Annotated in this window: 51 protein-coding genes, 1 pseudogene and 1 other annotated feature; of the genes and pseudogenes, 20 read left to right on the top strand and 32 right to left on the bottom strand. The window is 58.8% G+C overall.

Annotated features, from left to right (window positions below; translation table 11 throughout):
* Nucleotides 1–865: 865 nt before the first annotated feature.
* The 6 genes and pseudogenes from NWV12_RS22095 to NWV12_RS00235 all read right to left on the bottom strand — a co-directional run.
* A pseudogene (locus NWV12_RS22095) lies at nt 866–1,609 on the bottom strand (filamentous hemagglutinin N-terminal domain-containing protein); the annotation flags it as partial.
* 80 nt (nt 1,610–1,689) lie between these two features.
* Complete coding sequence (locus NWV12_RS00255) at nt 1,690–3,387, bottom strand: ShlB/FhaC/HecB family hemolysin secretion/activation protein (protein ID WP_069303455.1); 1,698 nt, start codon at nt 3,385–3,387, stop codon at nt 1,690–1,692.
* Between the two features lie 183 nt (nt 3,388–3,570).
* Nucleotides 3,571–4,524 carry a GlxA family transcriptional regulator gene (locus tag NWV12_RS00250; protein WP_048981419.1) on the bottom strand — a complete coding sequence of 318 codons (954 nt, stop codon included), beginning with the start codon at nt 4,522–4,524 and terminating at the stop codon, nt 3,571–3,573.
* Between the two features lie 26 nt (nt 4,525–4,550).
* A complete protein-coding gene (locus tag NWV12_RS00245) occupies nt 4,551–5,330 on the bottom strand; it encodes an MBL fold metallo-hydrolase (protein WP_048981418.1) in 780 nt (259 codons plus the stop codon).
* 122 nt (nt 5,331–5,452) lie between these two features.
* Nucleotides 5,453–6,253 carry a lipoprotein NlpA gene (gene nlpA, locus NWV12_RS00240; protein WP_048981417.1) on the bottom strand — a complete coding sequence of 267 codons (801 nt, stop codon included), beginning with the start codon at nt 6,251–6,253 and terminating at the stop codon, nt 5,453–5,455.
* A gap of 147 nt (nt 6,254–6,400) precedes the next feature.
* Nucleotides 6,401–6,820 (bottom strand): GNAT family N-acetyltransferase, encoded by a 420-nt coding sequence (locus tag NWV12_RS00235; RefSeq protein WP_048981416.1) that lies wholly within the window; start codon nt 6,818–6,820, stop codon nt 6,401–6,403.
* A 186-nt stretch (nt 6,821–7,006) separates the two neighbouring features.
* On the opposite strand from NWV12_RS00235, the gene NWV12_RS00230 reads away from it, so the two are divergent.
* The 5 genes from NWV12_RS00230 to NWV12_RS00210 all read left to right on the top strand — a co-directional run bounded on the left by NWV12_RS00230 (nt 7,007) and on the right by NWV12_RS00210 (nt 13,738).
* A complete protein-coding gene (locus tag NWV12_RS00230; protein ID WP_033144322.1) occupies nt 7,007–7,576 on the top strand; it encodes a TetR/AcrR family transcriptional regulator in 570 nt (189 codons plus the stop codon).
* Between the two features lie 148 nt (nt 7,577–7,724).
* A complete protein-coding gene (locus tag NWV12_RS00225; protein ID WP_048981415.1) occupies nt 7,725–8,846 on the top strand; it encodes an efflux RND transporter periplasmic adaptor subunit in 1,122 nt (373 codons plus the stop codon).
* Nucleotides 8,846–11,956, top strand: a complete 3,111-nt coding sequence (locus NWV12_RS00220) for an efflux RND transporter permease subunit (RefSeq protein WP_048981414.1) — start codon at nt 8,846–8,848, stop codon at nt 11,954–11,956. The genes NWV12_RS00225 and NWV12_RS00220 overlap by 1 nt, the downstream gene beginning before the upstream one ends.
* A complete protein-coding gene (locus NWV12_RS00215; RefSeq protein WP_048981413.1) occupies nt 11,956–13,320 on the top strand; it encodes an efflux transporter outer membrane subunit in 1,365 nt (454 codons plus the stop codon). Before NWV12_RS00220 ends, NWV12_RS00215 begins: the two co-directional genes overlap by 1 nt.
* Before the next feature lie 121 nt (nt 13,321–13,441).
* Nucleotides 13,442–13,738, top strand: coding sequence for a YicS family protein (locus NWV12_RS00210; protein ID WP_023309843.1), 297 nt, complete (start codon nt 13,442–13,444; stop codon nt 13,736–13,738).
* Nucleotides 13,739–13,799: 61 nt separating this feature from the next.
* Here the strand turns inward: NWV12_RS00210 and NWV12_RS00205 are convergent, their stop codons facing one another.
* Nucleotides 13,800–14,750 carry a LacI family DNA-binding transcriptional regulator gene (locus NWV12_RS00205; RefSeq protein ID WP_048981412.1) on the bottom strand — a complete coding sequence of 317 codons (951 nt, stop codon included), beginning with the start codon at nt 14,748–14,750 and terminating at the stop codon, nt 13,800–13,802.
* Nucleotides 14,751–15,043: 293 nt separating this feature from the next.
* Between NWV12_RS00205 and NWV12_RS00200 the strand changes: the two genes are divergently transcribed.
* From NWV12_RS00200 to NWV12_RS00175, 6 genes are all read left to right on the top strand, one after another.
* The gene (locus tag NWV12_RS00200) at nt 15,044–15,358 is read left to right on the top strand and encodes a PTS sugar transporter subunit IIB (RefSeq protein ID WP_039260376.1); all 315 of its coding nucleotides are present in this window, start codon (nt 15,044–15,046) and stop codon (nt 15,356–15,358) included.
* 11 nt (nt 15,359–15,369) lie between these two features.
* Nucleotides 15,370–16,695: a PTS sugar transporter subunit IIC gene (locus NWV12_RS00195; RefSeq protein ID WP_023309840.1), complete on the top strand. Its 1,326-nt coding sequence runs from the start codon at nt 15,370–15,372 to the stop codon at nt 16,693–16,695.
* Between the two features lie 17 nt (nt 16,696–16,712).
* Nucleotides 16,713–18,089: a glycoside hydrolase family 1 protein gene (locus tag NWV12_RS00190; RefSeq protein WP_033144327.1), complete on the top strand. Its 1,377-nt coding sequence runs from the start codon at nt 16,713–16,715 to the stop codon at nt 18,087–18,089.
* A gap of 5 nt (nt 18,090–18,094) precedes the next feature.
* A complete protein-coding gene (locus NWV12_RS00185) occupies nt 18,095–18,397 on the top strand; it encodes a PTS lactose/cellobiose transporter subunit IIA (protein ID WP_029741865.1) in 303 nt (100 codons plus the stop codon).
* A gap of 136 nt (nt 18,398–18,533) precedes the next feature.
* The gene (locus NWV12_RS00180; protein WP_101744412.1) at nt 18,534–19,913 is read left to right on the top strand and encodes a carbohydrate porin; all 1,380 of its coding nucleotides are present in this window, start codon (nt 18,534–18,536) and stop codon (nt 19,911–19,913) included.
* A 147-nt stretch (nt 19,914–20,060) separates the two neighbouring features.
* The gene (locus NWV12_RS00175) at nt 20,061–20,966 is read left to right on the top strand and encodes a DMT family transporter (protein WP_048981411.1); all 906 of its coding nucleotides are present in this window, start codon (nt 20,061–20,063) and stop codon (nt 20,964–20,966) included.
* A 48-nt stretch (nt 20,967–21,014) separates the two neighbouring features.
* Here NWV12_RS00175 and nepI read toward each other — a convergent pair whose 3' ends face one another.
* The 9 genes from nepI to ivbL form a co-directional block, all read right to left on the bottom strand.
* Nucleotides 21,015–22,205 (bottom strand): purine ribonucleoside efflux pump NepI, encoded by a 1,191-nt coding sequence (gene nepI / locus NWV12_RS00170; protein ID WP_033144329.1) that lies wholly within the window; start codon nt 22,203–22,205, stop codon nt 21,015–21,017.
* Between the two features lie 103 nt (nt 22,206–22,308).
* Nucleotides 22,309–22,761, bottom strand: a complete 453-nt coding sequence (locus NWV12_RS00165; protein WP_021242696.1) for a DUF1198 domain-containing protein — start codon at nt 22,759–22,761, stop codon at nt 22,309–22,311.
* Nucleotides 22,762–22,871: 110 nt separating this feature from the next.
* A complete protein-coding gene (gene uhpT, locus NWV12_RS00160; RefSeq protein WP_048981410.1) occupies nt 22,872–24,263 on the bottom strand; it encodes a hexose-6-phosphate:phosphate antiporter in 1,392 nt (463 codons plus the stop codon).
* Nucleotides 24,264–24,403: 140 nt separating this feature from the next.
* A complete protein-coding gene (locus NWV12_RS00155; protein ID WP_033144332.1) occupies nt 24,404–25,723 on the bottom strand; it encodes an MFS transporter in 1,320 nt (439 codons plus the stop codon).
* Nucleotides 25,716–27,221, bottom strand: a complete 1,506-nt coding sequence (gene uhpB, locus NWV12_RS00150) for a signal transduction histidine-protein kinase/phosphatase UhpB (RefSeq protein WP_048981409.1) — start codon at nt 27,219–27,221, stop codon at nt 25,716–25,718. Before uhpB ends, NWV12_RS00155 begins: the two co-directional genes overlap by 8 nt.
* A complete protein-coding gene (gene uhpA, locus NWV12_RS00145; RefSeq protein WP_022646555.1) occupies nt 27,218–27,811 on the bottom strand; it encodes a transcriptional regulator UhpA in 594 nt (197 codons plus the stop codon). Before uhpA ends, uhpB begins: the two co-directional genes overlap by 4 nt.
* Before the next feature lie 98 nt (nt 27,812–27,909).
* Nucleotides 27,910–28,197 (bottom strand): acetolactate synthase small subunit, encoded by a 288-nt coding sequence (ilvN, locus tag NWV12_RS00140; protein WP_033144334.1) that lies wholly within the window; start codon nt 28,195–28,197, stop codon nt 27,910–27,912.
* A gap of 3 nt (nt 28,198–28,200) precedes the next feature.
* Entirely contained in the window at nt 28,201–29,889 is a 1,689-nt protein-coding gene (gene ilvB, locus NWV12_RS00135) for an acetolactate synthase large subunit (RefSeq protein WP_048976215.1), read from the bottom strand.
* Between the two features lie 106 nt (nt 29,890–29,995).
* Nucleotides 29,996–30,094, bottom strand: coding sequence for an ilvB operon leader peptide IvbL (gene ivbL, locus NWV12_RS00130; RefSeq protein ID WP_057979964.1), 99 nt, complete (start codon nt 30,092–30,094; stop codon nt 29,996–29,998).
* A gap of 520 nt (nt 30,095–30,614) precedes the next feature.
* Between ivbL and tisB the strand changes: the two genes are divergently transcribed.
* The 4 genes from tisB to emrD all read left to right on the top strand — a co-directional run bounded on the left by tisB (nt 30,615) and on the right by emrD (nt 33,471).
* Complete coding sequence (gene tisB, locus NWV12_RS00125; RefSeq protein ID WP_023309830.1) at nt 30,615–30,704, top strand: type I toxin-antitoxin system toxin TisB; 90 nt, start codon at nt 30,615–30,617, stop codon at nt 30,702–30,704.
* Nucleotides 30,705–30,768: 64 nt separating this feature from the next.
* Entirely contained in the window at nt 30,769–31,215 is a 447-nt protein-coding gene (locus tag NWV12_RS00120) for a GNAT family N-acetyltransferase (protein WP_048981408.1), read from the top strand.
* Nucleotides 31,216–31,277: 62 nt separating this feature from the next.
* Nucleotides 31,278–32,111 carry an EamA family transporter gene (locus NWV12_RS00115; protein ID WP_045888268.1) on the top strand — a complete coding sequence of 278 codons (834 nt, stop codon included), beginning with the start codon at nt 31,278–31,280 and terminating at the stop codon, nt 32,109–32,111.
* Between the two features lie 175 nt (nt 32,112–32,286).
* Nucleotides 32,287–33,471: a multidrug efflux MFS transporter EmrD gene (gene emrD / locus NWV12_RS00110; protein WP_033146466.1), complete on the top strand. Its 1,185-nt coding sequence runs from the start codon at nt 32,287–32,289 to the stop codon at nt 33,469–33,471.
* Here the strand turns inward: emrD and NWV12_RS00105 are convergent.
* Complete coding sequence (locus tag NWV12_RS00105) at nt 33,374–34,462, bottom strand: cellulase family glycosylhydrolase (protein ID WP_048981407.1); 1,089 nt, start codon at nt 34,460–34,462, stop codon at nt 33,374–33,376. The genes emrD and NWV12_RS00105 overlap by 98 nt on opposite strands.
* A gap of 84 nt (nt 34,463–34,546) precedes the next feature.
* A complete protein-coding gene (gene dsdC / locus NWV12_RS00100; protein ID WP_048981406.1) occupies nt 34,547–35,473 on the bottom strand; it encodes a DNA-binding transcriptional regulator DsdC in 927 nt (308 codons plus the stop codon).
* Nucleotides 35,474–35,677: 204 nt separating this feature from the next.
* Here dsdC and dsdX point away from each other — a divergent pair, with 204 nt between their 5' ends.
* The gene (dsdX, locus tag NWV12_RS00095) at nt 35,678–37,015 is read left to right on the top strand and encodes a D-serine transporter DsdX (protein WP_023309824.1); all 1,338 of its coding nucleotides are present in this window, start codon (nt 35,678–35,680) and stop codon (nt 37,013–37,015) included.
* Nucleotides 37,016–37,032: 17 nt separating this feature from the next.
* Nucleotides 37,033–38,319, top strand: coding sequence for a D-serine ammonia-lyase (gene dsdA, locus NWV12_RS00090; protein ID WP_048981405.1), 1,287 nt, complete (start codon nt 37,033–37,035; stop codon nt 38,317–38,319).
* Between the two features lie 34 nt (nt 38,320–38,353).
* Here dsdA and NWV12_RS00085 read toward each other — a convergent pair whose 3' ends face one another.
* From NWV12_RS00085 to NWV12_RS00070, 4 genes are all read right to left on the bottom strand, one after another.
* Entirely contained in the window at nt 38,354–38,701 is a 348-nt protein-coding gene (locus tag NWV12_RS00085) for a DUF202 domain-containing protein (RefSeq protein WP_039260368.1), read from the bottom strand.
* On the bottom strand, nt 38,691–39,038 hold the full coding sequence (locus NWV12_RS00080; protein ID WP_039260367.1) for a YidH family protein: 348 nt from the start codon (nt 39,036–39,038) through the stop codon (nt 38,691–38,693). The genes NWV12_RS00085 and NWV12_RS00080 overlap by 11 nt, the downstream gene beginning before the upstream one ends.
* Nucleotides 39,039–39,130: 92 nt before the next feature.
* Nucleotides 39,131–40,453, bottom strand: coding sequence for a 6-phospho-alpha-glucosidase (locus NWV12_RS00075; protein WP_048981404.1), 1,323 nt, complete (start codon nt 40,451–40,453; stop codon nt 39,131–39,133).
* A complete protein-coding gene (locus tag NWV12_RS00070) occupies nt 40,450–42,072 on the bottom strand; it encodes an alpha-glucoside-specific PTS transporter subunit IIBC (RefSeq protein WP_033144347.1) in 1,623 nt (540 codons plus the stop codon). Before NWV12_RS00070 ends, NWV12_RS00075 begins: the two co-directional genes overlap by 4 nt.
* 221 nt (nt 42,073–42,293) lie before the next feature.
* Between NWV12_RS00070 and NWV12_RS00065 the strand changes: the two genes are divergently transcribed.
* Nucleotides 42,294–43,040 carry a GntR family transcriptional regulator gene (locus tag NWV12_RS00065; RefSeq protein ID WP_024907387.1) on the top strand — a complete coding sequence of 249 codons (747 nt, stop codon included), beginning with the start codon at nt 42,294–42,296 and terminating at the stop codon, nt 43,038–43,040.
* Here NWV12_RS00065 and NWV12_RS00060 read toward each other — a convergent pair.
* The 3 genes from NWV12_RS00060 to ibpA form a co-directional block, all read right to left on the bottom strand.
* Entirely contained in the window at nt 43,008–44,669 is a 1,662-nt protein-coding gene (locus tag NWV12_RS00060; protein WP_039260365.1) for a putative transporter, read from the bottom strand. The two genes, NWV12_RS00065 and NWV12_RS00060, sit on opposite strands and share 33 nt — an antisense overlap.
* A 165-nt stretch (nt 44,670–44,834) precedes the next feature.
* The gene (gene ibpB, locus NWV12_RS00055) at nt 44,835–45,263 is read right to left on the bottom strand and encodes a small heat shock chaperone IbpB (RefSeq protein ID WP_032662053.1); all 429 of its coding nucleotides are present in this window, start codon (nt 45,261–45,263) and stop codon (nt 44,835–44,837) included.
* Between the two features lie 136 nt (nt 45,264–45,399).
* Entirely contained in the window at nt 45,400–45,810 is a 411-nt protein-coding gene (ibpA, locus tag NWV12_RS00050; protein WP_008500162.1) for a small heat shock chaperone IbpA, read from the bottom strand.
* Nucleotides 45,804–45,875, bottom strand: a sequence feature (ROSE (Repression Of Heat Shock gene Expression) occurs in the 5'-region of heat shock genes and acts as an RNA thermometer to modulate expression.). It overlaps the preceding gene by 7 nt.
* 248 nt (nt 45,876–46,123) lie before the next feature.
* Between ibpA and NWV12_RS00045 the strand changes: the two genes are divergently transcribed.
* Nucleotides 46,124–46,456 carry a YceK/YidQ family lipoprotein gene (locus tag NWV12_RS00045; RefSeq protein WP_039260364.1) on the top strand — a complete coding sequence of 111 codons (333 nt, stop codon included), beginning with the start codon at nt 46,124–46,126 and terminating at the stop codon, nt 46,454–46,456.
* Here the strand turns inward: NWV12_RS00045 and NWV12_RS00040 are convergent.
* From NWV12_RS00040 to NWV12_RS00030, 3 genes are all read right to left on the bottom strand, one after another.
* Entirely contained in the window at nt 46,453–47,682 is a 1,230-nt protein-coding gene (locus NWV12_RS00040; RefSeq protein ID WP_048981403.1) for a DUF3748 domain-containing protein, read from the bottom strand. The two genes, NWV12_RS00045 and NWV12_RS00040, sit on opposite strands and share 4 nt — an antisense overlap.
* A 50-nt stretch (nt 47,683–47,732) precedes the next feature.
* Nucleotides 47,733–48,545, bottom strand: a complete 813-nt coding sequence (gene yidA, locus NWV12_RS00035) for a sugar-phosphatase (protein ID WP_048981402.1) — start codon at nt 48,543–48,545, stop codon at nt 47,733–47,735.
* A 115-nt stretch (nt 48,546–48,660) separates the two neighbouring features.
* On the bottom strand, nt 48,661–49,686 hold the full coding sequence (locus NWV12_RS00030) for an NAD(P)-dependent alcohol dehydrogenase (protein WP_048981401.1): 1,026 nt from the start codon (nt 49,684–49,686) through the stop codon (nt 48,661–48,663).
* A 110-nt stretch (nt 49,687–49,796) separates the two neighbouring features.
* On the opposite strand from NWV12_RS00030, the gene NWV12_RS00025 reads away from it, so the two are divergent.
* Complete coding sequence (locus NWV12_RS00025) at nt 49,797–50,732, top strand: LysR family transcriptional regulator (protein ID WP_048981400.1); 936 nt, start codon at nt 49,797–49,799, stop codon at nt 50,730–50,732.
* Nucleotides 50,733–50,766: 34 nt separating this feature from the next.
* Here NWV12_RS00025 and gyrB read toward each other — a convergent pair whose 3' ends face one another.
* The 4 genes from gyrB to dnaA are packed head-to-tail and all read right to left on the bottom strand — an operon-like array spanning nt 50,767 to nt 56,779.
* Nucleotides 50,767–53,178: a DNA topoisomerase (ATP-hydrolyzing) subunit B gene (gene gyrB, locus NWV12_RS00020; RefSeq protein ID WP_023333933.1), complete on the bottom strand. Its 2,412-nt coding sequence runs from the start codon at nt 53,176–53,178 to the stop codon at nt 50,767–50,769.
* A gap of 28 nt (nt 53,179–53,206) precedes the next feature.
* Nucleotides 53,207–54,280 carry a DNA replication/repair protein RecF gene (gene recF, locus NWV12_RS00015; protein ID WP_045888262.1) on the bottom strand — a complete coding sequence of 358 codons (1,074 nt, stop codon included), beginning with the start codon at nt 54,278–54,280 and terminating at the stop codon, nt 53,207–53,209.
* On the bottom strand, nt 54,280–55,380 hold the full coding sequence (gene dnaN / locus NWV12_RS00010; protein WP_023309804.1) for a DNA polymerase III subunit beta: 1,101 nt from the start codon (nt 55,378–55,380) through the stop codon (nt 54,280–54,282). Before dnaN ends, recF begins: the two co-directional genes overlap by 1 nt.
* Nucleotides 55,381–55,384: 4 nt before the next feature.
* Nucleotides 55,385–56,779: a chromosomal replication initiator protein DnaA gene (gene dnaA, locus NWV12_RS00005; RefSeq protein WP_010426558.1), complete on the bottom strand. Its 1,395-nt coding sequence runs from the start codon at nt 56,777–56,779 to the stop codon at nt 55,385–55,387.

Here is a 56,779-nt window from a genome sequence, read left to right as displayed (position 1 = left end):
TGCCGCCGTTCGTCAGCTCTCCGGCGTTCACGTCCAGACGGCCTTTCGCCGCCAGCAGGCCGCTGCTGGACACCCTGTCGCCGGAGAGCGCAATGTCGCGCCCCGCATTCACCTGCCCCTGGTTACTGACGGTGCTGCCCGTCAGGCGGATATCGGCCGCGGCATCGGCCCGGCTCTGGCCGTCCAGCACCAGCTGCCCGCCGCTCAGCGCCAGGCTCTCCCCTGCCGAGACCGCACTGCCCGTGGATGACAGCGTGCCGCCGCTGCTGAGCGTCGCGCGGGTATCGCTTCCGCTGCGGGTATTCGTCAGGGTGATATCCTTCCCGGCCGCCACGCTGAGCTCGCCCCTGCCGGTGACGCTGCCGCCGCGCTGCGTCAGGCTGCCGCCGGTGGACAGCGTGGTGTCGCCCTGGCCCGTCAGCGTGGCATCCGAAAGTGCCACTCCCTGCCCGCCCGCGACGGTCAGCGCCCCGCCCTGTGCCGACACGCCGCCACCGTTGACGGTAAGGGTGTCCTGACTGTTCAGCGTCGCCGCGCCGCGGGAGATAAGGGAGGTATTGCTGAGCGTCATCGCCTGCCCGCTGCTGACCGCCAGCGCGCCCGCGCTGTTTGTCCCGCCGCCCGTCATCTGCACTTTCCCCGCCGCGGAAAGGCGCATGTCGCCCTGGCTGGCGAGCGTGCTGTTACTGAGCTCCACATCCTGCGAGCTGGCCACGTTCAGCGCGCCCCCGGCCTGATGGCTGCCGCTGAGGGCCACCCCCGCGCCCTTCGCGCTAATCGAGCCGCTGGCGAGGCTGTTCCTGACCGTCAGTTTCCCGCCCGCATCCAGCTGAATGTCGCCCTGGCGCGCGGTGAGGTTGCCGAGGTTCACCCCGACGCCCGCCTCGCTGGAGACCAGGCGGATACGGTTCGCATACATCCCGCCGAGCGCGCCGGTATCCACCGCCACCACGGGCGCGGCGCCCTCGCCGGCAACCGGCCTGACGCTGCCGTCGGCGCCCACGCGGTTCGCCCCTGCGGTCACCGTCAGGTCGTTCGCATGTATCGCGGCGTTCACTTCCGTCGCGCGCGCAATAATCGACAGCGCGTCGCTCTTGCTGGCGTCCAGCCCCTGGCCTTCAACCGTGATGGCCCCTTTCGTTACCTCCAGCGCCAGCAGGTTACCGCTGGCGTCAAACTGCGGCTTGCCGGTGGTCAGGGTGACGTTCGGGGTGTTGATAAATCCGCACCCGTTACAGGTAATGCCGTACGGGTTGGCCACCATGACGTTTGCCGCCTTACCGGCGACTTCCGTGTAGCCCTGCAGCTGCGAGCGGCTGGCGCCCGTGACTTCGTTGATGATGCCTTTCGCTTCCCGCCCGGCCTGCAGGTTGGGGTTGTTCTGGATAAGCCCGCCCAGCTGGGTTTGGGTTAAACGGTCCGTGCCGTTATTGAGGATAAGCCCCTCGTTGCCGACGTTATATTCACCGAACTGGTTATGCGAGATGCCCGCCCCGTTCGGGGTGGCAATGTTGACGACCGGCACCCCGTTCCCGGCCCGGTCGACCGTGGTCTGCCCGGCCGGCGTGAGCGCCGCCGCGACGGCGGGTGCCACCGGCTGCCAGACCATCAGGCCGCAGACAATCCAGCTGATCAGACGCTGCGAGAAACGAACGGGTGGGTGACGGGTATCCATAGTCGTAGAGTCTCTTAAAGCATGAAGGCAATGCGCCAGTTAACGCTCACATGATCCGGGCCGAGCCAGTCGGGGTAGCGCAGGGGCGTGCCGACCGAAATCTGGCTGCTGTACCCGCGTCCTGCGCTGCTCAGCCCCACCGAACCGCCCCACAGCGTGCCGGAGGCAAAGCGGTCCTGACGGTCTTTTTCCAGCCAGCCGCCGTCAACGGCGACCGTTGCGCTTACCGCGCCAATCACCGGGAGGGTGAAGAGGGAATACCCCAGCTCGTTACGCCAGTAGCCGCCGTTGTCCCCGGACAGGTACTGCTCTTTAAAACCGCGCACGGAGCTTTCCCCGCCGAGCGTCAGGCGCTCGGCGCCGTACAGCCGGTCGGGCGACCACTGGCCGTAGGCGCTGGTCAGCCACCACGCGTTACGGGCAACAGGACGCTGGAAGCTGGCGTTCAGGCTCCATTTACGGAATTCCGCCCGCGGCATATCCCCGGATTTATTTTCATCGGTTTCGGCATTGAACCACGGCATGCCGTGGCTCCAGGTCGGGTTGAAGGTCGCCACGCCGCCCAGCATTTTTTGCGTGTGGGTAATTCCCAGGACCAGGCTGGAAAGGTTGCGCGTGCTGCTCTTAAGCGGCGCGTCGTTGAGCCAGTTGCGGCTGGAGCGCTGGACCACGCCCGCCGCAATGCCGGTTTTGACATCCCCGTTGCGGAAAACCACCCAGGACGCGTTAAGGCGGTGGGTTTTCGTATCGCCCGTGGAGAGCCAGTTGAAGCCCTGGTTACTGATGGTGGTCCGGTAGTTACTCCAGGCGTAGCTGTAGTCCAGCAGTCCGTAGCCAGACGGCACGCTGACGCCCGCCTGGAAATTCTGCGCATCGTACGCGCTGGCAAAATCGCTGCTGCGCCCGCCGCTGACAAACCATTTATCCGCCAGCCCCAGCATATTATTGGCGGTGAGCACGCCGTTAAGCTGGTTTTCACCGGTGCTCTTCTGGCCGCTATTATCCAGGCTCACGGATGCACTTAACGGAAATTCCGGCTTGCCCGTGAGATTAACGATGGAATATCCGGCCTGCGTTCCCGGCAGAATTTCAATCTGAACCGGTTCGGCGCGCAAACGGTTAATTTGCTCCATCCCCTGTTCGATATCGCGTAAATTAAGGATGCCGCCTGTCCGTCCCGGAAACGCCATTTTCAGCATGCGCGGCGTTTCACCTTCCAGACGGATCGCTTCCAGCCGTCCTTCCAGCACCACAATATTCAGCTGGCCGCCGGAGAGATCCTGCTCGGTAAGAAAGGCGCGGCTGGTGATATATCCCCGGCTGATATACCAGTCAGAAATACGGGCGAGAAGCTCCGTTATTTTCGCCATATCCAGACACCGGCCCTGCCACGGCGCAACCAGGGCCTGCTGCGTTTTCGGGGAAATGAGGGTCGTGCCGGAAAGGGTAATGGTATCAATGGTGAAGCAGGGCCCGGTGCCGGCTGCAGGCAGAGGCCTGTCAGGCGCCGGGCGAGGAATACTCCGCTCCAGCTCTTCACGCTGTTGCTGGTTCTGTAATAAAAGCTGCTGCTGTTGCTGCTGAATAGTATCGCGATCGGCTGGCGACAAGGGCGCAGCGTTAATGCTTGCTGAAAAAAGCGCACCCGATAAGATAAAAATAATATAATTTGCTAATGAAATTATTCTTCTTTCTATTTTATTGCTATTCATCCATGCCACAAAATTTATTCGCAATTAATATTTTCGAAATATAAGAGCATTCTTAATGCGAGTATATCTAATTTGCGTTAAGGCGAAGCAAATAAAATATTTTTTCAGAAAAATGAGAGGTGGATTAAGAAAAAATAAGAAGTGATTTAACTACCCCTTAAATCTTGAGTTAGCCGTAATACACTAGCTGTGAAGACGGAATGTTTTTCTCCATTCCGCAGGGCTCACCCCAAAACGCGCCTTAAACTGCTGTCGCCAGGTGACGGCGGAATTAAATCCCACCAGTTCGGCCACGCGCTCAATCGGCATATTTCCGGCTTCAAGCAGGAGCTGGCTGCGCCGCAGGCGTTCGGCGGTAAGCCAGTCGGCGACGCTCATCCCCGTGGCTTGAATAAAATGACGGGTCAGGGTGCGGCGGCTCATCGAAACCACCTCCGCCAGTGAGTCCAGGCTATGCGGTTCGGTGATGTGCCGCTGCAGGTAGTCGATCAGGCAGTTAATGCGTCCGTCGCGGGTATCTTTGGGTACCGGCTGGGCGATGAACTGCGCCTGACCGCCCTCGCGGTGGGGCGGAACAATCATCCGACGGGCAATCTGGTTGGCGACCACGCTGCCAAAGCGCTGACGAATGATATACAGGCAGCAGTCCAGCGCCGCCGCGGTTCCGGCGGAGGTGATGATATTGCCGTCATCCACGTAGAGCGCATTGATATCCAGCTGAACGTGCGGGAAGAGCGACTGGAACTGATGTTCGAACTCCCAGTGGGTGGCCGCACGTTTGCCGTCGAGGAGCCCCGCCCAGGCCAGCACAAACGACCCCAGACACAGCCCGACGATTTCCGCGCCGTTGTCTCTCGCCTGCACCAGGCTGTCGAGCAGCGTCTGGGGCGGGCGTTCAAGAACGTGCTGCCAGTAGGGAACGACGACAATATCGGCCTGACCAAGGGCGGTAAAATCCTGCGTGGCGTTGAGGGCAAATCCGTCTTTTGAGGTGAGAAAACCCGGCGTTTCGGCGCAGATCGTCACGTTAAAGCGCTTTTCGCCGGAGACCGAATCGCCAAACAGAATGCAGGGAACGGAGTAGTGGAACGGGCTGAACCCGTCTACCGCGACAATCGCGACGTTGATTAGCGACATCAGATCCTCCTTTCCCCTTAACGCGCTCAGAATATAACGGTTTCGCCATCCTGGGGAATGCTCACTGCGTCACTCACCTGATTGGCTTCAACGTACTCACGCAGCGCGCTGCGGGTCAACAGGCAGTGGTTAATCGCCTCCATATGGATCGCCACAATGCTGGCCTGCGGCAGCAGGAAATGAACGTTGAGCACGTCCTCCTGCCCCATAATAATGGGCCCAAAACCAATAACGTGGGCATAGCCCGCGTTCAGCACCACCACGTCCGGCTGGTGCTTTTGCAGATCGGCCGCCACCTCGTCACGCCAGACGGTATCCCCGGCAAGATAGAGCGTCTTCTCATCGGGATGACGCAGCACCACGCCGCAGGCCTCACCCAGACGCTCCGCCAGCTCGGGCACGGCGTAAGCGCGATCGGTGCCGTGCTGCCCGCCGTGGGTTTTCGTAATCTGAATATCGCCGAAGAAGGTCGCGTCGGTCATGACCGTCAGGTTGCTGAATCCCTGGCTGCGCAGCAGCGCGGCGTCACGATCGTTTTGCACGTAGATCGGTTTGTCTTTGGCGATCAGCTCCGCCGCAGTGAGATCCCAGTGATCGTCATGAGTATGGGTGACGATCACCGCGTCGGCGTCCAGCAGCGTGTTGACGTCAACGGGGAGTTCGACCGTCGGGTTACGGCGTTCGGCATACGCCGTGCCGGGAAAGCCCGGATAAGCCCCCTTCGGGGCCAGCATAGGGTCGATTAAAAGACGTTTTCCGGCGTAGGAAATCAGCTGGGTGGCGTTGCGAATGTGGGTAATGTTCATGGGCTATCCTCCGGTGGGTGTGATAAGGAGGATAGCCAGCCGTCGCACTTGCCGCAGTGGGTTAAAGGGCGATTACCGATGGAATCGGGCCAATTTAAGCAACCCGTTTTCCGTCAGATCGTTTACCAGCCCGGCACCGCCCCGCCGTTAAAGATCGTCTCCGCCGCTTTCGCTACCTCAGGCGACTGATACGACTGGATAAATTCCTTCACGTTCTCCGCGTCTTTGTTGTCTTCGCGCGTCACCACGATGTTCACGTACGGCGAGTTTTTGTCTTCAATAAAGACGCTGTCATGCACCGGCGACAGCCCGGTTTGCTGAATATAGGTAGTGCTGATGATGGCGACATCCACTTTCGGGTCGTCCAGCACGCGCGGCAGCTGCGCCCCTTCTAGCTCCATAATTTTCAGCTGTTTAGGGTTGGCGGTAATATCCAGCGCCGTCGGCAGCAGCCCGGTGCCCGGCTTCAGGGTAATGAGCTTCTCCTTTTGCAGCAGCAACAGCGCGCGGCCAAGGTTGGTCGGGTCGTTTGGAATGGCAATCGTCGCCCCATCCTTCAGGTCAGAGACGGATTTGATTTTGCGGGAATAGCCGGCCATCGGAAAAACAAAGGTGTTCGCCACGGCCACCAGCTTGTAGTTATGCGCCTTGTTATCCTCAGCGAGGAACGGGCGATGCTGGAAGACGTTGGCATCCAGTTCTCCCTGGTTGGTGGCATCGTTGGGCAACAGCGAGCCGCTGAAGCCGACCAGCTCCACGTCCAGGCCATATTTCTCTTTTGCCACCTTTTTGGCGACTTCCGCCACGTCCTGTTCAGCGCCGTTGATGACGCCCACTTTAATGTGTTTGGCATCGCTGCCACTTTGATCGCACCCTGCCAGCAGCAGGCCAGCAAGTACCAGAGCACCCAATCGACGTTTCACAAGACAGTTCCTTTTGCTAAATGTTGTAGTGACTATATCGACAACGAGGCGGTGAAATAAAAACCGAAAAAGAATCAATAAGAAGGATAAGTTATATGCGGGTTTTGCCGGGTGGCGCTGCGCTTACCCGGCCTACAGATCCGGGGCTTAAAGCGCTTTCGCCAGATAATGCCGCTGCATGCCCGGATAAGGATAATCCTGCAAAGACATTTGCAGCTGGTACCCCTGTTTTTCATAGAACGGGCGCGCCTGGAAGCTGGCGGTATCGACCAGCGCGTGCTTGCAGCCTTTGCGTCTGGCTTCCTCTTCGGCCGTTTTGATGAGCTGGCTGCCCACGCCGGATCCGCGCACGGTCTCGCAGACCCAGAGATAGTCGATATTCAGCCAGTCGCCTTTACGCACCCCAATTAGCCCGCCGAGCATGACGCCTTTATCGTCTCGTACGTAAACGCCAATGTCGCCGCTAAAGGTCGCCATATCCAAAAATTGCCCGTTATAGGCTCTTAACCCCACAAATAACTCTTCTTTTTCAGCGGGCGTTACATTATTTGTTATGCTCAGGTGCATTTTTCTCTCCTTATTCTCTATGCAATCTGAATATCTCACAGCTTAACCTCCACAAAAACTCCTCATTCCCTCCATTTTTTAAATACGGAAACATTCCCTCAATATCTAAATAAAAAAGGCCTTTCCAATACGCACCCAAAACGTATACTGAGAACGATCATTCTCACTTTTACACGGTAGCCGACGATGAGTACGAAACTGGAAGAACGACAAAAACAACGTCAGGACGAAATCATCACCGCCGCGCGTCGTTGCTTTCGCGCCAGCGGATTTCACGCCGCCAGCATGTCGCAGATCGCCAGCGAGGCGAAGCTCAGCGTCGGGCAAATTTACCGTTATTTCAGCAACAAAGACGCGATTATCGAAGAGATGATCCGCCGCATCATCGACTCGCGCATTGAGGAGATGCAGGGTAAAACCCTGGTGGAAGGGATGCCGCAGGCGCTCGCCTGGCGACAGACCCTCAACGAAGATGATGATGCGCTGATGCTGGAAATGTCCGCTGAGGCCACGCGTAATCCGCAGGTGGCGACGATGCTGATCGAAGCCGAATCGCGCATGTTCGCCAACGCCTGCGCGCACCTGAAAAAGCAGTTTCCCCACCTGAGCGACGAGCATATTCGCTGCTGCGTGGAGATTACCGCCGTGATGATTGAGGGGACGATTTATCGTCGATTAACCCCCTTAAAAGTCCCGTCAGAACAATTAGAACCCCTTTATCAGGATATTTTAAATATGCTTTTCTCTGCGAAGTAATCGCATATGAATAATTAGCGGGAATAAGTAATTCCCCTTTTTTACATTTCTGGCTCAGCCAGAGATGCGGTATCGCTGTGCCTTTAAATAGCCCTCCTCCCCGTTAAGCCATTAACGGGGCTGGTGTCGTTCACCCTGGAAAAAGATTATGAAAAACATAACAACCTCCATCGCAGCATTATTTCTCCTGACCGGGTGCGATAATGCGCAAACATCTGCTCCCCAGCGTCCTCTTCCGGATGTGGGGATTGTCACCCTCATGAGCCAGCCGGTGTCCGTTGTCAGCGAGCTGACCGGGCGCACCACCGCCGCCATGAGCGCCGAAGTGCGCCCGCAGGTGGGCGGCATTATCCAGAAGCGGCTGTTCACCGAAGGCGATACCGTGAAAGCCGGGCAGGCGCTGTATCAAATTGACCCTTCCAGCTACCGCGCGGCGTTTGATGAAGCCGCCGCGGCGCTGAAGCAGGCTCAGGCGCTGGTAGCGGCCGACTGCCAGAAGGCCCAGCGCTATGCGCAGCTGGTGAAAGACGACGGCGTGTCGCGCCAGGACGCAGAGGACGCGAAGTCCACCTGCGCGCAGGACAAGGCCAGCGTCGAGTCAAAGAAGGCCGCGCAGGAGAGCGCGCGCATTAACCTCAACTGGACCACCGTTACCGCGCCGATTGCCGGACGCATCGGCATCTCCTCCGTCACGCCCGGCGCGCTGGTGACCGCGCAGCAGGATACCGCGCTCGCCACCGTTCGCGGACTGGACAGCATGTACGTCGATCTCACGCGTTCCAGCGCCGATCTGCTGCGTTTACGCAGGCAAACCCTTGCCACCAATAGCGATACGCTAAGCGTGTCGCTAATCCTTGAAGACGGCAGCACCTACGGCGAGAAAGGCCGTCTGGCGTTAACCGAAGTGGCGGTGGATGAATCAACCGGCTCGGTCACGCTGCGCGCCGTCTTCCCGAACCCGCAGCACCAGCTCCTGCCGGGGATGTTCGTTCGCGCCAGGGTGGATGAAGGCATCATGAACGACGCGATCCTCGCCCCGCAGCAGGGCATCACCCGCGATGCCAAAGGCACCGCCACCGCGCTGGTGGTGAATGCCAGCAATAAGGTCGAGCAGCGTCAGCTGGAGACGGGCGACACCTACGGCGACAAATGGCTGGTGCTGAGCGGCCTCAAGGCGGGCGACAGGCTGATTGTGGAAGGTACCGACAAAGTGACCGCCGGGCAGGAAGTGAAGGCCGAAGAGATGAAAGCTGCGGGAGGAAAAGCCTGATGTTTTCCCGCTTCTTCGTGCGTCGCCCGGTCTTTGCCTGGGTTATCGCCATTCTTATCATGCTCGCCGGGATGCTGGCGATCCGCACGCTGCCGGTCGCTCAGTACCCGGACGTCGCCCCGCCGTCGATCAAAATCTCCGCCACCTACACCGGTGCCTCCGCGCAGACGCTGGAAAACAGCGTGACGCAGGTGATCGAGCAGCAGCTGACCGGCCTGGATAACCTGCTCTACTTCACCTCCACCAGCAGCTCGGACGGGTCGGTGAGCATTACCGTCACCTTCGAGCAGGGAACCGACCCGGACACCGCCCAGGTGCAAGTGCAGAACAAAGTTCAGCAGGCGGAATCGCGCCTGCCGACCGAGGTGCAGCAGTCCGGCATTACCGTCGAGAAATCGCAGAGCAACTTCCTGCTGATCATGGGCGTGTACGACAAAACCGACGCCGCCAGCAGCTCGGATATCGCCGACTGGCTGGTGAGCAATATGCAGGACCCGCTGGCGCGCGTGGAGGGCGTCGGTAGCCTGCAGGTGTTCGGGGCGGAATACGCGATGCGCATCTGGCTTGACCCGGCGAAGCTGGCGTCCTACTCGCTGATGCCGTCCGACGTGCAGAGCGCGATTGAAGCGCAGAACGTGCAGGTTTCCGCCGGTAAAATCGGCGCGCTGCCCTCGTCAAACGCCCAGCAACTCACCGCCACCGTCCGCGCCCAGTCGCGCCTGCAGACGGTCGATCAGTTTAAAAACATCATCGTGAAGAGCCAGTCCAGCGGCGCTATCGTGCGCATCAGCGACGTCGCCCGCGTGGAGATGGGCAGCGAAGATTATACCGCCACCGCGAAGCTCAACGGCCACCCGGCGGCGGGTATGGCGGTGATGCTTTCACCGGGCGCGAACGCGCTCAACACCGCCACGGCGGTGAAAGATAAAATCGCCGAGTTCAAAAAGTCGATGCCGGAAGGCTACGACGTGGCCTACCCGAAAGACAGCACCGAGTTCATCAAGATCTCCGTTGAGGACGTGATTCAGACCCTGTTCGAAGCCATTATCCTCGTGGTGGTGGTGATGTACCTGTTCCTGCAAAACATCCGCGCGACGCTGATCCCGGCGCTGGCGGTACCGGTGGTTCTGCTGGGCACGTTTGGCGTGCTGGCGCTGTTCGGCTACTCCATCAATACCCTGACGCTGTTTGCAATGGTGCTGGCGATCGGGCTTTTGGTGGATGACGCCATCGTGGTGGTGGAAAACGTCGAGCGTATTATGCGCGACGAAGGCCTGCCCGCGCGGGAAGCCACCGAAAAATCGATGGGCGAAATCTCCGGCGCGCTGGTTGCCATTGCGCTGGTGCTTTCTGCCGTATTCCTGCCGATGGCCTTCTTCGGCGGCTCCACCGGGGTGATTTACCGTCAGTTCTCGGTCACCATCATTTCGGCAATGTTCCTCTCCGTGGTGGTGGCGTTGACCCTGACGCCCGCGCTCTGCGGCTCGATTCTGAGCCACACGGCGCCGCACAAAAAGGGCTTCTTCGGCGCGTTTAACCGCTTCTACAGCAGGACCGAGCGCGGCTATCAGAACAAGGTGCTGCGCGCCCTGCGCCGTTCCGGCGGCATGCTGGTTATCTATGCCCTGCTCTGCGGCGCGATGGGCTTCGCCATGCTTAAGCTGCCGGGCAGCTTCCTGCCAACGGAAGATCAGGGCGAAATCATGGTGCAGTACACCCTGCCAGCGGGCGCAACGACGGTACGTACCGCCGAAGTCAGCCGCCAGGTGCGCGAGTGGTTCCTCACGAAAGAGAAAGCCAACACCAACGTTATCTTCACCATTGAAGGCTTCAGCTTTAGCGGCAGCGGCCAGAACGCCGGGATGGCGTTTGTCTCCCTGAAAAACTGGTCCGAACGTAAAGGCGATGCAAACACCGCACAGGCCATTGCCCTGCGCGCCACGCAGGAGCTGAGCACCATCCGCGATGCGACCATCTTTGCCATGACGCCGCCGGCGGTGGACGGTCTGGGCCAGAGCAACGGCTTTACCTTTGAGCTGATGGCCAGCGGCGGCACCGACCGCGACGCGCTGCTGAAGCTGCGTAACCAGCTGATTGGCGAGGCCAATCAGGACAGCTCGCTGCACGCCGTGCGCGCCAACGATCTGCCGCAGATGCCGCAGCTTCAGGTGGATATCGATAACAACAAGGCCGTGTCGCTGGGGCTGTCCCTGAGTGACGTTACCGACACCCTCTCCAGCGCCTGGGGCGGGACCTACGTGAACGATTTTATCGATCGCGGCCGCGTGAAAAAGGTCTACATCCAGGGCGACAGCGACACCCGCGCCGTACCGTCGGATCTCAACAAATGGTTTGTGCGCGGCAGCGACAGCACCATGACGCCGTTCTCCGCCTTCGCCACCACCCGCTGGGAGTACGGCCCGGAAAGCCTGGTGCGCTACAACGGCTCGGCGGCGTATGAGATACAGGGCGAAAACGCCAGCGGCGCCAGCTCCGGCACGGCGATGAGCAAAATGGAGCAGCTGGCAAACAGCCTGCCGTCCGGCAGCACCTGGGCGTGGAGCGGTTTGTCGTTGCAGGAAAAACTGGCGAGCGGTCAGGCGATGAGCCTGTATGCCCTCTCCATCCTCGTCGTGTTCCTGTGCCTGGCGGCGCTGTATGAGAGCTGGTCGGTGCCGATTTCGGTCATCCTGGTGATCCCGCTTGGCGTGCTGGGCGCGGCCGTCGCCGCCTCCCTGCGCGGCCTGAACAACGACGTCTATTTCCAGGTGGCGCTGCTCACCACCATCGGCCTGTCGTCGAAGAACGCCATCCTGATTGTCGAGTTTGCCGAAGCCAAAGTCGCTGAAGGGTACTCTCTGACGCGCGCCGCACTGCGTGCCGCCCAGACGCGTCTGCGGCCGATCATCATGACCTCGCTGGCGTTTATCGCAGGGGTTACGCCGCTGGCCGTGGCAACCGGTGCAGGCGCCAACAGCCGCGTGGCAATTGGTACCGGCATTATCGGCGGAACGCTGGCCGCGACGCTGCTGGCGATCTTCTTCGTCCCCTTATTCTTTGTACTGGTGAAACGTCTGTTCTCCGGTAAGCACGCAAACCGGAGGTCATAATGTTTCGTGTATCTATTTTAGCGTTAGCCCTGCTGAGCGCGGGCTGTGTGTCGTTAGATCCAACCTGGCAACGCCCGGACGCACCCGTCCCGGCAACCTTGCCCGGCGCGCACGGCGAAGCCACCGCCGTGGTGAGCCAGTGGCAGCAGGTGATGAACGATGCGCGGCTGAAAAGCGTGGTGACGATGGCGCTTAACAGCAACCGCGACGTGCAAAAAGCGATTGCTGATATCGACGCCGCCCGCGCCCAGTACGGTGAAACGCGCTCGTCCCTGTTCCCGACGGTGGACGCGGAGCTGAGCCACACCCGCAGCCGCACGCTGGCAAGCGGCGTCGCGACAAGCGATGAAGCCAACGGCGCGGTCTCCAGCTTCGAGCTGGATCTGTTTGGCCGCAACCAGAGCCTCTCCCGCGCCGCGCGTGAAACCTGGCTTGCCAGCGAGTTCACCGCGCAGAACACGCGCCTGACGATGGTCAGCGAGCTGACCACGGCCTGGGTGACGCTGGCGGCGGATAACAGCAACCTGGCGCTGGCGAAATCCACGATGGAGAGCGCGGCGAATTCGCTGAAGATTGTGAAGCGCCAGCAGGACGTTGGCGTGGCGGCCGCCACGGATGTCAGCTCGGCAATGGCGGTGTATCAGCAGGCGCGCGCCAGCGTCGCGAGCTATCGGACTTTGGTGATGCAGGACAAAAATGCCCTCAATCTGCTGGCGGGCGATACGGTGCCGGACAACCTACTGCCCGGCACGCTGGAGAGCCTGAGCGACAACGCCATCACGCTGATCCCGGCGGGCGTCAGCTCCAGCGCTCTGCTGCGCCGCCCGGACATTCAGGAGGCCGAGCATAACCTGCTGAGCGCCAACGCCAACATCGGCGCGGCGCGCGCCAACTTCTTCCCGACCATTTCACTCACCGCCAGCGCGGGCGTCGGCAGCGACTCGCTCTCCTCCCTGTTCAGCCACGGGATGAAGGTTTGGTCGTTTGCGCCGTCCATCACCCTGCCGCTGTTTAGCGGCGGAAACAACCTGGCGCAGCTGCGCTACGCGGAAGCGGAGAAGAAGGGGCTGATCGCCACCTACGAGAAAGCCATCCAGAGCGCGTTTAAGGACGTGGCCGACGCGCTGGCGCGGCGTGAAACCCTGAGCGAGCAGCTCGACGCCCAGCGCGAATACGTCGCGGCGGAGCAAAAAACGCTGGACGTGGCAACGCGCAGCTATAAGGCGGGCGCGGGGGATTATCTGACGGTACTGACCGCGCAGCGGTCGCTGTGGTCGGCGCAGGAATCGCTGATCGCGCTGCAGCAAACCGACCTGGAAAACCGCATCACGCTGTGGCAGTCGCTGGGGGGCGGTCTTCAGTAGCGCTTGCCGGGAAGTTCATGACAGGCGGTGAAGAGAAAATTCATACTTTCGGCTGGCGTCGCTACACTGAATGTAACGATATATTTCATGGGAAGCATGTGACTTCTAAAGGGGGTTGTTGATGAAAGCTGCGCACCTGGTCTGCCTGCTGGTTTGTCTGCTCTTCGCCGCGTTTGTCCATGCTCAGGAAAAGGATGACCCCGCGAAAGAGGCGCAAATAAAGCAGCAGGTCCTTAAAGATATTAAGAAAACCTGTACGCCACAGAAAAAGCAGAGCGATAAAGCCTGGCAGGAGATGATTTTGTCGTCCGAGGCCAATCAGCTGCTGATTAAAAATGCCATCACCGCCGTGAAGCGCGACAACCTGGATGCCTACTGGGGAGCGATTGGTCAGGTGGATTGTATGGAAGATTATTGAGAGCTGGAAACGTGCTTCTCGCCGGGTGGCGGCTGCGCCTTACCCGGCCTACACAACATGTTTAACGCTTCCGCATATCCGGAATGATGAGATCCCCGCGCAGAACATAGGACCCGAGCATCTGCGTTTTCTCCGTCAGCCAGCTCACAATGCGCGCCGCCATCGCGTCCATGGAATATTCAATTGCTGGGATCACCGGAATGCCCGGCAGGTGCAGCGATCCGGCCAGGCTGAAGACCATGATGTCGTCCGGCACCGATTTATTAAACGCCTGCAGCTGCGGGATCACCCGCTGGGCTTCCTGCTCGTCCGCCACCAGCAGCGCGTTGAAATTCAGGGTGCTGGCGTTGTTAAGCAGCTCCTGCAGCGCAACGGATGAAGAAGTCGCGTCCATAAAGACCAGGCTGCGATTAAAGGGCAGGAAATTTTTCTCCAGCGCGTGCTTGTAGCCAAGCAGCACCTGGTCGGCAAAACCGCTGCCGTGGGGGTGGATCAGCGCAATCTGGCGACGCCCCTGGCTGGTGAGGTAGTTACAGGCGGTTTCGGCGGCAAAGGCGTGATCGAACTGGATGCAGTTGGAGTTATCAGACTCCATGCAGTCCACCAGAATGACGTTGTCCATCTCCACGTCCAGCGGGAAACGGGCGCCAATCACCAGGATATCATCGCAAAGCCCGCAGGAGAGTTCTTCAAGGGCGTGCATCACTTCCGCTTTGCTGTGCGCGAAGCGCAGCAGGAGGTGTTTTTGATGCTGGCTGAGCTGTTTTTCCAGCGCGTAGAGATAACCGGTGGTCTGGTTAATATTTTCCTGCGCGCAAATGACTCCAATGCAGCCCGTCGACTGGCTCAGCAGCGACTGGGCAATCACGTTGGGACGATAGTTCAGCTCATCCACGGCCTTCAGAACGGCCTGACGGCTGGCTTCCTTAACGCCACGCGACCCGCTCAACACTCGCGATACCGTGGCTTTAGACACCCCGGCAAGACGTGATACATCATTGATTGTCGACATCTCTTTCCCCTGGCAGGCTTACCTCGCGCCTGCAAATTCCATCACCGCTTCGGCTCACATTATAGCCAGAACGGAGTATATCCGTTTCCGTTTTCCATGGAAACCGATTTTCCGTTTCCACTCAAAATGATGTCAAAACAGCCAAATTATGTGACCTACATCCGGTTAATTAGCCTCATAAGTAAGGGATCTTGATGGTTGTCACACTTCTGTCTTTTATGAATGGAAACCGGTTTCCGTATAATGTCCAATCAACCTCGCAATAACTTTTTACATTTAGAGGATGGTTGTCGATGTTCAAGATTATGCTGTGCTGCTCTGCCGGGATGTCCACCAGCCTGTTGGTCAGCAAAATGGTCGATGTCGCGAAAGAACGTGGTTTGCCGGTGAAGATTGATGCGTACGGTGTTTCCGAATTTGATACGCAGTTTCCGCAATACCAGGTTGTCCTTCTCGGACCGCAAGTGAAATACATGTTAAAGACACTCTCAGACAAGGCGGCTACGAAAGGCATTCCGGTGCAGCCCATCGATATGATGGACTACGGCATGCAGCGTGGCGATAAAGTACTGGACTATGCTCTGTCGCTCATCGAAGCGGCACACTAAAAGGTGTTCACATGAGTTCGTTATATCAATCCATGGTCGCGGTGATTGAGCAGTCAATTACCCCGCTGGCCGCAAAGCTGGGCCAGCAAAAGTATGTGATTGCCATCCGCGACGGCTTTACCGCCGCGCTGCCGTTTATGATCATCGGCTCGTTTATGCTGGTGTTCATCTTCCCGCCTTTCTCGGCGGATACCACCAACAGCTTTGCCCGCGGCTGGCTGGATTTCTCCCAGACCTATCGCGAACAGCTGATGCTGCCGTTTAACCTCAGCATGGGCGTGATGACCTTCTTCATTTCGGTGGGAATTGGGGCGAGCCTGGGGCGTCAGTTCAACCTCGACCCGGTGATGTCCGGCCTGCTGGCCTTTATGGCCTTCCTGCTGGTCGCCGCACCCTATGCCGACGGCAAAATTTCGACCCAGTATCTCTCCGGTCAGGGCATCTTCACCGCGCTGATCACCGCCATTTACGCCACCCGCGTTTACGCGTGGCTGAAGCAGAACAACGTGACCATTCGCCTGCCGAAGGAAGTACCAACCGGCGTGGCGCGCTCGTTTGAAATCCTGATCCCGGTGATGGTGGTGATCGGCACGCTGCACCCGCTGAACCTGTTCATCGAAGCGCAGACCGGAATGATCATACCGCAGGCGATCATGCACCTGCTGGAGCCGCTGGTGTCCGCGTCTGACTCCCTGCCCGCCATTCTGCTCTCCGTGCTGCTGTGTCAGATCTTCTGGTTCGCCGGTATTCACGGCTCGCTGATCGTCACCGGCATCATGAACCCGTTCTGGATGGCGAACCTCTCCGCAAATCAGGCGGCGCTGGCGGCCGGCGCGGCACTGCCGCACGTTTACCTCCAGGGCTTCTGGGATCACTACCTGCTGATTGGCGGCGTAGGCTCCACGCTGCCGCTGGCGTTCCTGCTGCTGCGCAGCCGCGTTACCCACCTGCGCACCATCGGCAAAATGGGCGTGGTGCCAAGCTTCTTCAACATCAACGAACCGATTCTGTTCGGCGCGCCGATCATCATGAACCCGATGCTGTTTATCCCGTTCGTGTTCGTTCCGCTGGTCAACGCCTGCCTGGCGTACGCGGCAACCAAACTCGGCTGGTTGGCGCAGGTCGTCTCGTTAACCCCGTGGACCACCCCTGCACCGATTGGCGCCTCGTGGGCGGCAAACTGGGCGCTGAGCCCGGTGGTGATGTGCCTGGTCTGTATGGTGATGTCCGCGCTGATGTACCTGCCGTTCCTGCGCGCCTATGAGCGTACGCTCATCAAAAACGAAGAGCAGAAGGCCCAGGCAACCGTCGGCGCCGCCGAGACCGCCAGCAATTGAGTCAAAGAGGAAGAGTCATGAAATACGCATTTCCCGATAACTTCTGGTGGGGCAGCGCAAGCTCCGCTCTACAGACCGAAGGGGCAAGAGAGGGGGAAACCACGTGGGATTACTGGTTTGCCCGCGAGCCGAACCGTTTTCACAACGGCGTGGGGCCGCAGCAGACCTCCACGTTTTATCAGCACTGGAAAACGGATATTCAGCTGTTAAAGCAGCTGAACCACAACAGCTTTCGCACCTCGATTAGCTGGGCGCGCCTGATCCCCGACGGTATCGGTGAAGTGAACCCGGAAGCGGTCGATTTTTACAATCAGGTCATTGATGAGCTGAATGAACAGGGCATCACGCCGTTTATGACCCTGTTCCATTTCGACATGCCGATGGCGATGCAGGAGATCGGCGGCTGGGAAAACCGCGACGTGGTGGATGCCTACGCCCGCTATGCGCAGATTTGCTTTGAGCTGTTCGGCGATCGCGTGCTGCACTGGTTTACCTTCAACGAGCCGATCGTGCCGGTGGAAGGCGGTTATCTCTACGATTTCCACTACCCGAACGTGGTGGATTTTCGTCGGGCAGCCACCGTGGCGTATCACACCGTGCTGGCCCATGCGAAGGCGGTTCAGGCCTACCGCGCCGGGCATTACGCGGGGGAGATTGGCATCGTGCTAAACCTGACGCCGTCGTACCCGCGCTCGCAGAACCCGGCAGACGTGAAGGCGGCGCACATCGCGGATCTGATGTTTAACCGCAGCTTCCTTGACCCGGTCCTGCGCGGCGAATACCCGGCAGATCTCGTAGCGCTGCTGAAATCCTGCGATCAATTACCCGCCTGTAAACCGGAAGACGGCTTCCTGATTGCGGAAGGGAAAATCGACCTGCTCGGCGTGAACTACTATCAGCCGCGTCGCGTGAAGTGTCGCGACAGCGCGGTGAACCCGCAGGCGCCGTTTATGCCGGAGTGGTTCTTCGATAATTACGAGATGCCGGGCCGCAAGATGAACCCGTACCGCGGCTGGGAAATCTACGAGCCGGGTATTTACGATATTCTGGTCAACCTGCGCGACAATTACGGCAACCCACGCTGCTTTATTTCTGAAAACGGCATGGGCGTCGAAAACGAGCAGCGTTTTATTGAAAATGGCCAGATTAACGATCAATACCGCATCGAGTTTATTTCCGAACATTTAGCCTGGCTGCATAAGGGTATTAGCGAAGGGTGCAATTGTCTCGGCTACCATATGTGGACGTTTATTGATAACTGGTCGTGGTGCAACGCGTATAAAAATCGCTACGGATTTATCCAGCTCGATTTAGAGACGCAGAAACGCACCATTAAGAAAAGCGGAGAGTGGTTTGCCGCCACCGCGTTAAATAATAGTTTTGAAAAAGAGTAATGATGATGATCGCATTAGAAGAAGCCGTAATGGAAATTATCGTCAATGCCGGACAGTCCCGCAGCCTGTGCTTTGAAGCGCTGCACGCGGCGCGTCAGGGCAACATTGACGAAGCCAAAAGCCTGCTGCGCGAAGCCGACGGCTACGCGCGCCAGGCGCACAAGATGCAGACCAAACTGATCGAGCAGGATGCGGGCGAAGGCCGCCAGCCGATGACGTTAATTATGGTGCACGCGCAGGATCATTTAATGAACTCCTTATTAGCGCGTGAACTGTCCGAAGAAATTATTCATTTATATCAGAGATAGTCTATGGCGAAATAATTATTGTAATACCTCTGTACCCTAAATAGAGATCCACTTGTTCTGATGATAGCGACATACTCTGTCAGATCGGAGCGGGATGGTTATTGTCTGAATAAAATTAAACTATATTGAGATAACCATGAATACGATTAAAAAACTTCCATTAACCATGGCGGTTATCGCCGCGCTTTGCCCAATTTCCGTGCTCGCACAGGAATTCACCCAGGAGCAAATCGACGCCATTGTGGCGAAAGCGGTGGATAAAGCCCTGGCCGAACGTCAGGCTAAAATGGATGCGGCGGTCGCGAAAAAAGCGGACGTGGTGACCGAGCCGCAAAGCGCGGCGAAATCTCCGGACATGGCGATCCCGTTCGGAATTAAATTTACCGGCTACGCCCGCTACGGCGCGCACTTCCAGGCTGCCGATCAGAAATACGTGGCGGTGGACGGCTCGTACAACGGCGCGTCCGCCATTGGTCGTCTGGGCAACGAAGGCAACGGCGGGGAATTCCAGCTCTCCAAGGCCTTCAAGGGTGAAAACGGCGCCATCTGGGACGTTAACGTGATGATCGATCACTGGGGCGACGAAGTTAACCTGAAAAAAGCCTACGCGGGGGTGACCAACATTATGGCCTCCAACCCGAACGCCTATTTCTGGGCAGGCCGTGACTTCCACCAGCGTCCGCAGCAGGGCATCAACGATTACTTCTGGATGAACCACGACGGCCAGGGCGCCGGGGTGAAGAACTTCGACATCGGCGGCGTGCAGTTTGACGTCGCCGCCGTGGCGGCGGTGGAATCCTGTAGCCCGGAAGTGATGGAAGATGAAGCCAACCCGTCGCGCATCACCTGTACCGGCGGTTCCGGCACGGGCGACAAAGGCAACTACGCCGCGACCTCAAAAATCCACGGCATGAAGCTCGGCCCGATCGACATGGAGCTGTACGCCAACTACGGCTTTGACTCCAAGGCGGTGGAGAGCGACGAGCGTCTGAACGCGTGGCAGGGCGGCGTGGTGCTGAGCCACACCAACGACAGCGGCGTGAACAAGGTGATCGCCCGCTACTCCGATAACGCGGACAACAGCGTGTTCAACAAAACCGAGGATCTGACCACGGTCTACGCCAGCTTCGAAGGGCTGTACAAATTCACCCAGGCGACGCAGGTGGAGTACATCCTCGCCTTCCACGACTACGACAACAGCCGCGATAAGACCGACAACCGCAAGAACTACAACGCCATCGTGCGACCGATGCACTGGTGGAACGACGTTCACTCCACCTGGCTGGAAGCGGGCTGGCAGCACGTGGATTACGACAACGGTGGCGACAACAAGGGCTGGAAGCTGACCCTGTCGCAGAACATGTCTATCGCCATGGGGCCGGAGTTCCGCCCGATGCTGCGCTTCTACGTGACCGGCGGCAAAGTGGATAACGAACGCACCGCGCGCGTGAACAACACCAAAGACGAAACGCTCGACGACTTCAACGTCGGCGCGATGTGGGAGGCGTGGTTCTAGGCAAGGTAGAAGCAAAACGGCAACGAGAGTTGCCGTTTTTAGTTTTGCCCCCTCTCCACGTGGGAGAGGGCCGGGGTGAGGGCATCAGGCCGCACGCAACCATGCTATGCTGTTGACCGAATTAACGACAACATCGCAGGGGAGAACATGGGTTCCACACGTAAAGGGATGCTAAACGTCCTGATCGCCGCCGTTTTATGGGGCAGTTCCGGCGTTTGCGCGCAGTACATCATGGAGAAAAGCCACATTTCTTCGCCTTACCTGACCATGGTTCGCCTGCTGTTTACCGGCGTGATCCTGCTGACGCTTTCTTTCGTGCACGGCGACAAGATTTTCTCGGTCATCAAACATCGCAAAGACGCCCTCAGCCTGCTGATTTTCTCACTCGTCGGCGCGCTCACCGTGCAGCTCACCTTCCTGCTGACGATTGAGAAATCCAACGCAGCCACCGCTACCGTGCTGCAGTTTCTCTCGCCGACCATCATTGTGGCGTGGTTCGCCCTGGCGCGGAAAAAGCGTCCCGGCGTGTTTGTGCTGTCGGCCATCATGACGTCGCTTGTCGGTACGTTTCTGCTGGTCACCCACGGCGACCCAACCTCGCTCTCCATCTCGCCTGCCGCGCTGTTCTTCGGCATCGCATCGGCGTTTGCCGCCGCGTTTTACACGACGTATCCGTCAACGCTGATCGCCCGCTACGGCACGCTGCCGATTGTCGGCTGGAGCATGTTGATCGCCGGGCTAATGCTGACGCCGTTCTACGCCGGACGCGGGACCACCTTTGTGATTGACGGCAGCCTGCTGCTGGCGTTTTTCTATCTGGTGGTGATTGGCACGGCGCTAACGTTCAGCCTGTATCTGAAAGGTGCACAGATGATCGGCGGGCCGAAGGCGAGCATTCTGAGCTGCGCCGAACCCTTGAGCAGCGCGCTGCTGTCGGTGGTGTTGCTGGGAGTGGCGTTCACCCTGCCGGACTGGCTGGGGACGCTATTGATTGTGTCGTCGGTAGTGTTGATTTCAATGGATTCGAGAAGACGGGTTCAGACATCGGCGTAGCCTGATGTCCTCACCCCAACCCTCTCCCACGGGAGAGGGAGAAAAACACTACTTCGCCTTCACCTTCCCCGCCACCAGCAGCGCGGTCAGCAGCATCAGCGTGCCGGAGATCACCAGCGGTGACGTCAGCCCCAAATGGTCGAGCGCCACGCCGCCAATGGCCGCGCCGCAGGTGTTCGCCAGCTGGATCACCGCCACCTGAATCGACCCGGCTTTTTCCGCCTGATCGGCCAGCGTGCGGGTGATCCACGTCGACCAGCCCACCGGTACCAGCGCAAAGGCCAACCCCCAGATAATCGCGATGGCAGACGCCACCCACTTATCGCTGCCCCACAGCACCAGCACCGCCGCGCTCGCTGCCAGCACCAGCGGCGCACCCGCCAGCGCCACCTTCAGGGAGCGTTTCAGGAACTGGGAAGACAGCGAGGTGCCGACAAAGCTGGCGATACCAAAGCTCAGCAGCACCAGCGTCAGGCCGTCCACGTCAAAGCCCGCCATGGTCATAAACACCGGGCGGATATAGGTAAAGAAGGCAAACTGCCCGGCAAAGGACATAAAGATAGCGGTCATCCCCGCCAGCACGCCGGGGCGCTTCAGCAGCGCGAACATGTTCTGTTTGTGGTGCGCCGCTTCGCCCGGTAGCGACGGTAGCGCTTTCCACACCCAAATGATGCAGAGCAGGCCCATCACCGCCGCGGCGTTGAAGACGTTACGCCAGCCGATAATCCCGCCGAGGAAGCTGCCGAGCGGCGCGGCAATCACCAGCGCGATAGAGACCGCACCGAAGATAACGGAAAGCGCTTTTGGCACCGTCCGCGCGGGCACCAGGCGCATCGTGAGCGAGGCCGACATCGCCCAGAAACCGCCTAATCCCAGCCCCAGGCAGGCGCGCCCCAGCAGCAGCAGGGTGAAGCTTTCCGCGAAGGAGACCAGCAGGCAGGAGAGCGTCAGCAGCACGCTGAACAGAATGACCACCTTGCGGCGGTCGATGGTGCCAATCACCTGGGTGATAAACAGGCTGGCGAACATCGCCACGAAGGCGGTAACGGTGACGGACTGCCCCGCCACGCCCTCAGAAATGCCCAAATCCTGCGCCATCGGCGTCAGCAGGCTCACCGGCAGAAACTCAACGGTAATCAGGCAGGCGACGCAGAACGCCACGGCGAAAACGGCCGACCAGTTGGGGCGAGAAACCTCTTTGGTCTGCGGTCTGGTCGTGGGCTGGATATGTTCTGTCATGGCGTCACCTGAAGATAAAAACGTGCGGAAAAGTCGCGCAGTTTATCATCAAAAGTGTGACGGATTTAACGATTTGACAACTTTTGTCGTTTTTTACAGGGGATCAGTGCAGGTAAAACACGCCCTCTTCCGGCAGGAAGAGCTGGTTATAGCGAAGCTGGAAAGCGTTTAGCTCCTGCGGATCGGGCTCCATCTCGCGCATGAAGCCAAGCGCCAGACGAATTTGCGCATCGGTAATGGGTGCGGCAAGGCGGGCTTTACGCAGCATGCGGTGCCAGGCGTGCAGGTTCTCCTCGCTGCCGTCGACGATGCAAACCTGCCAGATCAGCAGCACCTGCGCAGCGTTTTGCAGATGCGCCTCGTCGGGTCGCTCAAGGTAGCGGATAAACTCATTGCCGGGCGTTTTACCGAACTGGTCGATCATCGACTCGACCGGCATCGGGGTGATCCCCAGACGCTCGCTCAAACGTTTGATGGCGCGGCGGGAATCTGAGGTCAGGACGCGAAATCCCACCACAAACACCACGGCAAGCGTTGCCAGCATTATCCAGACCATGCGTTCTCCTATGAATTGCCGCTCATCATAGCGGGAAACACACGGCGTCGACAGCGACAGGCATAAAAAAGCCCGGCATCACACACCGGGCAAAGAAGTTACCTGCATACTCAGGCTGTTTTTAATTTCTGCGCGCGATTCTCACGGCGAATTTTACGTTCTTCCAGCACCGCGACCATCGCCATCAGGATGATACAGCCGATGGCCGCCGCATCCAGCGCCGCGAAGGTGCCCGCCCAGCCGGTAAGGCCGAAAATTGGCGTGCCGTCGGCAATCATACCTAAGCCAAGCTTGGCAAAGCTGTCGCCGATCAGGTAGGCGAAGGTGCCTTTAATCCCATCGGCGGCGCCGATCGCTTTTTTCGGTACGAAGCCGACTGCCGCCACGCCGATCAGCAGCTGTGGACCAAACACCAGGAAGCCGAGCGCGAACAGGGACGCCAGGTAAATGTACTGGTTACTGGCGTGCTGGTAGACGCCGAGCGTGGCGATAATCAGCGCCAGCGCGACGCAGGCCACCAGCGCACGACGACCGTTGGCGAGATCCGAGAGCCAGCCCCACAGCAGGGTGCCGACCAGGGCGCCCACTTCGAACAGAGTGAAGCCCTGAATCGCCACTTCTTTAGAGAGCTTCAGCTCCTGGAAGGCATATACGGTCGACCACTGGTCAATACCAATACGCACCACGTAGAGGAAGATGTTTGAGAAGCACAGCAGCCAGATCACTTTGTTTTTCAGCACGTACTCAACAAAGATCTGCCATTTGGACATCTCGTTTTCTTCGGTCTCTTTGTCCTCTTCGCTGATCTCCTCGCCGAACAGCTCTTCGGCTTTGCCGAGGCCGTAAGATTCCGGGGAGTCGCTGCCGTAGCGCAGGCCGATAAAGCCGACAATCAGGGCGATAATCGACGGGAAGATAAACATGCCGATCACGTGGCCGTCGAACAGGTAGTTTGCGCCAAACAGCGCCACGCCTGCCGCACCCGCCCCGCCGAGGTTATGGGAGATGTTCCACATGCCGAGGTACGAACCACGCTTGCGGCGCGGGGTCCATTTGGTGATGGTGGAATAGCTGCACGACCCGCCGGTACTCTGGAAGAAGCCGCTCAGGGCGTAGAAGGCGATCATCATGAACAGGCTGACGGAGCCCGCGCCCATGCTGGCGCTGAAGCCGAGCATACAGATGGCGGAGAGGATCAGCATAAACGGCAGGAACTGCTTGGTGTTTTTGCCGTCCGCGTAGTAGGAAACGACGGTTTTACCCACGCCGTAGGTGATGGAGAAGCCCAGGCCAATCATCCCCAGCTGCGTCATGCTCAGCCCGTAGGTTGAGATCATGTCGTTCTGCGCGATGTTAAAGTTTTTGCGGATCAGGTACATGGTCAGGTAGCCGATGAAGACCACCAGATAGGACTGCATGAACGGTTTGAACCACATCTTGCGCCGCACGTCGAGCGGCAGATCCAGGGTCGGCTTGCGCACCTGGTTGAGGAAGGCCAGCATGGTTTGCTCCTGAGCTGATTTTTACCTGCGAATGGCAGGCATTGTAAAAATCAGCCGGGAGAGATGCCTGAGACAGCGTCCAGGTAAAACCGGGAAAATTTCCTGGTTTTGCGCCACTCGGGGCGAAAAGGTGAGACGCATCACGCTTCGCTCACCTCGCGCGGGGCCTGCGCGTGCAGGAAGGGCAGCAGCAGCAGCGCGGAAATCCCCGCCGCGATGGCGATCACCGCGAAGAAACCGCTCCAGTGCCAGACGTCGATCACCCGCGCCAGCGGCCAGCCGGAGAGCGATGCGCCGAGGTAGGCAAACAGCCCGACAAAGCCCGTCGCCGCGCCTGCCGCCTCTTTGTGCGAACACTCTGCCGCCGCCATGCCGATCAGCATCTGCGGGCCAAACACGAAGAAGCCGGTGGTGAAGAAGCACGCCGCCTGCATCACGTAGCTGGCGAACGGCATCAGCCACAGCGAGCCGACGGAGAGCAAAATCCCGGCGGCGAAAATCAGGTTCATCGGACCACGGTTGCCGTTGAACAGCTTGTCCGAACCCCAGCCCGCCACCAGCGCGCCGATAAACCCGCCCAGTTCGAACATCGTCACCGCCGAGTTGGCGGTCACCAGATCCACGCCGAGCGTCTCGGACATGTACAGGTTGCCCCAGTCGTTGATCGCCGCGCGCACCACGTAGACCAGCACGTAGCAGAGCGACAGCAGCCAGATGTACGGGTTTTTCAGCACGTATTTGGTGAGGATCTCCCTGCGGGTCAGCCCCGCGCCCTCCTGCTGCTGGGCAATCTCCATTTCGTCGTGCCGCCAGTCGCCCACCGCAGGCAGGCCGACGGTTTGCGGCCGGTCGCGCAGGCGCCAGCAGAGAAACAGCCCGGCAATTATCGCCAGGCCACCGGCAATCATCATCCCCGCGCGCCAGCCGTAGTGCAGCGCCGCCGCCCCCACCACCATCGGAATCAGCGCCCCGCCGACGTTATGCGCGGTGTTCCAGATTGCCCACCAGCCGCCGCGCTCGTTGCGCGAATACCAGGCGGTGAGCAGGCGGGCGCAGACCGGCGCGCCCCAGCCCTGGAAAAAGGCGTTCAGCGCCCACAGCAGGGCAAAGGCCCAAAGCGACGTCGAGAAGCCAAACAGGATATTCACCACCCCGGTGGCGATCAGCCCAACGCCCATGAAATAGCGCGCGTTGGAGCGGTCGCTGACGATGCCGGAGAAGAACTTCGACAGGCCGTAGGTGATGTAAAACAGCGTCGCCAGCAGGCCGATATCGGTGCGCGTCATCACGCCGCTGGCGAGGATTTCCGGCGCGGCGGCGTTGAAGCTTTTGCGGGTGAAGTAGAACAGCGCGTAGCCGAGCCAGATGGTCATCAGGATATGGCGACGCCAGTAGCGGTAGCGGGCGTCGATTTCCGCTTTATCGCCAATCGGCGCGGCGCTGGCAGGGGTTTTAAACATGGTAACTCCGTAGCGGCAGGCTGACGCTGACGCGCGTCCCGTGGGTGCAGGAGAGGTTCAGCGTGCCGCCCAGCGCCTTCACGCGTTCGCGCATGCCCGCCAGGCCAAAACCCTGCTGGCCGGAGCCCGGCGGCAGGCCGCAGCCGTCGTCTTCAATCACCAGCATCAGGCGCTCGTCCTGCTGCCAGCCCTGGATCGTGACCGCGCTGGCGCTGGCGTGCTTGACGATGTTGTTCAGCCCCTCCTGACAGACGCGGAACAGCGTCACGCGCTGGCCTTCGCTGAGCGTAGATTCGTTAATGCGCCAGTCGAGATGGCTGACAATACCGCGGCTTTCCAGTTCCATCTCGCGCATCAGGGAACGCACCGCCTGCTCAAGCGACAGGTCGTCCAGCTGGCGCGGACGCAGCCGTCCTAACAGGCGGCGAACGGAGTCATAGACGCCCAGCGAAAGCTGTTCGATATGCGCCCCGCCCTGCTTCACGCCCGCGTTTTCCGCCGCCAGGCGCTGGACAATGCCCGCCTGGGTGCGGATAGCGGTAATGGTCTGGCCGATATCGTCGTGCAGCTCGCGGGCAACCTCCTGCCGCACGCTCTCTTCCGTCTCCAGCAGGCGCTCCGCCAGACGGCGGTTGCGCGCCAGCTCGGTTTGCAGGGACTGGTTCAGCTCGCGCAGGCGCTGAATGCCCGCGCCGAGCAGCAGCCCGGTCAGGCTTTGGGCCAGCAGGGAAAGCAGCAGGTCCACCGGATGATCGTGCCAGGTCTGGCTGGCAATCAGCGCGATGGCGTTCATCAGCGTGGCGATCAGCGCCCCCTGCCAGCCGTAGTGCCAGGCCAGGGCGATAATCGGCAGCGCCAGGCAGAACGGCGTGAAGCGAGAAAGCTCGGCGGGCAGGCCAAGCTGGAGCCACAGGCTCACCACAAACAGCAGCAGATACCAGATGAGGTGCCTGGCGCGCCAGTTCACCGGCTGGGAAACCAGCGCCGGGCCGAGCGGCTGCCAGACGGTGCTGGTGAGGTAGTGCCAGATCACCAGACAGGTTGGCGCGAGCGTCAGGCCGCCGGTGAGGGTCAGCAGCAGGGCGTTGAGCATCTCCTTCTCGCCGATCCACGGAAGCGACTGCAGCAGCGCGGCGGCCATCAGCGCCGCCCCCTGCCGAAGCAGCGTGCGCCAGTCGCGCTGGTGGCGGTAGCGGGAAATGAGGGCAACCGGGAGAAGCGTGAGCAGGCTTCCGGTCATCAATAAGGGCAGGTGCGCAAGGGCAACCTCCTGCGCCAGCCAGACCAGCATCAGCCATTCAGCACCGAGCAAAACGGGCCAGTAGGCGCGCGGACACTGGAGCATTAACCCCAGACGCAGGCCGAAGGGAAACAGCAGCACCGCCAGCTCCGGGCGTTCCACCAGGTGCAGGCTGATGCTCCACAGGCAAAACCAGGCGGCGGAGAAGATAAAAAAGCTGGCGACAACGGCGATCAGCCGTGAAAAAGCGGAACTCATTGCCAGCTGTCAAACATGCGGCGCGCCAGCTCGACGTCGTTGCTGACGTTGAGTTTTTCCATCAGGTTGGCGCGGTGGACGTGCACGGTTTTCGGGGACAGATCCAGCTCGGCGGCAATCTCTTTTACCGACATTCCCTGCGCGAGCTTCTCAGCCACCTGGCGCTCGCGTCGGGTGAGCGGATCCTGACGTCCGGCCGCCAGCTTGATGGCGATATCCGGCGTTAAATAGCAGCCGCCGGTGGAGACGGTTCGCACGGCGGCGATCAGTTCGTCGGGGCTACAGCGCTTGGAGAGAAAGCCGCGCGCGCCCGCGTTGAGGGCCTGCTCGACCAGCGCCGGGCTGTCGTGGACCGACAGCATGATCGTCGCCATCCCTTTCGGCAGCTGGCTTAGCAGCTCCAGCCCGGAGAGATCCGGCATCGAGATGTCGCAGATACAGACCTGCACTCCGCGCCCCGGCAGGCCCGCCAGCGCCTCGCGACCGGAGCCAAACTCGGCCACGACCTGAAAATCCGGTTCGAGGTTTAAAAGCTGGGCAAAGCCGGAGCGGACGATAAGGTGGTCGTCGATGAGAGCGATGGTGGTCATGTGTCTTCCTGCGGTCTGAAAGCGCCGGATGGCGCTGCGCTTATCCGGCCTGCAAGCTCGACGCCTGCAGGCCGACCAGGGCGCTTACCTTAAGCGATTTATTCGAAAAACACCGCAATTTTGTTAAACATGGTGGGATCGGACTGGTTGCGCGCCACTCTGGTGACGTCTTCCAGCTTGTCGATCTGCGCCATCATCTGCTCCAGACGCTGGTCGTCGTTGACCAGCAGCCAGATGCGGCTGTGCTCGCTGCCCTGAATCGGCAGACAGAGAATGCCTTCCACGTTAAACGCCCGGCGGGCAAAGAGCCCGCAGACGTGGGTCATGACGCCAGGGTGGTTGCGGACGGTGAGTTCCAGAATGACGTTATCATGTTGTTTCTGCATGGCTTATTCTCCCACCATCTCAGTATTTGCCGCTCCCGGCGGCACCATCGGATACACTTTTTGTTCAGGGTCGATACGCACGTGGATCAGCGCCGGGCCGGGGCGAGAAATCGCGTCCTGCAGCGCCGCGTGGGCATCCTCTTCGGCGTTCAGATCGCAGGTGTGCAGGCCAAAGCCGGCAGCAATCTGCATGAAGTTAATCATCCCCGGGTAGGTCGCGGCAAACACGCCCTGCTTGTAGAACAGGCTCTGCTGCTGGTGCACCAGCCCCAGCGCCTCGTTGTTCATCAGGATGATTTTCACGTCTAACTGGTTTTCGGCCGCGGTGGCCATTTCCTGAATGTTCATCATCAGGCTGCCGTCGCCGGAGAAGCAGATGACCTTGCGGTCCGGGTTGGCGAGCGCCGCACCCACGGCTGCGGGCAGACCAAAGCCCATGGTTCCCAGACCGCCGGAGGTCAGCCACTGGCGCGGACGGTTCAGCGGGTAGGCCTGGGCGGTCCACATCTGATGCTGGCCGACGTCGGTGGTGATGATTGCGCTGTCGTCCACGCAGGCTGCCACGGCGTTGATCAGTCCGTAGTGGCTCAGCGGGTCGCCTTCGGTTGGGATGGCGCCCGGGAACTCGCGCTGCAGATCGGCCACCAGCTGGCGCCAGTCGGCGCGGTCGGCTGCGTCCGTCTGCGGGATCAGCTGCGCCAGAACCTCGGCCACATCGCCCTGAATCGCCACGTGCGGCTGCTTGATTTTACCCAGCTCGGCGCGGTCGATATCCACGTGAATGATTTTGGCGTTCGGGCAGAACTGCTCGGTTTTGCCGATCGCCCGGTCATCAAAACGCGCGCCCATAACAATCAGCAAATCAGCCTCTTGCAGGATGTAGTTGGTGCTGCGCGCGCCGTGCATGCCCAGCATGCCGAGAGAGAGCGGGTGCGCTTTAGGCAGCATGCCCAGCGCCATCAGGGTCATGGTGGTCGGCAGGTTGGCTTTCTCTGCAAACTGGCGGATTTCATCCGCAGCGTTAATCGCTCCGCCGCCCAGATAGAGCACCGGGCGTTTGGCGGCGTTAATCATGGCGGCGGCATCGCTCACGCTCTCAGCGCTGAATTCCGGCGCGGGGGCACGCTCGCCCGGCTCCGGCAGGACGTCGATTTCGATCTCAGCGGTCTGGACATCCTTAGGAATGTCTATCCACACCGGGCCCGGGCGGCCAGACTGCGCAATGCGGAACGCATCGCTGATAACCTGAGGAAGCTCGCTGATATCGCGAACTAAATAGTTATGTTTGGTGATGGGGATAGAGATGCCGTAGGTGTCCACTTCCTGGAACGCATCGGTGCCGATCATTGAGGACGGTACCTGGCCGGTAATGCAGATCAGCGGAATGGAGTCGAGGCGCGCGTCGGCGATGGCGGTCACCAGGTTGGTTGCGCCCGGGCCGCTGCAGGCCATACAGACCGCCGGTTTGCCCTGCGTACGCGCCATGCCCTGAGCAATAAAGCCTGCCCCCTGCTCGTGGCGCGCCAGCACGTGGCGGATCTGCGTGCTTTGGCTTAACGCATCGTACAGCGGCAGTACCGTGCCGCCAGGGATGCCCGCAACCGTGGTGATGCCCTGCCGTTCCAGCAGATGAACGATCAGCTGCGCGCCAGTAAAACGCGTCGTGGTGGATGTTGTGCCCGAACTTGCCATGCTCCAGTCCTTTTCTTCTGGGCCGACGTTCCGGGGAGGGTCCTAAACGAAAAACCCCGCCCGGTTTGCGCCGGCGGGGTTTTGGATTCGTGTGTTGATCCAGTCCCTACGGCGCATTGCCGACGACCACCACCACACGCACGACGACCACTGCGGCTGGTTGCGCAGTTTTTAGTAGGGTCGAAGTGAAGATGGATGAAGTCATTGGGGACCTGTGTTTGGAATCATTGATGGAATTTATACAAACACAGGTTTTCGGGCGTGACAATGGAAATATTTTCATCTGCGCAAAAATGCGTCAGGGATCACGTTTCGTTTATTGAGGGATGAAAACAAAAAACCCCGCCGGAGCGAGGTTTTTATCAGGGTTTGCGGTTGGTCGCCGCAGAACACACTGTGTTACGTCAACGCAAAAAGTATACGCGATCGAAGACGAACGCGCAATTCCGGCACGGATTTTGACGCTTTTGAGTATGGATCGCCTTCCTGATTTTGTCCAAAAAATACTGTTCATGCATACAGTATTTATCTATACTGAGGGTGTTCGCAGTGAGCGAGGGGGCCGCAGTTTTACCGGCACAACGAAGTCCTGGCTGAAACGGGTGGTGCCGTCAGTGCCTTAACCCCTGAAGTGAGCACACTGTGTTACGTCAATCCAGGTGCTGGCAACAGGCGGCGGAAAGGTACGCCAGCATCGTGCTCCTTTTAACCAAAAGGAGACGCGTATGAGCGTAGTGGATATGGTGATACTTATCCTCAAACTCATTGTTGCAGTACTGCAACTGCTTGATGCTGTCCTGAAATTCCTTCGGTAATTCAGGTTCAAGTCGCACCTGAGAGGGGCGGGAAACCGCCCCTCTTTAATAACGAGGGAATGCTATGTCGCGTCTGTTAATTGAGCCTGTCACACCGGATGAACCGGGGTATATCGCCCTGAAGGCTGAAAGTATCGCACTGAATTTCAACATGCTCCGCAGGCTCGAAGAGAACTGGCAGCGCGGCGAGAACCGCTTTAACGCGCCGGGAGAAAAGCTGCTGGGCGCGTTTCTTAACGGCAGGCTGGTCGGCGTATGCGGCCTCAACCGCGATCCGTTCAGCCAGCAGCCGCGCGCCGGACGTATTCGCCATCTCTACGTCAGCGAGAAGTGCCGCGGGCTGGGCATTGGCAAACAGCTTTTAACCGTGGTGATGGCCGATGCCAGCATCTGGTTTGATTTTCTGAATACCCACGCGCCGGACACCGCGTATGGCTTCTATCGCCAGGCGGGTTTTACGCTGGTCTCGGACGAGCCGCGGGTGACGCACCACCTTTTTTGTGCCGTGTAACCGGCTGGCAGCATCAGGGTGTGAATGTTACAGTTGAGTGACAATTCATCACCCGATACGCCATGACCACCACCGTTTTCTGCATTTTGCTCTTCGCCGCGCTGCTGCATGCCAGCTGGAACGCCATCGTTAAGGCCGGAACGGACAAGCTCTATTCCGCGATAAGCGTCAGCGGATCCGCCACGCTTATCGCTCTGGTCTTACTGCCGTTTTCCCCACAGCCATCTGCTGCAAGCTGGCCGTTTTTGATCGTCTCCTGCGCCTTACAGGTGGTGTACACCGTGCTGGTAGCGAAGACCTATCAGGTCTCCGATATGAGCCAGACCTATCCGCTGATGCGCGGCACCGCCCCGCTGCTGGTGGCGCTGATCGGCGTGCTGGCGCTCGGCGATCGTCTCTCCTGGCTCGCCTGGTCCGGCATCGGGGTAATTTGCCTTTCGATTCTGGCGATGGCGATGCATGGCCGCATGCAGTCACGCAAAGGGATCTGGCTGGCGCTGCTGAACGCCTGCTTCATTGCCGGGTATACGCTAGTGGACGGCACCGGCGTGCGGCTGTCGGACACCGCGCTGGGCTACACGCTGTGGACCTTCTTTATGAACGGCTTCTGCCTGCTGAGCTGGGCGATGGTGGCGCGTCGGCGCGAAGCGTCCGGCTACCTGCGCCTGCACTGGAAAAAGGGGTTACTCGGCGGGGTGGGCACCATGGGCTCTTACGGTCTGGCGCTTTGGGCAATGACGCAGGCACCGCTGGCGGTGGTCGCGGCGCTGCGTGAAACCTCGATTCTTTTTGGGGCGCTGATCGCGTTTGTCCTTTTAAAAGAGAAGGTTGCGGGCCTGCGCATCGCGGCGGCGCTGGGTATTGCCGGCGGCGCCATTCTGCTGCGCCTGGCGTAAATCACTGGCAACATTAGTTGCCGATCTTGTTTACAAATCCTGCCTTTCCCGGTTTTTTCATTCACCACGACAATGCTTAAATTGTCATCTCTCTGTGGTAGATTCCTCGCGCATTTATGGGAATGCGCAGTCACTTATTCTTCATTTTTCTCTTTTGGCAAAAGTATTCAGCGACATGAAAAAACAAAGGAACGTTAACTTATTGTTGATGCTGGTGTTACTGGTGGCCGTCGGTCAGATGGCGCAAACCATCTACATTCCGGCGATCGCCGACATGGCAAAGGAATTGAACGTCCGCGAGGGCGCGGTGCAGAGCGTGATGGCAGCCTACCTGCTGACCTATGGCGTTTCGCAGCTCTTTTACGGCCCGCTGTCTGACCGAATCGGGCGTCGCCCGGTGATCCTGGTGGGCATGAGCATTTTCATGGTGGCGACGGTGATTGCCATTACCACGCACAGCCTGACCGTACTGATTGCCGCCAGCGCCCTGCAGGGCGTCGGAACCGGCGTCGGTGGGGTGATGGCGCGAACCTTACCGCGCGATATGTATCAGGGCACCCAGCTCCGTCATGCCAACAGCTTGTTGAATATGGGTATTCTGGTCAGCCCGCTTCTCGCCCCGCTGATTGGCGGCCTGCTGGACACGATGTGGTCCTGGCGCGCCTGCTACGCCTTCCTGCTGGTGCTGTGCGTCATTGTCACCTTCAGCATGGCGCGCTGGATGCCGGAAACGCGCCCGCAGGACGCCCCGCGCACGAAGCTTATCACCAGCTATAAAACGCTGTTCGGCAACGGGTCGTTTACCTGCTACCTGCTGATGCTGATCGGCGGCCTGGCGGGCATTGCGGTGTTTGAAGCCTGTTCCGGCGTGCTGCTGGGCGCGGGTCTGGGCCTGAGCAGCATGGTAGTGAGTATTCTGTTTATTCTGCCGATCCCGGCGGCGTTCTTCGGCGCGTGGTTTGCCGGACGCCCAAATAAACGCTTCTCCACCCTGATGTGGCAGTCGGTGATCAGCTGTCTGCTGGCGGGTCTGATGATGTGGATACCGGGGCTGTTTGGCGTGATGACGGTCTGGACGCTACTCATCCCGGCAGCGCTGTTCTTCTTCGGCGCGGGGATGCTGTTCCCGCTGGCGACCAGCGGCGCGATGGAGCCGTTCCCGTTTCTCGCAGGCACGGCTGGCGCGCTGGTGGGCGGTTTGCAGAATATCGGCTCCGGCGCGCTGGCCTGGCTCTCGGCGATGATGCCGCAGACCGGGCAGGCTAGTTTGGGCCTGCTGATGACGCTGATGGGGCTGCTGATTTTACTGTGCTGGCTGCCGCTGGCGTCGCGTGTTCCGCATCACGAGCAGCCGGTTTAACCGCATGATGGCTCGGCTTCTCGCCGGGCTTTTCACAAACGGGCGCAATCATCGCCTGCAGTAACGGCTCCGGCGCGGGCCGCCAGGCCCCCTCTTCCCCGTCGTAAAACTGGAAATCCGCGTTCAGCGCATACGGGATTTTCGCCTTTTGCAGCTCGCAGGCCATAAAGGTGGAGAACGCCATTTGCGAAGCGGTTGGCGTAAGGTGGTTTGACTCTCCCACGCCCCAGCCCCCGACCCAGCTCACGTGCCCGGTTTTTTGCTGCCAGCGTAGCGCGGTATTGATGCGATTATGTATAGCCGCTTTCTCAGCCGCCGTGCCGGACGTCCACGGGTATTTACCGCTATTTTTCAGCGGCCCCCACGGGAAAATATGCCACTCCGCCAGCAGGTAGTTTTGGCTGTGCGCAGGCAGCTTCAGGCTGGATAAATCCTCCGGCGCGGCGCGCAGGCGTGGCGCAATAAAGATCATGCGCTGCGGGTCCATGTCGTGGATCGCTTTAATGGTTTTTTCATACACGCGGTTTAGCGACGCGAGGTTGTGGTTAAGCTTGTCGGCCGGCTCATAGATGAGATCAAAACCCAGCAGCGGGTAGCTCTGACCGAAATAGTGCGCCACGGCAATCCACCAGTTGATCGTCTCTTTCTCGTTATCGGCTTTCGGGTCGTTTTTATATTCATCAGCCTGATAAGCGATAATCGGGATCACGCCATACTGCTCGCAGGCTTCTACCAGCTTGCGCAGGTGAATTAGCCGCGCTTCCGTCGGCTCATCGGCGACGCGAATGCGCACGTGGGTAATGCCTTTTGCACGAAAATCGCGCACCACCAGCGGGTCGAATTCGCGTATGCCGCGCTCGGTGCGCGCCCAGTCCACATCCATCCCGACGCCCAGCTGCTGCGCATAACGGGCAGCCGTCAGCGGCGGCTCAGCGGCAATCGCCCAGCCGGAAGAGATCAGTAATGCACAGGCAATAAAAGGCTTTAACACGGTTTACCCTGGATAAATCGAAAGCATTACCTGTATTTAGCACGCTTTTTCACATTTCGTGTAGAGCGAAAGCGTAATAATTCTTCAACCTGCCAGTTCTCTCAGCCAGCCGATAAAGGCGTCTATTTTCGGCCACTGTCGGCCAGAGAGCGTCGAGATATAGTAGTGCTGATGGCATTTCAGGGTCTTTTCACCAAACGGGGCGATAAGCTCGCCCCGTTCGAGCCGTTTCTGCACCAGCCGCTTTCTGCCCATCGCGACGCCGACGTGATTTATGGCCGCAATAATCGCTAAATCGGAACGATCAAAGCCAATACCCGACGATGACGGCGTATTCACCGCAAAGTGCTGCGCCCAGCTCAGCCACTCATCCGTACCGGAATCGTTGCTCCAGGCCTGACGGTCGTGCAGCAGCGTGCAGTGGCTGAGGTTATCGGGGTTTTTCAGCAGCTCATGCTCGCGGGCATACTGCGGCGAGCAGACGGGCAAAATCGCCTCGTCCATCAGGAAGTGATGAGAGAGGTGGTTTGGCGGCGTATCGTCGAAATAGAGCGCCAGATCGACGCCCATTCGCTGCATATTGACGTAATCATTGCCGGTCAGGATGGTGAGTGAAATCGACGGATAGCGGCGGGTAAAGTCCCCCAGCATGGGCACCAGCCAGCACTGGGCGATCGACGGCCGGGAGTAGACCGTCAGCGTGCCGGACAGCGCCTGGTTTTTGATGTCCAGGATCTCCTGATTCAGGGTGTCGAGGGACGACTTAAGCGTCCAGTAAACGCGCTTTCCCTCCTGCGTCAGCTCAACTTTACGGTGCGAGCGGACGAACAGCTGAATGCCCAGCTCCTCTTCCAGCAGGTTGATGCGGTGGCTCACCGCGCTTGGGCTGAGCGACAGCTCCTCCGCCGCCAGGGCGAAAGACTCATGCCGGGCGGCCACTTCAAAGGTGTACATTTTCGACAGCTGCCAGCCGTTTAACAGGCGGTTTCTGGCTTCATTCGCATCGGTCATCACAATTCTCACGCGAGTTTTCTGCGCTCAGCATACCGCTCAAGGGTGAATTTATGTGAACCTAATACGAATTAAGTGCGCTTTTTAGACCGCAGTCACTCAGTTGATCCAATCTGGCTCACCTGAACGCCAATTTATATCGTTTGTCAGCCCACGCCGTTTTTTCGTCCAATACCCACAGATGACATAAGGGTGAGGTGAGATATGGGATCTCAGGTCTGGGTTGTGGCAACGCTGCTGGTCAGCATTGTGTTGATTGTTTTAACCATCGTTAAGCTGAAGTTTCACCCGTTCCTCGCGCTGCTGCTGGCGAGCTTTTTCGTCGGCGCGATGATGGGGATGAGCCCGCTGGATATGGTGAATGCCATTGAGAGCGGAATTGGCGGTACGCTGGGCTTCCTGGCGGCGGTGATTGGTCTGGGCACCATTCTCGGCAAGATGATGGAAGTCTCCGGCGCGGCAGAGCGCATCGGGATCGCGTTGCAGCGCTGCCGCTGGCTGTCGGCGGACGTGATTATGGTGCTGGTGGGCCTTATCTGCGGGATCACGCTGTTCGTGGAAGTGGGTGTGGTACTGCTGATCCCGCTGGCGTTTTCCATCGCCAAAAAGACCAACACGTCGCTGCTCAAGCTGGCCATTCCGCTCTGTACCGCGCTGATGGCGGTGCACTGCGTGGTGCCGCCGCATCCGGCCGCGCTGTTTGTGACCAATAAATTAGGCGCGGACGTCGGAACGGTCATTGTCTACGGTTTGATGGTAGGCCTGATGGCCTCGCTGGTCGGCGGCCCGCTGTTCCTGAAACTGCTCGGCAACCGTCTGCCGTTTAAACCAGTTCCGGCGGAATTTTCAGACCTGAAGGTGCGGGAAGAGCACACCCTGCCGTCGCTGGGCGCCACGCTGTTCACGGTGCTGCTGCCGATTGCCCTGATGCTGGTGAAAACCATCGCCGAGCTGAACATGGCAAAAGAAGGCACGCTGTATACGCTGCTGGAGTTTATCGGCAACCCGATCACCGCCATGTTTATCGCCGTGTTTGTCGCCTACTACCTGCTGGGGATACGCCAGCATATGGGCATGGGCACGATGCTGACGCACACCGAGCACGGCTTCGGCTCTATCGCTAACATTTTGCTGATTATCGGCGCGGGCGGCGCGTTTAACGCCATCCTGAAAACCAGCGGGCTGGCGGACTCGCTGGCGCATATTCTCTCGAACCTGCACATGCACCCTATCCTGCTCGCCTGGCTGGTGGCGCTGGTTCTGCATGCCGCCGTCGGCTCCGCGACGGTGGCGATGATGGGCGCGACGGCGATCGTCGCGCCGATGCTGCCGCTCTATCCGAACGTGAGCCCGGAGATCATCACCATTGCCATCGGTTCCGGCGCCATTGGCTGCACGATCGTGACCGATTCCCTCTTCTGGCTGGTGAAGCAATACTGCGGCGCGACCCTGAATGAGACCTTCAAATACTATACGACGGCGACGTTTATCGCCTCGGTGCTTGCACTTGGCGGCACATTCCTGCTTTCCTTCATTATCTGAGCGCGAAGAGACGTATTATGGAAAACGCAACTATCACTACTTTAACCGCACAGTTTCCTCTGGTTGAGGATCTGGTTGCCCTGAAAGAAACCACCTGGCTTAACCCGCGCACCACGACGCTTGCAGAAGGGTTGCCGTACGTCGGGCTGACCAAAGCCGACGTGGACGACGCGCACGCGCGCCTCAACCGCTTCGCGCCGTATCTGGCGAAAGCCTTCCCGGAAACGGCGGTAACGGGCGGGATTATCGAATCCGAGCTGGTCGCGATCCCGGCGATGCAAAAGCGGCTGGAGAGAGAATCTGGTAAGCCTATTCCCGGCACGCTGCTGCTGAAAAAAGACAGCCATCTGCCGATTTCCGGCTCGATTAAAGCGCGCGGCGGCATCTATGAGGTGCTGACCCATGCGGAAAAACTGGCGCTGGAAGCCGGGTTGCTGAGCATCGACGACGACTACAGCATTCTGCTGGAGCCGCGCTTTAAGGACTTCTTCAGCCAGTACAGCATTGCGGTAGGCTCAACCGGCAACCTCGGGATGTCCATCGGCATTATGAGCGCACGCATCGGCTTTAAGGTGACGGTGCATATGTCCGCCGACGCCCGCGAGTGGAAGAAAGCCAAACTGCGCAGCCACGGCGTCATCGTCGTGGAATATGAGCAGGATTACGGCGTGGCGGTGGAGCAGGGACGAAAAGCGGCGGAAAGCGATCCGAACTGCTTCTTCATTGACGATGAAAATTCACGCACCCTGTTCCTGGGCTATGCGGTGGCGGGCGAGCGCCTGAAGGCGCAGTTTGCCGAACAGGGCCGCGTGGTGGATGCGGAGCATCCGCTGTACGTCTACCTGCCGTGCGGCGTCGGCGGTGGCCCCGGCGGCGTGGCGTTTGGCCTGAAGCTGGCCTTTGGCGATAACGTCCACTGCTTCTTCGCGGAGCCGACGCACTCCCCGTGCATGCTGCTCGGCGTCTACACCGGCCTGCACGATGAGATCGCGGTGCAGGATCTGGGCATTGATAACGTCACGGCGGCGGACGGTCTGGCGGTAGGACGCGCCTCCGGCTTCGTGGGCCGCGCGATGGAGCGCCTGCTCGACGGGTTCTACACCCTTTCCGACCAGAGCATGTATGACATGCTCGGCTGGCTCGCGCAGGAGGAAGGGATCCGCCTGGAGCCGTCGGCGCTGGCGGGCATGGCCGGGCCGGTGCGCGTTCATTCGCATACCAACGTTACCCACCTGGTGTGGGCGACCGGCGGCGGAATGGTGCCGGAAGACGAGATGGCGAAGTATTTAGCAAAAGGCCGTTAATCGTAGGCCCGGTAAGGCGTAGCCGCCACCGGGCTTACAGGCTCAAAATTTGCTGAATATGGGTTACCGCAAACAGCAGCGACAGCGAGAGAACAGCGAGTGCGATCAGGAACTTATCCCGCACCGCTTTCGGCTGGACAAAATCGTTCTGCGCCACGTCCATCAGGTTACGCCTGCGGGTATAGCGCCATAAAATGATGGCCACCAGCGCCAGCACAACAATAGAAATCCAGAATGGCACCCCCGTGCGGTGCCAGTTGTGCTTAATCGCCAGGGCAATCAGCGCGCCATACCCCAGCAGCGTGCGAAGCCAGGCCAGTGACGTCCGCTCCGGCTGCAGGCCGGGGTCCGCTTCGCGCCGCGCTTTGCGGCTATCCGCCATAGAACACCAGCACCATCACCACGCCCGCCACCGTCAGCAGAATCGTGCTGACGATCAGCAGCCCGCGCGTATAGGGCAGATCCTGCTTCAGGCGCATCGCCTTCTCATTGCGCAGCCAGCGCAGGTAGCCGTAAATCGCCAGCACGCCCGCACACAGGCACAGCAGCAGCGCCAGCACTTCACGGATCAGCGGCGTGGCGAAATCGGGCGCGAGCTGATCGAGACCCACCCCTGCGGCAAGAAAGCCCAGCGCGGTGCGGATCCACGCTAAAAAAGTGCGTTCATTGGCCAGAGAAAAGCGGTAGTCCGGCGCTTCGCCGAGGCGGGAAATTTTCATGAAGGTTCCTTGTCGTGCTCCAGGCAGGCTTCAGCATAGCGTAAATCGACAAGGACAAGGAGACCGGCATCGGGCGATGCCGGTCAGGACGATTAGTGCAGCGCTGGCCAGAAGTCCTTATTGGCCTCGATCAGGTCATCCAGAATCGCTTTCGCGACGGACGCGCTCGGCACGGTTTTCGACAGTGTGATCGCCTGCCAGAGTTTCTGGTACGAGCGCTGCTCCCAGGCATCCACCACCAGTTTTTCCACCGCCACCTGCTGGCTCATCAGCCCTTTCTGGAAGTGTGGAATATCGCCCACCGTAAGCGGCTCTGGGCCGTTATGGCCTACCAGGCACGGGATCTCCACCATCGCGTCGGCATCAAAGTTATGGATGGCCCCGTTGTTTGGCACAATCAGCAGCATCCTCTCCTGAGTGTTGAAGGCAATCGCCGTCGCCAGATCGACGATGTACGACGCATGTTCGTCGATTTCCAGCTCACCGGCGGCAGAGTGACCGGCTTCAATAATCGCCCGGCAGGCGCTGAATACGTGCTTCTCACGGTGATCCATGACCTCATTGGCGCGGGTGCGTTCCGGGTTGGAGTGCGCGACCACGTAGTCCGGGAACAGGTAATACTTCAGGTAGGTGTTCGGCATGGTATCCGGATCAAGCGCCTGTACGTCTCTGGCTTTGGCAAAGGTATCGTTCCAGCTCGCTTCGGTATGCGCATCTTCCGAAGGCGGCACATAGCCGTTTTTCGCCACGTATTCGCGCAGTTTCGGCATCAAATCGTTGCCGTTGAGATCTTCAATCGAGGTCCACCAGCCGAAGTGGTTCAGACCGTAGTAGCGCACGCGCATCTCTTTGCGGTTTTTCAGACCGACAATCTGCGCCATGCGCCCTTCAATGCCGATCGGCATATCGCAGATGTTGAGGATTTTGGCGTTCGGACGCAGGCGACGCGTGGCTTCCGCAACAATCGCCGCCGGGTTGGAATAGTTCAGCATCCACGCGTTCGGGGAGTACTGCTGCATATAATCCACCAGCTCCAGCACGCCGCCGATAGAGCGCATGCCGTAGGAGATGCCGCCCGGTCCGCAGGTTTCCTGGCCCAGCACGCCGTGGCGCAGCGGGATTTTTTCATCTTTTTCACGCATCGGGTATTTGCCCACGCGGATATGCGCCATCACGAAATCCACATCGGTAAACGCCGCTTTAGGATCGGTGGTGTAGCTGAACTCAATCTCCGGCGCCTGCTCCCTGAAGATGATTTTGCACGCTTCGGCGATGGTCTCCTGACGTGCGCCGTCGTTGTCATAGAACTTCAGCGCGCGCAGCGGGAAACGGTCACGGTTGGCTAACAGCATCAGGACGATACCAGGCGTAAAGGTGCTGCCGCCGCCTGCAATAACAACTGAGAATTTTTTCATGATATAGCCTCTGTCAGGGTGGTTTGTTCATTCGTTAAAGGGGTTTTCATCAGCGATTCCAGCTGGTCGCGCACCTGAGGAACGTGCAGGCCGACAATCACCTGAATGCCGTTGCCGCGTCGCACCACGCCGTGGGCGCCGAGGGCTTTGAAGACGTCATCGCTTTGGGTTTTCGCCATATCCACCAGCGCAATGCGCAAGCGGGTGGCGCAGTTGTTGATGCTTTCGATGTTGGCCGCGCCGCCGAGCGCCTGCAGGAACCCGGCGGCCTGCCCTACCTGCTGGCTGGCCGCCGCCGGGGCGGTGGTTTGCCCGCGCGCCGCCTTATAGTCGGCCTTGCTGTAGAGTTTGATTTCGCTCTCTTCCCGGCCCGGCGTTTTCAGGTTCAGACGTTCGATCAGCGTTTTGAAGACCACGAAGTAAATCCCGGTGAAGCAGACGCCGATGCCGATCTGGGTGAATACCGTCGAGGCGTGGTTGTGGAACATTGGGATCCAGTTTTGCGGCAGGAACTGGTCCAGCAGGCCGCCGCCCATGTTCCCGACCACGCCAAAGGCGTACATCACCGTTGCCATGGTGGCCGCCAGCACCGCATGGACGGCAAAAAGCAGCGGCGAGATAAACAGGAAGGTGAACTCGAGCGGTTCAGTGATGCCCACCAGCACGGCGGTGAGCGTGGCCGGCACCAGCAGCCCCGCCACCTTGACGCGGTTTTCCGGCGACGCGGTGTACCAGATCGCCAGCGCAATCCCGACCGAGCCAAACACTTTTGAGTTGCCGTGCAGCGCGAATCCGCCTTCCGGGAAGAGGGTTTTCAGCGGCAGGGTGCTCTGGCTGAATTCCTGCAGGTGCTGTGCCCAGTAGACCTGAATGCCGCCTTCCACCGCCGCCGGGCCGAAGATGAACGGACCGTAGACGAAGTGGTGCAATCCAGTTGGGATCAGAATGCGTTCCAGGAAGGTATACACCCACACGCCCAGCGCACCGGCGGACCGCAGGAACGCCTGCAGGGACTCAATACCCATCTGCACTTTTGGCCAGCCCAGCAGCGTCAGCCAGGCGCAGGGGATCATGACGAAGAACGCGAGGATAACGACAAACGAGCTGCCCTGGAAAATCCCCAGAAAGACCGGCAGCGGCTTGTCGAAGTAGCGGTTGTGGATGGCGGTGACGATGCCTGAGATCACAATGGCACCGATGATGCTGGTATCGAGCGTTTTGATGCCGGCGATCATCGCCAGCCCGCTACCCGCCGTCGGTTCTGCGGAGAAGTCGACGCCGAAGAAGTGGCCCCAGGTCATCCCCATCGCGTTAATGAAGTAGTTCCAGGTCAGAAAGCTAATCAGCACCGCCAGACAGGCGCGGCCCTGCGCCTGCTTCGCCAGGCCAATCGGTAAGCCAACGGCAAAAATCAGCGGCATATTGCGAAACACCGCCCAGCCGCCCTCTTCAATGATGTGAACGATCTGCGCGAAAAGATGATCGGGGGCGGTTAAGGCTTCGCCGACAAACAGCGGGTTGCGAAGCATGATGGCGATTCCCACCACGATCCCGGCGAACGGAAACAGCAACACCGGGGTAAACATGGCACCGCCAAAACGTTGTATTTGACTGAGCATTTTTAAATCCTCATGAAACAACCTGTAGGGGTAGAGGCCTTTATGGTTTTTTGCTGGCCTGAGGTGAGCATAAGAACTTACTGATGCGCGAACATGGCGTGCCGCTGCGATTCGTGATCGCATTCATGATTTTATTTTGACCAATCAGGTCTACTTTTTGACGTAAATATGGACATGTCAGGACACAATCCACGCCCTGATAAGGGCAGAGAGGTCTACTGGTGATCTACAAATCTATTGCTGACAGATTGCGGCTGCGGCTGAATTCGTCGGACTACAACATCGGCAGCCCGCTGCCCGGCGAAAAGGCGCTGGCGCAGGAGTTCGGCGTGGCGCGAATGACCATCCGCAAGGCGCTCGATCTGCTGGTGAGCTGGGGGCTGGTTGAGCGGCGGCACGGCAGCGGAACCTTTGTCTCGCGCAAAGACGTTCACCACGAAACCACCAACCTGACCGGGCTGGTGGAGGTGCTGCGGCAGCAGGGAAAAGAGGTGCAGAGTAAGGTCTTACAGTTTGAAGTGATGCCCGCCCCGCCCGCCATCGCCAGCCAGCTGCGAATTCAGGTGGATGAGCGGATCTACTTTTCCCGGCGGGTGCGCTACGTGGACGGGAAGCCGCTGATGCTGGAGGACAGCTTTATGCCGGTGAAGCTGTTCCGCAACCTCTCGCTGGCGCATCTTGAGGGGTCTAAGTTTGATTACATCGAGAAGGAGTGCGGGATCACCATCAGCGGCAACTACGAGAGCCTGACGCCGGTGCTGGCAGATAAAACGCTGGCCGGTTATATGAACCTGCCGGAACAGACGCCGCTGCTGCGAATTACCTCTCTCTCCTACAGCGACAGCGGCGAGTTCCTCAATTATTCCGTGATGTTCCGAAATACCAGTGATTACCAGGTGGACTACCATCTGCGGCGCATCCACCCGGATGACCTGCTAGCTCATCCCCCAGAACAGCACCGCCAGTAGCTGCGGGGTGATGATGCGCAAGAACATCACCAGCGGATAGACGGTGGCATAGGAGAGCGCGGCCGCACCGCTGGTGGCGTGCAGGTTGTTGGCAAAAGCCAGCGCGGGCGGATCGGTCATGGAGCCCGCCAGCATCCCGCACAGCGTCAGGTAGTTCATTTTGGCGAACATACGCGCCAGTATTCCCACCGTCAGCAGCGGGATCGCCGTGATAAAGATGCCGTATCCAACCCAGCTCATCCCTTCGCCCTTGACCAGGGTATCGACAAAATCCCCTCCGGATTTCAGGCCGACCACCGCCAGGAACAGCACGATGCCCAGCTCGCGCAGCGCCAGGTTGGCGCTCGGCGGCATAAACCAGTAGAGCTTCCCGATACAGCCGATACGCCCGAGGATCAGCGCCATAATCAGCGGCCCGCCCGCCAGGCCCAGCTTGAGCGCCACCGGGAAGCCCGGCACGTACACAGGAATAGAACCGAGCAGCACGCCGAGCCCGATACCGATAAACACCGGCAGCATCTGCACCTGCTGCAGTTTTTGCTGGGCGTTACCCACCATATCCGCCACGGCGTCGATGGACGACGGGCGCCCGACCAGGTTGAGGATATCCCCGAACTGCAGGCTAGCCTCCGGGCTGGCGACCAGTTCAACACCCGCACGGTTAAGGCGAGAGATCACCACGTCATAGCGCTCTTTTACCTGCAGATCGCGTATTTTCTTGCCAAGAACGTGTTCGTTAGTCACCACAACGCGTTCCACGCGCATATCGGTGCCGCGGGTTGAGAGCGAGGTATCCACTTCCTGGCCAATCACCAGCCGCGCGTTGTTTAAATCTCCGGGCTGGCCGACCAGGTGCAGCAGATCGCCCTGCCGAATGACGGTGCCGGGCGCGGGCACCATCAGCATATCGTCACGCTTGAGGCGGGAGCAGATGATATTGGCGCTGTTGAGGATCGGCACGTCCTGAATCGCCATATTGTTCAGGTTGGGGTTATCGACCCGAATGTTGATGGTTTTAATTGGCATATGGCCGTTGGTGAGCGTGGTTTCGTGGTCCTTCGCCTCTTTGTCGACGTTAATGCGAAACAGGACGCGTACCAGCCACATGGAAAGCAGAATGCCGCAAATCCCAAACGGGTAGGCCATGGCGTAGCTCATCCCCATCTGGTCGACGATGCCGGGTTCGATGCCCAAATCGCGCAGGATTTGCTGCCCGGCGCCGAGCGCAGGCGTGTTGGTAACCGCCCCGGAGAAAATGCCCAGCACCACGGGGAGCGGGATATCGAAGATTTTATGCAGAATTGCGGTGACCAGCCCGCCCATCACCACAATGCCGAGGGCAAACAGGTTGAGCCGTAATCCGGAGACCCGAAGTGAGGCGAAAAAGCCCGGTCCCACCTGAATACCGATGGTATAAACGAAGAGGATCAGGCCGAACTCCTGGGTAAAGTGGAGCATTTCGGCGCTGAGGACCAGCCCGAGCTTGTCGGCGAAGTGCCCGACAAAAATGCCGCCAAACAGTACCCCGCCTATCCCAAACCCGACGCCACGGATTTTGATATTACCTATCCACAGGCCAACAACAGCGACCAGAGCCAACACGCTGACGGTTAACGCGATATCACTCATGACCCACTTCCTTAGCATAACCTTAGTTATGCTAAGGATTCTCTCAGAGCCGGAGGCGGTTGTATGGGTGATGGCGCACAAAAAAGCCCTGCCGGGGCAGGGCTTTATCTTTTCACCCTCTCCCTGTAGGAGAGGGCCGGGGTGAGGGCATCAGCCCGCACACTATTAGCTATTCAACGCAGGCCGCTCGCTAATGGCGATACGCTGCGGCGCGATGGCTTCCGGCACGTTGCGGATCAGGTCGATATGCAGCAGACCGTTGGTAAACGTTGCGCCGGACACTTCCATATGGTCTGCCAGGGTAAAGCTCAGGCTAAACGGCTGATTAACCAGCCCCTGATGCAACCATTTTGTCTCGGTCTCTTGTTTTTCCGGCGTTCCCTTCACGGTCAGGCGAGTGCCTTCAAGCTGGATGTCCAGATCGTCCTGGCGGAAACCGGCCAGCGCAAGGGTAATGCGATAGTGGTTATCGTCGCTCTTTTCGATGTTGTACGGCGGAAACGTCTGTTGCTCGGTGGTGCTTTGCAGGGCGTTAGCCAGTTTGTCAAAACCAATCCACTGACGCAGCAGGGGGGATAAATCGTAGTTACGCATACTAAATCTCCTTCTGAGAAGCGAGTTCGGCACAGTGTAATTTTGTGCACAGTTGTTCCTGCAAATCCTGATGGATTCGCATATGCTCCCGTTACGGCAAGCAAGTCTGGGTGGGCCGCTTACGCGACCCGCGTAATTAGTTAATTTCGATACGACGCGGTTTTTTCTCTTCCGGAATCACACGTTCCAGTTCGATAAACAGCAGGCCGTTAACCAGGTTCGCGCCTTTAACGTGAATGTTCTCGGCTAACTGGAACTTGCGTTCAAAGTTGCGCTCGGCGATGCCCTGATAAAGATAGGTACGTTCTTTCTGCTCGGCCGTATGGGAACCTTTCACCACCAGCAGGTTGTCCTGCGCGGTGATCTCCAGTTCATTTTCTGCAAAACCGGCGACGGCAATAGCGATGCGGTAGTGGTTTTCGTCAACCAGCTCAACATTGTATGGAGGGTAGCCGTTGCTCTGGCTTTGGTTATTTTCTAAATGGTTAAACAGGCGGTCAAAACCAATTGCAGAACGGTATAGCGGAGAAAGATCGAAGTTACGCATAAATAAAACTCCTGAAATCAGCGAGAAATTGTAGCCTTCCACCATGGACAGGCCTTTGCGCCCCCGAACACCCATCAGGCGAGTTCGTTATCGGGCCACATTCTTAAAATGGGTCTGCAATCGGGCTTTTCAAGAACGACAGCTGCACTTTTTTTTGCACTTTCCTGCATCTCGCTTAGACTGGGACAACAGCACAAAGGGTTAAATTGCGATGGCTGCCACAGTGCGGGGTTATCGGGCTATCCATTTTGGATAAGGCTCGCTATAACCCAGAGTTGCAGGTCTATGTAGTGCCATTAACGATGACTGAGTGATGATGAAAAATGTTCTGATAAAGCTGACGACGTTCAGCGGGGTAGTTTTACTTTGCGGGTGTTCGAGCGTGATGTCTCACACCGGCGGTAAAGAAGGAACATATCCGGGGACGCGCGCCAGCGCGGCGATGCTCTCCGATGACGATACAAACTGGGGTACCAAATCCCTGGTTATCCTGGATATGCCGTTTACGGCCGTGGCGGATACGCTTCTGCTGCCGTGGGATATGTTTCGTAAGGATAACTCCGTGCGCTCGCGGGTAGAGAAAAGCGAGCAGGAAAATCTGGCGACAAACGCCGTCATTCCGCCCGCTGACATGCCTCCACGCTAGTACTGCGCGGTTTCCGTTACCCAAAGCTGACGGAAACCGGCTGTCTCCTCCATCCACGCAATAACGCGCCCGTCCGGGGAAAACACGACCGCATCAGCAGACGGCGGGTTGCCGTGATCGGACGTCAAAAACGTCACCCCTCCGGTCTGTGCGTCGCAGCAGGCGATCCGATTTTCGAGCACAAACCCCAGACTGTCGCCCGCAGGATGCCAGTTAAATGCTGACTGAATATCGCTCCCGGTACGCGTCAACTGGCGCGGTTCGCCGCCCTCAGGAGAGATCAGCCACAGCTGCACAATGCCGTTATCATCCCGCATCAGAAACGCAATCTGCGTCCCCTGCGGGTTGCAGCGAACCCAGTGACGCGGCACGTTCACCAGGCCCGGGTACGCCCTCTGATGCGTAAAGGTCAAACGACGCTGGTTCACACCCGCAGGCGGCGTAGGCAGGGTCTCCGTCGTGCCCTGTAGCGGCGCATCGCCCGCACGCTTCCAGCCCTGCTCGTCTTCCGGCAGATTTACGATAAACAGTTCGGGGACTTTTTCGCCCTGCGCAGAGAGGGTATCGCCGATAAACGCCAGCCTGCCGTTGCCCACCCAACCCTCTTCGTAAGCGCGGTTGATTTCATCGCTGCCCGGCCGTGGGTTAGGCGTCGTGCGGCTAACCAGCACGCTCCAGAAGGTTCCCGAATATTCACGGGGATGGTTCCCCTGCGGGTTCACCGGGCCGTAAGGCGCAGCCACGCCGACGTTGCGTAAATCGAGTTTAGGATCGCGCTCGTGCAGGACATGGTCGTTATAGGTAAAGCTGACGAGCTGCCCGTTCGGGCTGAAGACATGGACGTGGCTACCGCCGCGCAGCGCCCCTGCGGTGTAGGGCGCAGTGATATCCATCGCGTCCAGGTTGCTCACCTGACCGTTTTGCGCAATCACTCCCTGGCGATGATGAAAATCGTAGTGCCAGTCTGCGTCCGGGTTTTTCGGGCCGTGGATAAAGACGTATTTGTCCTGTGCAGGATGAACGGTCACCACGCCGACGTGCGCGCCATCTGTGGCGCGATATACCACCTCTACCTCACCCGTAGCGACATTGACCCGCTCGATGGTTTCACCGGTGAACGACGAACCGGACGGGCGCACGTCGTAGACCAGCCACTGGCTGTCCGGCGTCCAGGTATTGATGTTGGTCAGCTGGTGGTTGCGGGAAGCGAAGGTGATTTGTTTCATGAGGATACCCTGATGCGCAGTTATCGCATCAGGGTATCGCAAGCGGGTTTTTAGTTCAGCACAAACTTCTCAATGGCATAAGCCACGCCGTCTTCGAGGTTGGATTTAGTCACGAAGTTAGCCACCTCTTTCACCGACGGGATCGCGTTATCCATCGCCACGCCCATACCGGCGAATTCGATCATCGCGATGTCATTTTCCTGGTCGCCCAGCGCCATGATCTCTTCCTGTTTAATGCCCAGCGCATCGGCCAGTGATTTGACACCGGTGCCTTTATTGACGCGTTTATCGAGGATTTCGAGGAAGTACGGCGCACTTTTCAGCACGGTGTACTTCTCTTTTACCTCCGCCGGAATGCGCGCAATCGCTTTATCCAGGATCTCCGGCTCGTCGATCATCATCACTTTCAGGAACTGCGTCGCCGGGTCCATTTTCTCCGCTTCACAGAACACCAGCGGAATGGTCGCAACGTAGGATTCATGTACCGTGTAGTAGCTGATATCGCGGTTGGCGGTATAGAGCGTATTGCGATCGAGCGCGTGGAAGTGGGAACCCACTTCACGGGACAGTTTTTCCAGGAACAGATAGTCTTCGTAGCTCAGCGCGGTTTGCGCAACCGTACTGCCATCTGCGGCTTTCTGCACCAGCGCGCCGTTATAGGTGATGCAGTAGTCGCCCGGCTGATTCATGTGCAGCTCTTTCAGGTAGCTGTGTACGCCCGCATACGGACGCCCCGTGGTCAGGACCACATTCACGCCCTTAGCGCGCGCCGCGGCGATCGCGTTTTTAACGGCTGGAGAGATGGTGTGGTCTGGCAGCAGCAGCGTGCCGTCCATGTCGATTGCAATGAGTTTGATAGCCATGAGTTCCCCGGAATAAATGAGTGCTGCCTCATGCTAACGCGATTAAGCACACAAAAATAGAGCTATATTGCGCAACAGGAACACCCCTTTTACGCTTATCCCGGGGAACAAAAGCTTACTCGCGGGTGAGCACAATTTTACCGAACGCGCCGCGATCCAGATGTTCAAAGGCCAGTTCAAGCTCGTTAAAACGGTAGCGATGCTCAATCACCGGCTTCAGCCCCGTGACGTCAACTGCGCGGACAAAATCTTCCAGCGCCCGGCGATGCCCCACGCCAATCCCCTGAATGACGGGGGATTTCAGCAGCAGTTCGCCAGCAGATAGCGTAATCTCCGTGCCTGCCAGCACGCCAATCACGGAGATACGCCCGTGAACGGCAACGGCGCGCAGGGAGTGCTTCAGGTTCTCTCCGCCTACGGTTTCAATAATATGGTCGATACCGCGATCCTGCGTGAGCGCCAGCGTATTTTCAGCCCAGTCGCTTTTCAGGCGGTTGATGCCGTGGCTGGCCCCCAGCGTTTTGGCCAGCGCCAGTTTCTCATCGCTCCCCGAGGTGACAAACACCTCCGCGCCGTGCGCTTTTGCAATCTGAAGGGCGAATATCGCCACGCCGCCCGTGCCCTGCACCAGCACCGATTGCCCGGCGCGGAGCTGGCCGCGCTCCACCAGCGCAAACCAGGCGGTAAGCCCTGCGCAGGGCAAGGTGCTTGCCTCGGCGTCATCCAGGGTCTCAGGAGAGGCCACCAGCGCGTCTTCCTTCACAATCACATACTCGGACAGCATGCCCTGGAAGTATCCACCGGACGTTTTATAGGGCAGATTGCGCGCGTCCGCCTGCGGCTTACCGTCGATCCACTCCGGGAAGAAGGTTGAGATGACGCGCGCGCCGGGCTGGAAGCGCGTAACGCCTTCACCAATGCTGTCCACCACGCCCGCCATGTCAGACGCCGGGGTAAACGGGAAGGAAAGCGGGATCGGCATTGTGCCTTCAACAACCATTTTATCGCGATAGTTAAGCGCAACGGCATTTACCCTTACGCGCACTTCACCCGGGCCAGGCTGTGGAACGGGCGCCTGAGTCAGCTGGAGGTTCTCGCGCCCGAGGGCATCCATGGACCAGCGTTGCATTGTCTCTGTCATTTTATTTCTCCTGCCATCAGATGAGCTTTAGTCCTGACAGTCTACCGTTGACTAATGGTCGCCAGTGGCGATAAGTTTTCTCTTTATTGACGCCAGAATAGATACAATCCATGACCGATACGCTGAAGGATATTCCTGTTTTCGTGGCCGCCGTTGAGGCGGGAAGTTTCGCGCAGGCCGCGATTCGCCTGCATTTGTCACGTTCGGCGGTCGGAAAAAGCATCGCTCGCCTCGAACAGCGGCTGGGGGTACGTCTTTTTCAGCGCACCACCCGCAGCCAGAGTCTGACCGATAACGGCGCCCTTTTTTATGAACGCTGTCTGCGCGCGCTGGAGGAGATTCGGGGTGCGGAATCGCTACTTGAAACGGGGAAACAGCAGGTCAGCGGCCGCCTGCGCGTTGCCATGCCGGTGCTGTTTGGTCGCCAGTGCGTCGCCCCCTTGCTGATAGCGCTGGCGCAGGAACACCCCGGGCTTGAGCTGGAAATGTCATTCAGCGACCGCGTGGTGGATCTGGTCGAGGAAGGGTTTGATATGGCGGTGCGTAACGGCACGCTTCAGGACAGCAGCGTGCTGGTCGCCAGAAAGCTGGGAGAACACCGCATGGTGCTGTGCGCCGCGCCGGAGTATCTGCTGAAGAAAGGCCAGCCACAAAGCGTTAATGATTTATCCCAGCATACGGCCATCAACTATTTGAGCGCAGGCAGAGTGTTGTCCTGGCAGCTGATGGATAACGAAGGAACGTCGCACACCTTTACACCCCGATCGTCGCTCAATATGGATGATTTGCAGGCGATCTGCGACGCTGCGCTGGCCGGACACGGCATTGCATGGCTGCCCTGCTGGATGGTCGTCAAAGATATTCACCAGGGTAAACTCGTCCCGCTCCTGAAGCAGGCACCGGATGTGCATTTCAACGTTCATGCCGTGTGGCAGCAGACGCCGCATCTGCCGCTGAGGGTAAGAATAGCGATAGATACGCTGGCGAGCCGTTTACCATCCGTGATGTCGCTGGATATGCCTGCGCCCACAAAAAAGCCGCGCTAAAAGCGCGGCCAGTTATCGTGCGGTATAACGACGATTAAATATCGATATTTGCCGCTTTCAGGGCGTTCTCTTCGATGAAGGCACGACGTGGTTCAACCGCATCGCCCATCAGGGTCGTGAACAGCTGGTCCGCAGCAATCGCGTCTTTAACGGTGACGCGCAGCATGCGGCGGCTTTCCGGATCCATGGTGGTTTCCCACAGCTGGTCCGGGTTCATTTCGCCCAGACCTTTATAGCGCTGGATCGCAAGACCACGACGAGACTCTTTCACCAGCCAGTCCAGCGCCTGCTCGAAGCTGGCTACCGGCTGACGACGTTCGCCACGCTCGATGAACGCATCGTCTTCGATCAGGCCGCGCAGCGTCTCGCCGAGCGTGCAGATACGACGGTATTCCGGACCGGTCACAAACTCGTGCTCCAGCGGATAGTCGGTGTCAACGCCGTGGGTACGCACGCGAATAATAGGCTCGAACTGCTTATCGGCGTTCTGCTGGATATCGCATTTCCACATGCTGCCGTGCTGCTCTTTTTCGTTCAGATCGGTCACCAGGGCATTCACCCAGCGGGTCACGGTCTGCTCGTCGCTCAGATCGGCTTCGGTCAGGGTCGGCTGATAAACCAGCTCCTTCAGCAGCGTTTTCGGATAACGGCGTTCCATACGCGTAATCATTTTCTGCGTGGCGTTGAACTCGGACACCAGACGCTCCAGCGGCTCACCGGCCAGTGCAGGGGCGTGCGAGTTCGCGTGCAGGGTCGCGCCATCAAGGGCGATCGCGATTTGGTACTGATCCATCGCTTCGTCGTCTTTAATGTACTGTTCCTGCTTGCCTTTCTTCACCTTGTACAGCGGCGGCTGTGCAATATAGACGTGACCACGCTCAACGATTTCAGGCATCTGACGATAGAAGAAGGTCAACAGCAGCGTACGAATGTGCGAGCCGTCGACGTCCGCATCGGTCATGATGATGATGCTGTGATAGCGCAGTTTGTCCGGGTTGTACTCATCACGGCCGATGCCGCAGCCCAGCGCGGTGATGAGCGTCGCCACTTCCTGAGAAGAGAGCATCTTGTCGAAACGGGCTTTCTCAACGTTGAGGATTTTACCCTTCAGCGGCAGGATAGCCTGGTTCTTACGGTTACGGCCCTGCTTCGCAGAACCGCCCGCGGAGTCCCCTTCCACGAGGTACAGTTCGGACAGCGCCGGGTCACGTTCCTGGCAGTCAGCCAGTTTGCCCGGCAGGCCTGCTAAGTCCAGCGCGCCTTTACGACGGGTCATTTCACGGGCCTTACGCGCCGCTTCACGGGCACGCGCCGCATCGATAATTTTACCCACAACGATTTTCGCGTCGGACGGGTTTTCCAGCAGGTATTCGCTCAGCAGTTCGTTCATCTGCTGTTCAACCGCCGATTTCACCTCGGAAGAGACCAGCTTGTCTTTGGTCTGTGAGGAGAACTTCGGATCCGGCACCTTCACGGAGACAACGGCAATCAGGCCTTCACGGGCATCGTCACCGGTGGCGCTGACTTTCGCTTTCTTGCTGTAGCCTTCTTTGTCCATGTAGGCGTTCAGGGTACGGGTCATCGCCGCACGGAAGCCTGCAAGGTGAGTACCGCCGTCACGCTGCGGAATGTTGTTGGTGAAGCAGTAGATGTTTTCCTGAAAACCGTCGTTCCACTGCAGCGCCACTTCCACGCCGATACCGTCTTTTTCGGTTGAGAAATAGAAGATATTCGGGTGAATAGGCGTTTTGTTCTTGTTCAGATACTCAACGAACGCCTTGATACCGCCTTCGTAGTGGAAGTGGTCTTCTTTGCCGTCACGCTTGTCGCGCAGGCGGATAGAGACGCCGGAGTTCAGGAACGACAGTTCGCGCAGGCGTTTCGCCAGGATGTCGTACTCGAATTCGGTGACGTTGGTGAAGGTTTCATGGCTCGGCCAGAAACGCACCATGGTACCGGTTTTGTCGGTATCGCCGGTAACGGCCAGCGGTGCCTGCGGCACGCCGTGCGTATAGAGCTGACGGTGAATTTTGCCTTCGCGCTGGATAACCAGCTCCAGCTTCTGCGACAGGGCGTTAACCACGGAGACGCCTACGCCGTGCAGGCCGCCGGAAACTTTATAGGAGTTATCGTCAAACTTACCGCCTGCGTGCAGCACGGTCATGATCACTTCCGCAGCAGAGACGCCCTCTTCCGGGTGAATACCGGTTGGGATGCCACGACCATCATCGGTGACGGAGACGGAGTTGTCCGCATGGATGGTGACCACGATGTCTTTACAGTGACCCGCGAGCGCTTCGTCGATAGCGTTATCTACCACCTCGAATACCATGTGGTGCAGACCGGTGCCGTCATCCGTGTCGCCGATATACATACCCGGGCGCTTACGCACCGCATCCAGCCCTTTCAGGACTTTGATACTGGAGGAGTCATAAGAATTCGACATCAACGTTTCTCGCTCATTTCAACTTGGGTTAATCCGTTATTTTACCCTTTTCCACGGTAAACATCTTCGAATTTTCGTCCGACATGTCTATAACGTGTTCAGCACTAATGGCGCTGACGAAAACCTGCGACTGCGTGGCTTTTAAGCGGCTGGCAAGCAGCCCGCGCCGCGCGTCGTCAAGTTCCGAGGCAAAATCATCTATCAGGTACAGGCAGCGTCTTCCGCTCTCGCGGGTGAGAAACTCTCCCTGTGCCAGGCGCAGCGCACACATCAGGAGCTTGAGCTGCCCGCGCGACAGCGTGTCTTCCACCGGTGCACCGTCGGCACGAATGCGGAAATCCGCCTTGTGCGGGCCGTGCGCGGTATAGGTCAACATGCGGTCGCGCTCGAAGCTTCTCTCTAACACCTCGGCATAATCCGTCTCTTTCTCCCAGCCACGCTGGAAAGAGAAGGAGAGAGAGAACTCGGGTAAAAACTGTTTGCAGGTGTCGGCCATGTCTTCGGCGATACCTGCGCTGTATTCGGCACGCCAGTTGCTGATTTGTTCCGCGAGAGGGATTAACTCCATGTCCCACGGACGCAGCTGGGCGTAACGGGTAACCTGGCGCAGTGCAGCGTTACGCTGCTTGAGCAGACGCTTCAGATTGCTCCAGGCGTTAAAGAAACCGGCTTCGTTGTGAAAGCATCCCCAGTCGAGGAATGCTCTTCTGTATTTGGGGCCGCCGTTGAGTAAAGTAAACCCCTCCGGCGTAATCAGCTGCATTGGCATCAGCAGCGCCAGCTCCGCCACTTTATGGCCGTCGGTGCCGTCGATGCGCACCTTGCTGTCGCCCTGCTTGTCTTTGGTCAGGCCGATCGCGGTTTCCCGCTCCGCCCCCTGCAAACGCCCGTGCAGAACAAAGGATTCCTGCTCGTGGCGAATGACGCGACCAATCTGCAAACTGCGAAACGCCCGACCGTGGCCGAGCGTATAGATGGCCTCAAGCACGCTGGTTTTGCCGCTGCCGTTTGCGCCAACCAGGAAGTTAAAGCCAGGGGATAAAGCGAGATCCGCGCTTTCAATATTGCGAAAGTCGCGGATCAACAGACGGGTGAGCGACATTACAGTCTCATTGGCATAACAACATAGGCAGCCGACTGTGATGCGGCATCTTCAATCTGTACGCTTGAAACGGAGTCGGTCAGCAGAATGCGCACGTTTTCGCATTTCAGCGCATTCAGCACATCCAGTACATAGCTGACGTTAAAGCCGATTTCCATCTCGGTTCCGGCGTAGGTGACGTCCAGAATCTCTTCTGCCTCTTCCTGCTCCGGGTTGTTAGCGGTGATTTTGATCTGGTTTTCACTCACGTACAGGCGCACGCCGCGGAATTTCTCGTTGGAGAGAATGGCTGCACGGGCAAAGGCCTGCTTGAGGCTATCGCAGCCCGCTTCCAGCGTTTTGTCCGGATTCTTCGGCAATACGCGGCGATAATCCGGGAAACGACCGTCAACCAGCTTCGAAGTGAAAACAAAATCGCCCACGTGTGCGCGGATGTTGTTGCTGCCGATCTGCACGCGCAGCGGCGTGTCGCCGCCGTCGAGCATACGCATCAGCTCAATCACCCCTTTACGCGGCACGATCACCGAATGGTTTGGCAGCGCGTCGCCAATCGGCATAGAACAGACCGCCAGACGGTGGCCGTCGGTGGCTACGGTACGCAGCTCTTCACCTTCGGTTTCGAACAGCATGCCGTTTAAGTAGTAACGGACGTCCTGATGCGCCATGGAGAACTGCGTGGCTTCAATCAGACGCTTCATCGTCGCCTGCGGCAGGGTGAATTCAACTTCGCTCTGCCAGTCGTCCAGGTTCGGGAAGTCCGCAGCAGGCAGCGTGGAGAGCGAGAAACGGCTGCGGCCAGAGCGCACCAGCATACGGTCGCCTTCCAGCTGCACGGCGATTTCAGCGCCTTCCGGCAGCCCGCGGCAGATATCAAAGAATTTACGTGCCGGAACCGTGGTCGCGCCCGCGTCGTGCGGCTGCGTCAGCGTAACGCGCGCGATCATTTCCATTTCCAGATCTGTACCGGTCAGCGACAGCGTACCGTCCGCGACCTGAAGCAGCAGGTTTCCGAGAATAGGCAGCGTTGGGCGGCCACCTAATGGGCCACTCACCTGTTGCAGCGGTTTTAATAAATGTTCACGTTCAACGGTAAATTTCATAGCGTCACGATGATAATGTTCTGATTAAATTGGAAAAATCTTCTTTTATGTCGTGGCTTTCTTCGCGTAACTGCTCAATCTTACGACAAGCGTGCAGCACGGTCGTATGGTCGCGGCCACCAAACGCATCTCCGATTTCCGGCAGACTGTGGTTGGTTAACTCCTTTGCCAGCGCCATCGCCATCTGACGCGGACGCGCCACCGAGCGGGAACGACGTTTAGACAGTAAATCTGCCACTTTGATCTTGTAGTACTCAGCCACCGTCTTTTGAATATTGTCGATAGTGACCAGTTTTTCCTGCAATGCCAGCAAATCGCGCAGCGCTTCACGCACAAAATCGATGGTGATCGCACGACCGGTAAAGTTGGCATTGGCGATAACGCGGTTCAGCGCCCCTTCCAGCTCACGCACGTTGGAGCGCAGACGCTTGGCAATGAAGAACGCCACTTCGCCCGGCAGGCGAATGTCGTTTTCATCGGCTTTCTTCATCAGGATCGCGACGCGGGTTTCCAGCTCCGGTGGCTCGATCGCCACGGTCAGGCCCCAGCCGAAGCGGGATTTCAGACGATCTTCAACGCCGTTGATCTCTTTTGGATAACGATCCGAGGTCAAAATGATCTGCTGATTGCCTTCCAGCAGGGCATTGAAGGTGTGGAAAAACTCTTCCTGCGATCGTTCTTTATTCGCAAAGAACTGGATGTCATCGATGAGCAGCGCGTCAACGGAACGATAGTAGCGTTTAAACTCTTCGATCGCATTGTTTTGCAGGGCTTTTACCATGTCCTGAACGAAGCGCTCGGAGTGCATATACACCACTTTGGCATTGGGCTTGCGCGCCATAATGCCGTTACCCACTGCATGCAGCAGGTGCGTTTTACCCAGACCCGTGCCGCCGTAAAGGAACAGCGGGTTGTAGGCCCCACCGGGATTATCAGCAACCTGACGAGCCGCCGCGCGCGCCAGCTGGTTCGACTTACCTTCAACGAAGTTATCGAACGTGTGTTTCACGTTAACGTTAGAGCGGTAGGTTGGCTCAGCCGGTGCGGGGACATTATCCCAGCCCTGACGAGCGGGTGCGACGCGAGGGGCCGGAGCAGGCGCGGCCTGAGCGGGCGCTGCTACGTTCACGGTTTCACGGACGGTTTGGGTCACCGGCTTTGTGCCCACTTCAAAGCGCAGCTGCGGGGCATCTGACCCGCAGAAATCGTTCAGCAGTCCATTGATGTTATTAAGGTACTTGTCCCTTACCCAATCGAGCACAAAACGGTTTGGCGCATACAAAGCCAGCGTGTTATCGCTCAGTTCCGCCTGCAATGGGCGGATCCACATACTGAATTCTGTGGCTGGTAACTCATCCTGCAATCGGGCAAGACACTGCTGCCAAAGCGAAAGTGACAC

The organism is Enterobacter sp. Crenshaw, assembly GCF_024734705.1.
Taxonomy (GTDB): Bacteria; Pseudomonadota; Gammaproteobacteria; order Enterobacterales; family Enterobacteriaceae; genus Enterobacter; species Enterobacter asburiae_B.
Note: the sequence above shows the minus strand (reverse complement) of the source record. Positions and strands in the feature narration are given on the sequence as shown.

Excerpts from the sequence above, each read along its gene's own strand:
- NWV12_RS00255 (WP_069303455.1), bottom strand. The coding sequence starts at position 3,387 with ATGAATAGCAATAAAATAGAAAGAAGAATAATTTCATTAGCAAATTAT.
- NWV12_RS00250 (WP_048981419.1), bottom strand. The coding sequence starts at position 4,524 with ATGTCGCTAATCAACGTCGCGATTGTCGCGGTAGACGGGTTCAGCCCG.
- NWV12_RS00245 (WP_048981418.1), bottom strand. The coding sequence starts at position 5,330 with ATGAACATTACCCACATTCGCAACGCCACCCAGCTGATTTCCTACGCC.
- NWV12_RS00235 (WP_048981416.1), bottom strand. The coding sequence starts at position 6,820 with ATGCACCTGAGCATAACAAATAATGTAACGCCCGCTGAAAAAGAAGAG.
- NWV12_RS00230 (WP_033144322.1), top strand. The coding sequence starts at position 7,007 with ATGAGTACGAAACTGGAAGAACGACAAAAACAACGTCAGGACGAAATC.
- NWV12_RS00225 (WP_048981415.1), top strand. The coding sequence starts at position 7,725 with ATGAAAAACATAACAACCTCCATCGCAGCATTATTTCTCCTGACCGGG.
- NWV12_RS00220 (WP_048981414.1), top strand. The coding sequence starts at position 8,846 with ATGTTTTCCCGCTTCTTCGTGCGTCGCCCGGTCTTTGCCTGGGTTATC.
- NWV12_RS00215 (WP_048981413.1), top strand. The coding sequence starts at position 11,956 with ATGTTTCGTGTATCTATTTTAGCGTTAGCCCTGCTGAGCGCGGGCTGT.
- NWV12_RS00210 (WP_023309843.1), top strand. The coding sequence starts at position 13,442 with ATGAAAGCTGCGCACCTGGTCTGCCTGCTGGTTTGTCTGCTCTTCGCC.
- NWV12_RS00205 (WP_048981412.1), bottom strand. The coding sequence starts at position 14,750 with ATGTCGACAATCAATGATGTATCACGTCTTGCCGGGGTGTCTAAAGCC.
- NWV12_RS00200 (WP_039260376.1), top strand. The coding sequence starts at position 15,044 with ATGTTCAAGATTATGCTGTGCTGCTCTGCCGGGATGTCCACCAGCCTG.
- NWV12_RS00195 (WP_023309840.1), top strand. The coding sequence starts at position 15,370 with ATGAGTTCGTTATATCAATCCATGGTCGCGGTGATTGAGCAGTCAATT.
- NWV12_RS00190 (WP_033144327.1), top strand. The coding sequence starts at position 16,713 with ATGAAATACGCATTTCCCGATAACTTCTGGTGGGGCAGCGCAAGCTCC.
- NWV12_RS00185 (WP_029741865.1), top strand. The coding sequence starts at position 18,095 with ATGATCGCATTAGAAGAAGCCGTAATGGAAATTATCGTCAATGCCGGA.
- NWV12_RS00180 (WP_101744412.1), top strand. The coding sequence starts at position 18,534 with ATGAATACGATTAAAAAACTTCCATTAACCATGGCGGTTATCGCCGCG.
- NWV12_RS00175 (WP_048981411.1), top strand. The coding sequence starts at position 20,061 with ATGGGTTCCACACGTAAAGGGATGCTAAACGTCCTGATCGCCGCCGTT.
- nepI (WP_033144329.1), bottom strand. The coding sequence starts at position 22,205 with ATGACAGAACATATCCAGCCCACGACCAGACCGCAGACCAAAGAGGTT.
- NWV12_RS00165 (WP_021242696.1), bottom strand. The coding sequence starts at position 22,761 with ATGGTCTGGATAATGCTGGCAACGCTTGCCGTGGTGTTTGTGGTGGGA.
- uhpT (WP_048981410.1), bottom strand. The coding sequence starts at position 24,263 with ATGCTGGCCTTCCTCAACCAGGTGCGCAAGCCGACCCTGGATCTGCCG.
- NWV12_RS00155 (WP_033144332.1), bottom strand. The coding sequence starts at position 25,723 with ATGTTTAAAACCCCTGCCAGCGCCGCGCCGATTGGCGATAAAGCGGAA.
- uhpB (WP_048981409.1), bottom strand. The coding sequence starts at position 27,221 with ATGAGTTCCGCTTTTTCACGGCTGATCGCCGTTGTCGCCAGCTTTTTT.
- uhpA (WP_022646555.1), bottom strand. The coding sequence starts at position 27,811 with ATGACCACCATCGCTCTCATCGACGACCACCTTATCGTCCGCTCCGGC.
- ilvN (WP_033144334.1), bottom strand. The coding sequence starts at position 28,197 with ATGCAGAAACAACATGATAACGTCATTCTGGAACTCACCGTCCGCAAC.
- ilvB (WP_048976215.1), bottom strand. The coding sequence starts at position 29,889 with ATGGCAAGTTCGGGCACAACATCCACCACGACGCGTTTTACTGGCGCG.
- ivbL (WP_057979964.1), bottom strand. The coding sequence starts at position 30,094 with ATGACTTCATCCATCTTCACTTCGACCCTACTAAAAACTGCGCAACCA.
- tisB (WP_023309830.1), top strand. The coding sequence starts at position 30,615 with ATGAGCGTAGTGGATATGGTGATACTTATCCTCAAACTCATTGTTGCA.
- NWV12_RS00120 (WP_048981408.1), top strand. The coding sequence starts at position 30,769 with ATGTCGCGTCTGTTAATTGAGCCTGTCACACCGGATGAACCGGGGTAT.
- NWV12_RS00115 (WP_045888268.1), top strand. The coding sequence starts at position 31,278 with ATGACCACCACCGTTTTCTGCATTTTGCTCTTCGCCGCGCTGCTGCAT.
- emrD (WP_033146466.1), top strand. The coding sequence starts at position 32,287 with ATGAAAAAACAAAGGAACGTTAACTTATTGTTGATGCTGGTGTTACTG.
- dsdC (WP_048981406.1), bottom strand. The coding sequence starts at position 35,473 with ATGACCGATGCGAATGAAGCCAGAAACCGCCTGTTAAACGGCTGGCAG.
- dsdX (WP_023309824.1), top strand. The coding sequence starts at position 35,678 with ATGGGATCTCAGGTCTGGGTTGTGGCAACGCTGCTGGTCAGCATTGTG.
- dsdA (WP_048981405.1), top strand. The coding sequence starts at position 37,033 with ATGGAAAACGCAACTATCACTACTTTAACCGCACAGTTTCCTCTGGTT.
- NWV12_RS00085 (WP_039260368.1), bottom strand. The coding sequence starts at position 38,701 with ATGGCGGATAGCCGCAAAGCGCGGCGCGAAGCGGACCCCGGCCTGCAG.
- NWV12_RS00080 (WP_039260367.1), bottom strand. The coding sequence starts at position 39,038 with ATGAAAATTTCCCGCCTCGGCGAAGCGCCGGACTACCGCTTTTCTCTG.
- NWV12_RS00075 (WP_048981404.1), bottom strand. The coding sequence starts at position 40,453 with ATGAAAAAATTCTCAGTTGTTATTGCAGGCGGCGGCAGCACCTTTACG.
- NWV12_RS00070 (WP_033144347.1), bottom strand. The coding sequence starts at position 42,072 with ATGCTCAGTCAAATACAACGTTTTGGCGGTGCCATGTTTACCCCGGTG.
- NWV12_RS00060 (WP_039260365.1), bottom strand. The coding sequence starts at position 44,669 with ATGAGTGATATCGCGTTAACCGTCAGCGTGTTGGCTCTGGTCGCTGTT.
- ibpB (WP_032662053.1), bottom strand. The coding sequence starts at position 45,263 with ATGCGTAACTACGATTTATCCCCCCTGCTGCGTCAGTGGATTGGTTTT.
- ibpA (WP_008500162.1), bottom strand. The coding sequence starts at position 45,810 with ATGCGTAACTTCGATCTTTCTCCGCTATACCGTTCTGCAATTGGTTTT.
- NWV12_RS00045 (WP_039260364.1), top strand. The coding sequence starts at position 46,124 with ATGATGAAAAATGTTCTGATAAAGCTGACGACGTTCAGCGGGGTAGTT.
- NWV12_RS00040 (WP_048981403.1), bottom strand. The coding sequence starts at position 47,682 with ATGAAACAAATCACCTTCGCTTCCCGCAACCACCAGCTGACCAACATC.
- yidA (WP_048981402.1), bottom strand. The coding sequence starts at position 48,545 with ATGGCTATCAAACTCATTGCAATCGACATGGACGGCACGCTGCTGCTG.
- NWV12_RS00030 (WP_048981401.1), bottom strand. The coding sequence starts at position 49,686 with ATGACAGAGACAATGCAACGCTGGTCCATGGATGCCCTCGGGCGCGAG.
- NWV12_RS00025 (WP_048981400.1), top strand. The coding sequence starts at position 49,797 with ATGACCGATACGCTGAAGGATATTCCTGTTTTCGTGGCCGCCGTTGAG.
- gyrB (WP_023333933.1), bottom strand. The coding sequence starts at position 53,178 with ATGTCGAATTCTTATGACTCCTCCAGTATCAAAGTCCTGAAAGGGCTG.
- recF (WP_045888262.1), bottom strand. The coding sequence starts at position 54,280 with ATGTCGCTCACCCGTCTGTTGATCCGCGACTTTCGCAATATTGAAAGC.
- dnaN (WP_023309804.1), bottom strand. The coding sequence starts at position 55,380 with ATGAAATTTACCGTTGAACGTGAACATTTATTAAAACCGCTGCAACAG.